The sequence below is a fragment of the Saccharopolyspora hattusasensis genome, from assembly GCF_050972075.1.
GTDB lineage: Bacteria > Actinomycetota > Actinomycetes > Mycobacteriales > Pseudonocardiaceae > Saccharopolyspora > Saccharopolyspora hattusasensis.
In genome coordinates, this window is record NZ_JBPCDC010000001.1 from 3,559,353 (window position 1) to 3,617,023 (window position 57,671).

Genomic DNA, 57,671 nt, shown 5'->3' on the forward strand with positions numbered 1-57,671 from the left:
CGTCTGACTCCTGACCCTAAGTACTCGGATCTGGCCCGAGCACACTCTGGCGCGCCAAATTTCCGACCTGACGCGCGCGGTCAACTTCCGGCACGCGAACCGGCCGACCGCTGGGAGAATTCCCGGCATTGCCCGGGCATCGATGTCCCGCAGCGGTCAGCCAGCCGCGACCGTTCAGTTTTACTTGGCCTTCTCGACGACCTCGACGAGCCGCCAGCGCTTGGTGGCCGACAGCGGTCGGGTCTCCATCAGCAGCACGCGGTCGCCGACACCGGCCGTGTTGGCCTCGTCGTGCACCTTGACCTTGCTGGTCTGCCGCATGACCTTGCCGTAGAGGGCGTGCTTCTTGCGGTCTTCGAGGGCGACCACGATCGTCTTGTCCATCTTGTCCGAGACGACGTAGCCCTCGCGCATCTTGCGACGGTTGCGCTCCACGCCCTGTCCTTTCTCACTCATGCCGCGCCCTCCTCAGCGCCTTCGGGGGAAACCGTCAGGCCCAATTCGCGCTCGCGCATGATGGTGTAGATCCGGGCGATGTCCTGGCGGACGACGCGCAGCCGCCGGTTGTTCTGCAGCTGACCCGTGGCCATCTGGAAGCGGAGGTTGAACAGCTCCTCCTTCGCCTCCTTCAGCCGCTGGGCGAGCTCCTCCTCGTTGAGTTCGCGGAGCTCGGATGCGGTGACACCCGCTGCCATCAGAAGTCACCACCCTCGCGGGACACGATCTTGCACTTCATCGGGAGCTTGTGCGCCGCACGGGTCAGCGCCTCGATCGCCGTCTTCTCGTTCGGGAAGGTCAGCTCGAACATGATGCGTCCGGGCTTGACGTTGGCGACCCAGGACTCCGGCGAACCCTTACCGGAACCCTGACGGGTTTCGGCCGGCTTCTTGGTCAGCGGGCGGTCCGGGAAGATGTTGATCCACACCTTGCCGCCACGCTTGACGTGCCGGGTGATCGCGATACGGGCCGACTCGATCTGCCGGTTGGTCACGTAGCCGTGCTCGATCGCCTGAATGCCGTACTCGCCGAAGTTGATCCGGGTGCCACCCTTGGCGAAGCCCGTACGCTTCGGCGCGTGGCTCTTACGCCACTTCACCCTGCGTGGGACGAGCACGTCTCAGCCCTCCGTCTTCTCTTCAGCCGCAGCAGCCTGCGGCTGCTCGCCCTCCGCGGCCTTCTCGGCCTTGGCGGACTTGTCAGCTGCAGCGCGGTCCGCGCCACCGGCACCCCGGCGACGACCACCGCGGTCGGAACGGCCACCGCGCTCGCCGCGCTCGCCACGCTCGCCGCGGTCGCCACGATCGCCACCACCGCGCGGCGGACGGACCTCGGACTGCTCTTGCTTCTGCTTCAGGCCACCGACCAGCTCGCCCTTGTAGATCCACACCTTGACGCCAATGCGGCCGAAGGTGGTGCGGGCCTCGAAGAAGCCGTAGTCGATGTCCGCGCGCAGCGTGTGCAGCGGAACCCGGCCCTCGCGGTAGAACTCCGAGCGGGACATCTCCGCGCCGCCCAGGCGACCCGAGCACTGCACCCGGATGCCCTTGACCTGCGACGAGCGCATGGCCGACTGGATGGCCTTGCGCATCGCGCGCCGGAAGGACACGCGGTTGGACAGCTGCTCGGCCACGCCCTGCGCGACCAGCTGGGCGTCCGCCTCGGGGTTCTTGACCTCGAGGATGTTGAGCTGAACCTGCTTGCCGGTCAGCTTCTCCAGCGAACCGCGGATGCGGTCCGCCTCGGCACCGCGGCGGCCGATGACGATGCCCGGCCGGGCGGTGTGAATGTCCACGCGGACCCGCTCGCGGGTGCGCTCGATCTCAACCTTCGAGATCCCAGCGCGCTCCATGCCGCGAGACAGCTGCCGGCGGATCTTGACGTCCTCCGCGACGTACTCCGAGTACTGCTTGTCGGCGTACCAGCGAGACTTCCAGTCCGTGGTGATGCCGAGTCGGAAGCCGTGCGGGTTGATCTTCTGACCCACTACCGGGCACTCCCCTTCTGGCTCTTTCGGGACTTGGTCGCCGCCCTCGGCCGAGACTCGATCTCGACCGTGATGTGGCTTGTCCGCTTCCGGATCCGGTACGCACGGCCCTGCGCGCGCGGCCGGAACCGCTTCAACGTCGGCCCCTCGTCCACGTACGCGTGGTGCACCCACAGCGTCTCGGGGTCGAGGGAAAGGTTGTTCTCCGCGTTGGCGATCGCACTGGCGAGCACCTTCGACACCGGACCGCTGGCGGTCTGCGGCGCGAACTGAAGCACGGCCAGGGCATCGCTGGCGCTCCGGCCCTTGATGAGCTCGACCACGCGCCGCGCCTTCATCGGCGACACGCGGACGAACCGGGCCCGCGCCACTGCGCGCGGGGTCTCCTCCGCGGCAGTGTCGTCGGAACGGGCTGTCATCCTGCTACCCCTTGCTCTTACTCGTTCGTGTCACAGACCCGCTCAGCGGCGGCGCGACTTCCGGTCTTCCTTGACGTGGCCCTTGAAGGTGCGGGTCGGGGCGAATTCGCCCAGCTTGTGCCCGACCATCGACTCGGTGACGAACACCGGGACGTGCTTGCGACCGTCGTGCACCGCGAAGGTGTGGCCCAGCATGTCCGGGATGATCGTCGACCGGCGGGACCAGGTCTTGATCACGGTCTTCTTGCCCGACTCGTTAAGCACGTCCACCTTCTTGAGCAGGTGGTCGTCCACGAACGGGCCCTTCTTCAGGCTGCGTGGCATGTTTGCTTACCTCCCTGCTCAGCGCTTCTTGCCAGTACGGCGACGGCGGACGATGAGCTTGTCACTGGGCTTGCGGCGGCGGGTGCGACCCTCCGGCTTGCCCTTCGGGTTGACCGGGTGACGACCACCGGAGGTCTTGCCCTCACCACCACCGTGCGGGTGGTCCACCGGGTTCATCACGACACCGCGGACGGTCGGGCGCTTGCCCTTCCACCGCATGCGGCCGGCCTTGCCCCAGTTGATGTTGGCGTGCTCGGAGTTGCCGACCTCGCCGACGGTGGCCCGGCACCGCGCGTCCACGTTGCGGATTTCGCCCGAGGGCATCCGCAGCTGGGCGTACGGGCCGTCCTTGGCCACCAGCTGCACCCTGGCGCCGGCGGACCGCGCGATCTTGGCGCCGCCACCGGGGCGGAGCTCGATCGCGTGGATCACGGTGCCGGTCGGGATATTGCGCAGCGGCAGGTTGTTACCCGGCTTGATGTCCGCACGCGCACCGCTCTCGATGGCGTCGCCCTGCTTGATGTTGTTCGGCGCGATGATGTAGCGCTTCTCGCCATCGGCGTAGTGCAGGAGCGCGATCCGAGCGCTGCGGTTCGGGTCGTACTCGATGTGCGCGACCTTGGCCGGCACACCGTCCTTGTCGTTGCGGCGGAAGTCGATCACGCGGTAAGCCCGCTTGTGACCGCCACCCTTGTGCCGCGTGGTGATCTTGCCCTGAGCGTTGCGGCCCGCCTTCTTGTTCAGCGGACGCACCAACGACTTCTCCGGCTCCGACCGGGTGATCTCGGCGAAGTCGGACACGCTCGCGCCACGACGGCCCGGCGTCGTCGGCTTGTACTTGCGAATGCCCATTGTTAACGCAACCTCGTCCTAATCAGCACCGGTCAGGCGGCCGGTCCGCCGAAGATCTCGATCGGCTTGCTCTCCGGCGACAGGGTGACGATCGCCCGCTTGGTGTCTTTGCGCTTGCCGAACCCGGACCGGGAACGCTTGCGCTTGCCGTTGCGGTTGATCGTGTTGACGCTGGTCACCTTGACGCCGAAGATCTTCTCGACCGCGATCTTGATCTCGGTCTTGTTCGAGCGCGGGTCCACCAGGAAGGTGTACTGCCCCTGTTCGAGCAGCCCGTAGCTCTTCTCGGAGATCACCGGCGCAAGGATGATGTCTCGCGGGTCGGCGCTCACTGCTGTGCCTCCTCTGCGGAAGACGCGGCGGCCTTGACCGACCGGCCCTTGACGGGGCCCGCGACGAAACGCTCGAACGCGGACTTGGTGAACACCACGTCATCGCTGTTGAGGACGTCGTAGGTGTTCAGCTGGCCCGGGTCGATCAGGTGCACGTTCTGCAGGTTCCGCAGGCTCAGCCACGAGTTCTCCTCCTCGTGGCGGTTGAGCACGACCAGAACCTTCTTGGCCTCGGTCCAGTTGCGCAGCGCGGTCTTCGCCGACTTGGTGGACGGCGTCTCGCCGCCGACCACGCCGGTGACCACGTGCAGCTGGCCGGCGCGAACCCGGTCGGAGAGGGCACCGCGCAGGGCTGCGACCTTCATCTTCTTCGGGGTCCGCTGGGAGTAGTCCCGCGGCTGCGGCCCGTGGACGACGCCACCGCCGGTGAACTGCGGGGCCCGGATGGAGCCCTGCCGGGCGTTGCCGGTGCCCTTCTGGCGGTACGGCTTCCGGCCGCCGCCGGACACCATGCCGCGCGTCTTGGTGGAGTGGGTGCCCTGGCGCGCAGCGGCCAGCTGGGCCACCACGACCTGGTGCATCAGGGCCACGTTCGCCTGCACGTCGAAGATCTCGGCGGGCAGTTCGACGGTGCCGTCGGTCTTACCGTCCGGGGTACGGACGTCGAGCGTCAGGCTCATCACGCACCACCCTTCGCAGGACTCTTAACCAGGACCAGGCCGCCCTTGGGACCGGGGACGGCGCCCTTGATCAGCAGCAGGCCGGTCTCCGACTCCACCTTGTGAACCTTCAGGTTCTGGGTGGTGACGCGGTCCGAGCCCATCCGCCCGGCCATCCGCATGCCCTTGAACACGCGGCCCGGGGTGGCGCAGCCACCGATGGAGCCCGGCTTGCGGTGCACCGCCTGGGTACCGTGGCTGGCACCCTGGCTGCGGAAACCGTGCCGCTTGATGGTGCCCGCGAAGCCCTTGCCCTTGCTGGTGCCGACCACGTCGACCACCGCGCCCGCCTCGAAGACGTCCGCGCCGATCTCCTGGCCCAGCTCGTACTCACCGGCGTCCGCGGTGCGCAGCTCCACGACGTGGCGGCGCGGGGTGACGCCGGCCTTGGTGAAGTGGCCGCTCCGCGGCTTGTTCACCTTGCGCGGGTCGATGGCGCCGAACGCCAGCTGCACGGCCGAGTAGCCGTCTTTCTCGGGGGTCCGAATCTGGGTTACCACGTTCGGCCCGGCCTGCACGACCGTCACCGGGACAATCCGGTTCTGGTCGTCGAAGACCTGGGTCATGCCGAGCTTGGTGCCCAGAATCCCCTTGATCTGCCTGTCAGACATAGGTCTCGTTCTCTCCAGCTACCTCGTCGCCGCGCTTACTGGATGTTCACGTCGACGCTGGCCGGCAGGTCGATGCGCATCAGCGCGTCAACCGTCTTCGGCGTCGGTTCGAGGATGTCGATGAGCCGCTTGTGCGTCCGCATCTCGAAGTGCTCCCGCGAGTCCTTGTACTTGTGCGGGGAGCGGATGACGCAGTAGACGTTCTTCTCCGTGGGCAGCGGCACCGGCCCGACGACCCGAGCGCCGGTGCGCGTCACGGTCTCGACGATCTTGCGCGCGGACGCGTCGATCGCCTCGTGGTCGTAGGCCTTGAGCCGGATGCGGATCTTCTGTCCCGCCATAGTGGCTTGCCGTTCCTCTAGTCTCGTGCCGCGGTTTCGTCTTGGGTGCGGGTGCACCGCACCCTCGCGGGCGGTGGTGCCCCACGCGGCCTCAGCCTTGTGTCGTCCCGATGCCGGGAGGCGCCACAGCTCTCAGTCCGCCCCTGTTCAGGTATCTGGTGCCCGGTACCCGCGGTCGGGCGTGTCGCCCAGCTACCGCATACCGGTCCCCGCGAACGTCGCCGACGGGGTGAGCCTTGCGGCCCGTACACCTTCTTGTGCCCTGTTCGGCCCGCCACCGGGAATCCGGCGGCATCAGCACCGTCTGAGAACAGTCCTGAACCGGAACAAGGGCGCGAGGCCCTCGCAGCAAGGCGGCCGGAGCTTCGAACCTTCTCGAATTCGGTCGGTTCAAAACCCGGCCGCCCTGAACGAGCAACCCATACAGGATGCCATACCCGTTTATCCAGCCCAAACCGGGGGTCCAAACTGTCTCCGGACTCACCCTGCGTGGCGGTGCGGGTAGCGGAACCTCAGACGCCGTCTGGTCTCCGGGATCCCCGACTTACGTATGACCAATACGCGGCATCGGGGCTGTCCTCGCCAGATCGCTCAGGGTGCGGGGTGCCCCCGCAAAGCACTGTTGAGAACCCGCGGCGGTGCAAGTTGCGAGGGTGGGCTAAGCGCCTCCGGCGCTTCAAAGACGAAACCCTCGGCAGGTTGTCATCGAAAAGCAAGAGGGCCCGCCCCCGAAGGTTCGGGGGCGGGCCCTCGTCACGTCACTTGATGATCTTGGTGACGCGACCGGCGCCGACGGTGCGGCCACCCTCGCGGATCGCGAAGCGCAGACCTTCGTCCATCGCGATCGGCTGGATCAGGGCGACCGTCATCTCGGTGTTGTCGCCCGGCATGACCATCTCGGTGCCCTCGGGGAGGGTCACCACACCGGTCACGTCGGTGGTGCGGAAGTAGAACTGCGGCCGGTAGTTGTTGAAGAACGGCGTGTGCCGGCCACCCTCGTCCTTGGACAGGATGTACACCTGAGCATCGAAGTCGGTGTGCGGGGTGGTGGTGCCGGGCTTCACGACGACCATGCCGCGCTCGACCTCTTCGCGCTTGATACCGCGAATCAGCAGACCGACGTTGTCACCCGCCTGGCCCTCGTCGAGCAGCTTGCGGAACATCTCGACACCGGTGACGGTGGTCTTGATCGGCTTCTCCTTGATGCCGACCATCTCCACCTCCTCGTTCACCTTGACGACACCGCGCTCGATGCGGCCGGTGACCACGGTGCCGCGGCCGGTGATGGAGAAGACGTCCTCGATCGGCATCAGGAACGGCTTCTCGATCTCGCGGACCGGGTCCGGGACGTTCTCGTCCACCGCGTCCATCAGCTCGACGATCTTGGCGCCCCACTCGGCGTCGCCCTCCAGCGCCTTCAGCGCGGAAACGCGGACCACCGGCACGTCGTCACCCGGGAACTCCTGGGCCGACAGCAGCTCGCGGACCTCCATCTCGACGAGCTCGAGGATTTCCTCGTCGTCGACCATGTCGGCCTTGTTCAGCGCGACCAGGATGTAGGGCACGCCGACCTGGCGGGCCAGCAGCACGTGCTCGCGGGTCTGCGGCATCGGGCCGTCGGTCGCCGCGACCACCAGGATCGCGCCGTCCATCTGCGCGGCACCGGTGATCATGTTCTTCACGTAGTCGGCGTGACCGGGGGCGTCCACGTGGGCGTAGTGGCGCTTCTCGGTCTGGTACTCGACGTGCGCGATCTGGATCGTGATGCCGCGCTCACGCTCCTCCGGCGCCTTGTCGATCTCGTCGAACGGCGTGAAGGGGTTCAACGACGGGTACTTGTCGTGCAGAACCTTGGTGATGGCCGCGGTGAGCGTGGTCTTGCCGTGGTCAACGTGACCGATGGTCCCGATGTTGACGTGCGGCTTGTCCCTCTCGAACTTCGCCTTAGCCACTGGATTGTCCTCCTGGACTTGTTAACTTTCCGCCGTACGACTTGTTGTGCCAGGCGGAGTCCTGTCGGGTAGGTGACGAGCGGGCCCCCGATCCCGGAAGAACACTGTCCTTACGGGATGGCGGCCCGTCCGCCGCCGAACTGGAGGGGATTGCTCCCCGGTCGCCTTCGCGAGGCGTTGCCTCCCGCTCGGTCCCGGCTGGCCGCGACCGAGCAGCGGGTCACTCGCCCGTTGCCTTGGCGATGATCTCCTTAGCCACGTTCGCCGGAACCTCGGCGTAGGAGTCGAACACCATCGAGTAGTTGGCACGACCCTGGGTCTTGGACCGCAGGTCGCCGACATACCCGAACATCTCCGACAGCGGCACGAGAGCCTTGACGACGCGGGTACCGCTGCGCTCCTCCATGGCCTGGATCTGGCCACGGCGGGAGTTCAGGTCGCCGATGACATCGCCCATGTAGTCCTCGGGCGTGGTCACCTCGACCGCCATCATCGGTTCGAGCAGCGCCGGGGAGGCCTTCGCAGCGGCTTCCTTCAGCGCCATCGAACCCGCGACCTTGAACGCCATTTCCGACGAGTCGACCTCGTGGTACTGGCCGTCGAGCAAGGTCACCTTCACGCCGACCAGCGGGTAGCCGGCCAGCACGCCGTACTGCATCGCGTCCTGCGCGCCCTGGTCCACCGACGGGATGTACTCCCGCGGGATGCGCCCACCGGTGACCTTGTTCGCGAACTCGTAGGTCGCGCTCTCGGACGTCTGCTCGATCGGCGACAGGCCGATGATCACGCGCGCGAACTGACCGGAACCACCGGTCTGCTTCTTGTGCGTGTACTCGTACTTGTCGATCGACTTGCGAATCGTCTCGCGGTAGGCCACCTGCGGCTTGCCGATGTTGGCCTCGACCTTGAAGTCGGTCTTCATCCGGTTGACGAGCACCTCGAGGTGCAGCTCGCCCATGCCCTTGATGATGGTCTGACCGGTTTCCTCGTCCAGCTTGACCTGGAACGTGGGGTCTTCCTCGGCGAGCTTCTGGATCGCCGTGGACAGCTTCTCCTGGTCGGCCTTCGTCTTGGGCTCGATGGCCACCTCGATGACCGGTGCCGGGAAGGTCATCGACTCCAGCACGATCGGGTTCGCCGGGTCGCAGAGGGTGTCACCGGTGGTGGTGTCCTTCAGGCCGATCACCGCGTAGATGTGACCCGCCTGGATCTCGTCGACCGGGTTCTCCTTGTTGGAGTGCATCTGGAACATCTTCCCGATGCGCTCCTTGCGCTCCTTGGTCGAGTTGATGACCTGGGTGCCCGCGGAGACCTTGCCCGAGTAGACCCGGACGTAGGTGAGCTTGCCGAAGAACGGGTGCACGGCGATCTTGGACACCAGCGCGGCGAACGGCTCGTCGATGCTGGGCTTGCGCTCGGCCGGGGTCACACCGTCGGGCAGCAGGCCCTGCACCGGCGGGACGTCCAGCGGCGAGGGCAGGTAGTCCACCACCGCGTCCAGCATCGGCTGGACACCCTTGTTCTTGAACGCGGTACCGCAGAGCACCGGGAACGCCTCGCGGCTGTTGGTCAGCTTGCGGATGCCGCTCTTGATCTGCTCCTCGGTCAGCTTCTCGCCACCGAAGTAGGCCTCCATCAGAGCGTCGTCGGACTCCGCGACGGCCTCGATCAGCTTCTCGCGGTATTCCGCAGCCTGCTCGGCGAGGTCGGCCGGGATGTCCTCGACCTCGTAGTCCTCACCCTTCTGGACCTCGCCGCGCCAGGTCAGGGCCTTCATCCGGACCAGGTCGATGACGCCCTGGAAGTCGGACTCGGCGCCGATCGGCAGCTGCAGCACCAGCGGCCGGGCGTGGAGGCGTTCCTCGATCGTCCGAACCGTGAAGTAGAAGTCCGCGCCCAGCTTGTCCATCTTGTTGACGAAGCAGATACGCGGGACGTCGTACTTGTCCGCCTGACGCCAGACCTGCTCGGACTGCGGTTCGACACCTTCCTTACCGTCGAACACCGCGACCGCGCCGTCCAGGACGCGCAGCGACCGCTCCACCTCGACCGTGAAGTCGACGTGGCCCGGGGTGTCGATGATGTTGATCTGGGTGTCGCCCCAGAAGGTCGTGGTAGCAGCCGCGGTAATGGTGATACCCCGCTTCTGCTCCTCTTCCATCCAGTCCATCGTCGCGGCGCCGTCGTGCACCTCGCCGATCTTGTACGTGATCCCCGTGTAGTAGAGGATCCGCTCGGTCGTGGTGGTCTTGCCCGCATCGATGTGGGCCATGATGCCGATGTTGCGGACCTTGGTCAGGTCTGTCAGCACGTCGCGTGCCACGAGTTTCTTCCCCGTTCCCTGTTCAGCTGGTGCAACGTCCTTAGACAGGTGCAAAGCTGTCGAATCGGTGCGCCGAGGCGGGCAAGAGCCGACCCGACGTCACCAGCGGTAGTGCGCGAAGGCCTTGTTGGACTCCGCCATCTTGTGCGTGTCTTCACGCTTCTTGACGCTCGCGCCGAGACCGTTGCTCGCGTCCAGCAGCTCGTTCATCAGGCGGTCGACCATGGTCTTCTCGCGGCGCTGCCGGGAGTAACCGACGAGCCAGCGCAGCGCGAGGGTGGTGGAGCGACCGGCGCGCACCTCGATCGGCACCTGGTAGGTCGCGCCACCAACGCGGCGGCTGCGGACCTCCAGGGTCGGCTTCACGTTGTCGAGGGCACGCTTGAGCGTGACGACCGGGTCGGTGCCGGTCTTCTCCCGGCAGCCTTCCAGCGCCGCGTAAACGATCCGCTCGGCCAGCGAGCGCTTGCCGTCCACGAGGACCTTGTTCACCAGCTGCGTGACCAGCGGCGCGCCGTATACGGGATCGGCGTGCAGCGGCCGCTTCGGGGCCGGACCCTTGCGGGGCATCAGCTCTTCTCCTTCTTCGCGCCGTACCGGCTGCGAGCCTGCTTGCGGTTCTTCACACCCTGGGTGTCAGCGGAACCGCGGATGATCTTGTAGCGCACGCCGGGGAGGTCCTTCACACGGCCGCCACGAACGAGCACGATCGAGTGCTCCTGCAGGTTGTGGCCCTCGCCCGGAATGTAGGCCGTGACCTCGATGCCACTGGTCAGCTTGACACGAGCGACCTTGCGCAGTGCCGAGTTGGGCTTCTTCGGGGTGGTCGTGTACACGCGGGTGCACACGCCACGCCGCTGCGGGCTCCCCTTGAGCGCCGCGGTCTTGGTCTTCGCGACCTTGTCCTGGCGGCCCTTACGGACCAGCTGCTGGATGGTGGGCATGGACCGGCTTTCTGTCAGCGTTCGCGTCTTCTGGTACTCGACCAAGCGGCCGCTCGTTCGAGCTTCGGCGTGCCCTGGCGTCGAGCACCTGTCAGGCACTGTGTTTCGGGACTCCTCCCGCACCACGAGGTCGGGCGTGTCGCCCACTCCCCGGCCTTTCGGCGCCGATGCGCCCCAATGGGAACGACCCCAAAGGGTTGTCGAGAGGAGTTCCACACATCCTCGGCGCTGGCGCGGTCTCAACCAGCGGCTGGCGACCACGTCATGCACGGGCATGCGGATCGACCCGATGGGTGTCGGGTCCGATAAACAAAGATACCTGCCCCGTTCTCAGAGGGTCAAAACGGGGTCCCCCTTGACCTGCTCGATCACCCGGCGCTGCGGTGGCGCCCATCCCTGGGTGCGAGCTCGCGTCTTCCTCGTCCTGACACTGTACCCACGGCGACAAGACCTTCCCGCCCGGCGAGATGGATCACATCGGGTGGCCTCAGGTGGGCCGCACCACGACGCACGGGGCGTGGCCGATCGGCCGGCCGGGCCCCGGGTGCTGCCACCGGATGCGGCCGTGGTCCTGGCGCAGCGGTCGCGGATCGCTACGCCGCTTCCAAGGCGCGGACGGCATTCGCCGACAGGCTCTCAGGCTCAGACCTCGGCGAGCACGCCCTCCGCGACCAGCGACTGGACGTCGGCCGGGAGGACGAAGGCGGTGCCGCCGCCGACCTGACCGAAGTCCGGCTTGGCCACCCCGGAGACCGCCCGGAGCGCGGTGACAATCCGGTACCGGCGGTACTCCCCGGCCGGTTGCTGCGGCAGGGCCGACCGCTGCGGCAGCGTCGTGCCCGCTACGAAGACCGTGTTGCCCGCCGGGTCGCCGAACCTGTCGACCTCGTCGCCCGCGCGCAGGTCGACGAGGAACTTGTCGTCGTAGGCGTCCAGCGGCGGCTCGCCGGGCAGCGGCCGGATCGGGCACTCGAAGTCGGCCAGCGGCTCGTCGGGCGCGCGCAGGAACAGGTCGCGGGTCAGCGCCATCGCGCCGACCAGGTGCGCGGCGGCCCCGAACGGCTCCGGGAACCGGGACTTGTTCTTGACCTCGCCGTTGTCGACGCAGAACACCGACCACCAGCCGTCGAGCTCGCGGAGCATGGCCCAGCCGCCCTCGACGGGCTGCTCGAAGCTGTAGAACCGGCGGCTCATGCCCATCGCGCCGATGATCGCCCCGGCCAGCTCGATCGCCTCGGCCGGCGGGACGTTCTCCAGGGTGTCGGCGTCGGCACCCAGCACCAGCGCCTTCGCCTCCGCCGCGGCGCGCTCGGCCACGGCTTCCGGCGGCCGGTGGCCGTTGCGCCGGATGTGTTCGAGGAAGTCGCGCGGCGGCGCGATGTCGTGCGCCTCCAGGTAGTAGGCCATCGCCAGCGGCCACACCCAGGCGCCGTCGGTGTGGAACTGCTTCGGCACCTCCGGCGGGCGCTGCGGGTCCACCTCGTCCGGCGAGGTGCCGGGGGCCGACAGGAGGATCTCGCCGCCGAAGAGGTAGTCGAGGACCATCTGCTTCTCCGCCCACGGCAGCGCGGGCCGGTGCGCCACCGGGCGGTCGTTGGCATCGCGGCCTTCGAAGACCTGGACCATCCGCACCGGGCCGGGCTGATCTGAGTTGCCGCGGTTGTTCGCGTGGTGCCGCCACGCGGCCTCGAGCAGCCAGTCCGGCGCGGTCGTGCAAGGGAAGAAGCGCAGCTCGTCGTAGGACCCGCGGCGGTCCTCGCCCGCGCGAGTCCACTGTGGTGCGTCGTGCCCGGTCCGGTAGTCGGCGCCGTCGCCGTTGATGGCGAGGCGCGCGGAGGTCCACGCGCCGGTCTCCGGGAGGTACTCGACGTTGCGCAGCCGGCGCAGCGCGTCGACGACCTCCTGCGCGGGGATCCACTGGTGCTGTTCGTCGGTGGTCACCGTCGCGGTGATCTCGATCCGGGTGCCCAGGGCCGTGCAGTTCACCTGGGCCTCTCGCCAGCCTTCCGGCAGCGCGGCGGCGACCGCGTCCTGCAGCGCACCGACCAGGTCCCGCTGCAGCGCGGCCCGGTCCGGCACCTGGCCGAAGGCGGCGGGCGCCGGGAACTGCGGGCGCACCGGGTGGGCGTCGTCCTCCTGGTCGAAGAACACCGCGGTCACCTGCTCGACCGGGATCGGGTCTGGGCTGCCGTCGACCCGCACCGCGCCGTCCAGCAACTCGGTCATCAACCGCGGCTCGCCACCGACCGCGCAGTACGTGCCCCAGATGTGCATCCCGAGGATCACCTGATCTCCAATCTGCGGATGCCCCGTCCTTCAGGGTGGGGAGGAGCAGATCTCGCGTGTCGGTCGCGTAGCGACCGCTGATAGTCTTGATTTCGGTAGGTGAGACCTACCACCCCCACGCAAGTGGGAACACCCGAGCAGGTACGTGGGTACCGCTGGTCGAGCGGGAACCCGGACCACCCCGGTCCGAACGCCTGAGTGAGATCGTGTGAGACCGAACCGCCACGGTGGGGACGCTGCGGTCGTTGAAGCAGGAAACTCAGTCCGCGAGAACTGAATCTCCTTCCTTCAGGGAGGAGAGAAGTCAATTGTCCTCCCCCTCGAACGTTTCGGCGTGGATGGGACCGCTGATTCGCCGGGGCGCGGGCTTGGGCGCCGGGAACTCGGCGACGGGCAGCACGGGTTCCGGCACGACCGGCCACTGTGGACGGACCGGGTAGCGCTCGTTCCAGTCCTCGTCGGACGGCGGCTCGATGGCGGCCGGGCCCGGCTGGAACGCGCCCCGGCCGAACTCGGCGACGCAGTCCAGCGCCATCTGCTCGACGACGTCGCGCAGTTCCAGCTCGGCCAGCCAGTCGATCGGGAGCGCACTGACACCGAGCAGCGCGCCGACGATGTTCCCGCAGATCGCGCCGGTGGAGTCGCTGTCCCCGTCGTGGTGCACGGCGATCCGCAGCGCGAGCTCGACGTCCTCGCCGCCGGCCAGCGCCGCGCACACGGCGATGGCCAGCGCCTCCTCGCCGACCCAGCCGCCGCCGAGGGTTTCGGCGACCTGCTGCGGCGTCGGCACGCCCGCCTCGGCCAGGCCCACGGCGGCTTTCAGCATCGCGCTGGTCTCTTCGTGGTCCTCCCAGATCTCCAGGACCTGCAGGGCCAGCCACACCCCGTCGTCGAGGCCGCGGCCGAGCAGCGCCTGCTGGACGATCACCGCGAGCGCACCGGCGGACTGGTAGCCGGCGGGGTGGCTGTGGGTGAGCGCGGCGGTGCGGGCCGCCAGCCGGAACACCTCGGCGGGATCGGTGGAGCACAGCGCGACCGGGGCGGCGCGCATCACGCCGCCGCAGCCCTTGGAATCGTTGATCTTCTCGGTGAACGAGCCGGCCGGGTGGCCGTCGCCGAACCGGGCCAGCGCACGCCACACGGTCTTGCCGGGGGCGCGGGTCTTGAACAGGCCGGGCACCTCGATCAGCCAGCCGTCCGGCGCCGGGTAGTCGCCGAGGAACCGCCCGGCGGCGGCATCCCAGTCGACGCCCTGCGTGTGCAGCCAGCGCTGGTAGGCGAGCTGCACCTCGGGCAGCGGGTCCTCGGAGCCGAGCATCCGGTCGGCGACGCTGCCGCGGATCAGGCCTTCGGCGGTGAACAGCGTCATCTGGGTGTCGTCGGTGATCGCGCCGTGCACCCCGTACGCCTCGCGCAGCCCGCTCGGGCCGTCGGGGCCGAAGCGCTTGGAGATCTCCTCGGCGCTGATGAACTCCAGGTCGGAGCCGAGGGCGTCGCCGAGCGCCCCGCCGAGGAAGCAGCCCAGCACCCGCTCGGTGAGGGACGGAGCGCTGTCGGCGGGGCGGTCGGCCTTGGCGTGCTCGCCGCGAACGATCGGCGGCACCGCCGGCACCGCTTCCACCGCTGGCGCCGCTTCCGGAAACTTCGGCTCTGCGTCGGCGGATTCTTCCTGCTGCTGGAGCCCGGCGTCCGACTGCACGGATCCGGTGACCTTGGCCGGCTCGACCTCTCCGGTTCCAGTCGGCTCGGCTGCCGTTGGCGAGGCAATGGCCCTCGACGGGATGTGGTCCCCGACGTCAGCAGGGTCCGTGGGTCCGGACTCGACAGCCCCGGTTGCCTCCACCGGCTCGACGTCTTCCGCGACTGCCGCTAGCGGGTCGACGCGGCGAGCGATGTGATCGACGTTCGACGGCGCTGTACTCCGGGGGGCCTGCCCCGGCTCGGCTTCGGCGGTGGCCGACTCTGGCGAGTCGACGTCAGCGCTCCCCCGCGCGACGCGGCCCGCGCCGTCGTCATCGACCTCCGACAGCCCGGACTCTGCGTCCGCATCCGCCACGGGCTCATCAGCACTCGGTCGCTCGACCGCCGCCACCGGTTCGGTCCCGGCGGTATCCGCGAGCTCGACCGCCGCGCCGATGTCCTCCGGCGCGGTCTCCGCGACCGGCAGGCCCGCTCCGTTCACCTTCGGCAAGGCGGCGAGCACGTCTGCTTCCGGCCGGACCGATCCGGCGGCTTCCGGCCGGTACTCCTCGGCGGTGATGCCTGCCGGTGCGTCGGATTCGACCTGGTCCGCCCCGGCTTCGAGCTCGCCCGGCGCCGTCTCGAACTCGGTTGGTCCGAGGTCGATCGGTTCGCGCGCGGGCGGCTCCATATCGACCGGCTCTCGCTCCGGCGCCGGCTGCGAAACGGCAGGCGGCTCGGCGTCGAGTGGATCTTCGGCGGAGGGAGCCGGGATGACGTCCTCCGCAACGAGTCCCAGCGGCGCGAACATCTCCGGCTCGGCGACCGCCTCTTCGACCGCGCTGCCAGCGAACTCCGCGAACTCCGCGAACTCCTCGGGCGCGGCGAATCCTGGTCCGGCGGCAGCGCGCTCCGTGGACCCCGGTTCGGCGGCTGCGTCTTCGGGCGCCCTGGGCGCTGCTTCGGCTTCGTCGTCGGCAGGGCGCGACGCGAACGCCGTAGCGGCGGCGATGTCGTCGGCCCCAGGCACGAGGATCGGCGTGAAATCCGGCTCAGCCGGTGCGGAAACGGCCTGCGGCCGCTCCTCGGAAACCGGCTGCACCCGCTCTTCGACCGATGCCGGGCGGGCCTCGTCCCGGGGCTTGACCGGCGCCGTGAATCCCTTGGCCCGAGCCGCGACCTCGGCCGCCGCGCTGGGGGTGGCAAGCGGCGGGAACGCCCCGATCTGCGGCTCCCCCTCGAACTGCTCCGGGGCGACCGCCTCCACGGGAGCGTCGATCGTCGGGAATACCGCGGTGGCTTCGACCGGCGCTTTGGCCGACAGCAGGCGCGGCACCGGGATGGGCCCGGTGCTCGACGGGTCGGTCGCCGCGAATTCCACCGGCTCCGCAGGGGTTTCGGCCCGGGCCGCCGGGAAAGTCGGCGCCCCGATGTTCGCCGCGCGTGTCTGCGGCGGGATGCCCTGCGGGGGCGTGTCGACGGCATCCGACGACGCCGTGATCGCCGGCATGATCATGGTCTGCTCGGCGGAGCCTTCGACGGTGTTCGGCGAGCCGCCGGCGAGTTCCCGGGGACCGGCGAGCCGCCGCGGGTTCGGCGAGTACCGCTGCGCCCACTGCGGCGGCGGTGGCGGCGCGAAGGCTTCGGTGGCGTCCGCGCAGAGGATCTCGATGACATCGCGCAGTTCGAGTTCGCCCACCCACTGCGCGGGAATCCCGCTCGGCCCGTAGATCGCTCCGGCGAGCTGCCCGGCCAGCGCACCGGTGACGGCGCTGTCGCTGGACTGGTTCACGGCGACCCGCACCGCGTCGGCGAAGTTCCGGGTGCTGCCCACCGCGGCCAGCGCGATGCCGAGTTCGCCGGGCTTGTCCTCGGTGTCGAATTCGATGTCGATGTCCGATGGGGCGGGACGAATGCCCCGCTGCCCGACGAACATCGCCGCGTGCACGGTCCGCCGGACGTCGGCGGGAACCTCGCGGACCTGGTAGGCGCTGCCGAGCCGGTTGCGGTCGGATGCGGTCACGGCGTCCCACAACGGCACCCCGCGGATCAGCTGCGCCAGCACGTCACCGTGCAGGCCGGCCGCGCTGATCGTGTTCGGCGCGGAGGTGAACAGGTTCGCGGTCGAAGCGCCGGTCGAGTACACGGCCTCCGGCACGTTCGACCACACCATGGCCGGCGCCGCCCAGACCACGCAGTCCGCCAAACCGTCCGCACCGGTCGGGGGCCGGAGCAGGCCGTCGGCGCCCAGCGGGGACCGCCGGGCCATCCGCCCGAGCAGGGCGATCGCCGCGCCGTCCGGGTTGCGGGTCGAGTACAGCTCCGGCCGTTCGAGCAACCAGCTGGTGGGCGCGGGTTCCGCCGACAGGTACGCCGACATCGCGTAGTCCCACGGAACGCCCTGGGTGTGCAGCCAGCGCAGGTAGTTGGTCAGGACGAACTCCGTGGGGAACCACCCGTTGCCGCCCGGGTTGGCGGCCTTCGCGCGCAGCAGGGCTTCCAGGGTGAACACGGTGAGCTGGGTCAGATCGGTGACCGCGCCGCGCCGCCCGTACACGGGCAGGTAGTCGACGACGCCCTGCGGCCCGAACCACTGCTGGATCTCGGCGGTGCTCGTGCCCCGCACGCCGGCCCCGAGCGCGTCGCCGACGGCCCCGCCGAGCATGGCGCCGCGGAAACGTTGCGCCCACGACAGCTGCGGAGATTGGGCGTCGGTCATCGCGATGTCTCCCTCGTGGTCACCAGGCGGGGTACCGCCGGGTCCACCCCGGATCGGTCGGCGGCCCGGGGCTGAACTCGACCAGCGCATCCTTGGCCAGCGTCTCGACGAGCTCGCGCAGCTCCAGGGACGCGAGCCACTCCTGCGGAACGGCCCGTGCCCCGTAAAGCGCCCCAGCAATGTTGCCGCACACGATCCCCGTGGAATCGGAGTCCCCCGAGTGGTTCACCGACAGCAACAAGGCGTCCCGGAGGTTATCCGTGGCCAGCACGGCGTAGAGCCCGATCGCGAGAGCTTCTTCCCCGACCCAGCCCTGACCGAGTGTGTCCTTGATCTCCTCGGGAGTGACGGCGCCCTTCTTGGCGAGCTCGACGGCGGCGTCGAGGAAGTGCACCTGCTCCTCGTGCCCCCGCCACCGGAGCAGCAGATCCCGCGCCATCCGAACGCTTTCCGGCAACGGCACGGCGCGGATGAGCTGGTGAACGATCACCGCGAGCACTCCGGCGGAGAGGTAGCCGCTGGGGTGGCTGTGCGTCAACGCGGCGGTGCCGACCGCGGCGTAGAAGACCTCGGCAGGATCGTTGGACCACACCGCGACCGGCGCGGCGCGCATCACACCACCGCAGCCCTTGGAGTCGTTGATCCTGAACTGCGGGTTGGCGTGCTGATGCGTATGCGCGAACTTCGCGAGGGCGGACATGCAGGTGCTACCCGGAGCCCTCGGGCTGAACAGCTCAGGGTGCGTGATCAACCACCCGTCGGGCTGCTGCAGATGGCGCGCATAGGGGCCACCGGCCTGCGCCCACGGCTGGTTCTGCGTGTGGAACCACCGCTGGTAGGCGTGCTGCACTTCGGGAACGGGATCGTTGTCGGTCGGATTGATCCGCCGAGCAACATGAGCCCGGATAAGCCCTTCGAGGGTGAAGAGCATCATCTGCGTGTCATCGGAGATCTGCGCAACACCGTCCCGAAGCACCGGAGCGGTGAGCCCGGAATCCCCGTGGTTCCGCCGAATCATCCCGATGTCATGGAACTCGATGGCATACCCAAGCGCATCCCCCATGGCACCAGCGAGCATGGAACCGATGAACCGCTCGGGGGGGTCGACGGGAGGTTGGGCGGGGGCGGCTTTCGGTTGGGTCTCCCCAGCCTGCCCGTCTGCCCGCCGCGCTTCGAGCTCCTGCCGAAGCATCGATCCTGCGATGTGCGCTTGGTGTCGCGTGCCGAGGTCGATCACCAGATCGGCTTCGTCGAGGAGGGGTTCGATCGCGGCGAGATTCGCCTTGTTCGCGCCCTTCGCGAAGTCAGGGACGTATTTGACCCCGGACGCCGCGACCAGGGCCTTCTTCCCGCCGAGCGGGAACATCGGCGCGACGCCGTCGCTTTCCACCACAAGGGCGAAGTCGCTGTTCGCGAGGACGGCGATGAGCGCCGCCGTGGAGACGTAGCCAGTCGCATGCAGGTGCAGGACCTTCTCAAGCATGCTCACCGGCTGGGGAAAGCCCAGCGTCTGCGGAGAGGGGCGGTACTTGGGGCTGATGCGGTACTGGCCGGTGACTGCACCGGTCTCATCGACCCAGTACTCGCCGACGAACGCGTGCTCGGGAACCTCGTCACGCGATCGGCCCTGGTACATGCGGTCCGGCACGGCGATCCAGGAGCCCGGCTGCCGCTGCGCTTCGGTCCGCAACTCGTCGGTGATGTCCGGCGCCGAATGCGCGATCACCCGCTCACCGATCAACATCACGTCCTGGGCCTGCGGGGAGGTGGCGACGTGCACGTTCCGCTCAGGCAGCAGCGGGAGCAGCTGGTAGCCGTTCACCGCTGTCGTACCGGGCGCGAAATCCGGCACCGCGTTCTTGCCCGTGCAGACCCAGATCTGCTCCTTCTCCTGGCCATCAACGTTTATCAGGACAGGATCCGACGAGTCGCCAGAGGTCACCAGCCGCAGCTTCGCCACCAGAAATTCCCGGTATACCTGGTCGATCGCGGCAGGATCGCTCGCGTACCTTTCGATCGCCTGCTCAAGCGCGGTCATCCTCGGCCCCTCCAGTCGACTCATCTTCTCCTCCACAGCCGGGCCCGACTCACCGCGCCGGGCGGACTCCCAGTTAACCGAGCTCCACCGAGAAAGGAGCAGTCACTGCTCGCTGGCGGCATCGCCCGAAGCATCGCTTCCGGTGCGCCGCTCCCGCCGAGCGGGGAACGGGTCCAGATTGTCGTCCAGCCCGATGGGGAAGTTGTCCCCCGGCTTGCCCATGATCACTTCATCACCACGCCGCCGCCGCTCGCGAAGCCACTCGAGCGCTGCATCGGTCTTCTCCCTCACCTCGGGCGACAGCGTGTCGGGGTCCGTGCGGTACTTCCGGACGAGTTCGTCGTGGTCCACGGCCGAATCACCTTCCTAGATCAGTCATGAAAATCTTCCACTTTCCAGTTTCTTCGTCGAACTCGCGACGATCCACCTTAAAGCGGTTCCCGGGTGGCCAGACAACCTCTCGCATCCCACCGGTCGGCCTCAGGAACTCGATGTCCTTGCCCCAACGGGCCTCTACCACGAACTCGACGTTCCCATAAAATGCGTCCCCCTTCGTGGAGCTCGTGAAGGCATTCTCCGTCACGGTGTTGTCCGCCTCGTACCTGGCGAGGAATTTCTCCATATCCGGTTCGTCGATCTGGATTCCCCGGACAACCCGTGGGATTTCTGGCGTCGAGCTCCAGTCTGGCAGCTTGTTCAAGCCCGACACGGCGTTCCTGAGCAGAACCTCGTACTTTCGAACCTCCTCGACATCACCATCGCGCAGCGCCTGGTTCCAGTCCTGGTGGTCCATCCCGGTATAGGCGTACATCGCCGAAAGCTCTTCATCGGTGATGTGGGTGAGATGCGGGTTCTCGTCCCGGATCCGCTTCACCTCGAACTCGTTGAGCTTTCCGAGTTCACGCAACGCCGCGTGGTCCTCAGCCGTCGCTCGGAAATCCTTGTCCCCGAAGAAATCGAACTCGTCCAGCGGATTGCGGTCGCCAGCGTCCGGGCGCAACGAGTCCTGGTCGAAGCCGTTGTCCCGCATGAAGTCTTCGTGAGAACGAACCGGCTGGTGCGAGGACGCGGTGGGCGACGAGTTCTCGGACCCCGGTGCGTTCCGCTGACCGGTGCCGACCGACGGCTGCTGGCCGCCCCGCTGCTGCGGAGGGCCGCTGACCTCCCAAGCCGGCGTCTCCACACGCTGACCGCCGGGTAGCTCGCGCGGCCCCCTGACATCGACCGGTGGAACGTTGTTGCTCCGGGGGAACGAAGGTCCCCCCGGACGCGGCCCGTTGACCTCTAACGACGATCCCTGCGGTCGGGAGGCCGGAGCCTGCGGGGGCTGCCTGGCGGCCGGAGGCTGTGGTGCAGATGGTTGATGGTCGGAGGTGTGTTGCGCAGGCGGAGTTGACGCTGCGGCACGGTTCCCGTACTGCTGCGGCATCCCGTGAGGTTGCTGTGCACCATGCGGCGGGTTCCCGGCATGCGGCTGCCGCGCGGGTGCCTGCGGGCGCACTTGGCCTGGTGGCTGTGGTGTGGCTTGGTGCGGGCCGCCCCATTGGCCTTGCGCCGGTTGCTGGTGGACCGGAGGTGCAGGCTGCTGGTGCGGGTGCCCAGGCTGCTGGCCGTGCCATTGGTTCTGCGGCGGCTGGGGCTGGTGACCGGGCGCTTGCTGACCGAGCGCTTGCTGACCGAGCGCTTGCTGACCGGGCGGCTGCGACCAGTTCTGCTGTGGCGCAGCGGGCGAGGGCGCCTGCGGCCGCTGCCAGCCCTGCGGCAAGTGGTTTTGCTGTTGGCTGCCCTGGAAGTGCTGCTGTCCTCCCTGCGGTTGCAGCTGTTGCGCCGGTTGCTGCCCGCTCTGTTGCTGCGGGTACTGGTGCTGAGGCGCTTGCTGCTGGTTCTGCCAGCCCTGGTGTTGCTCCTGTGGTTGGTTCGGGTACTGCCCTGCGTGCTGCTGCGCCTGCGGATGTCCAAAACCGGCCTGCTGCTGGTACGGGCCAGGGTGCGGTGCCTGCTGAGGCTGTTGGAAGGCTTGAGCAAACCTTCGCGCTTCCAAGTTCTCGCCCGACACCGGATCGAACTCGAACGAATCCTCGCGCTTTCGCCCGAACATCTTCCCGATGGCGTCCCCCAACCCACCGCGTTGGTGGGCTGCGTCGGCTTGGTGGCCGAAGCGGGTCCATTCCGGTTCGTGGCCCGGGGGGAACGGGCTTTCGTGGACCGCCTTCGTGCCGTCCGGGCTGAAGCTGACCCACTCGCCCGGCTCGTCGAAGCGCGGTTGCGGCGTGCCGGAGGCGTCCGGGTGGAACTCCGCTCGGCTGCCGCTCGCGTACATGTTGCCGAAGTTGTCGACCCAGGCGTCCTTGTTGGGCGCGAGGACCTCTACGCCCAGTTCCTTCGACAGCTGCTGGGCGAAGTTCGGGGAGCCGTCCGGCAGGTCAGCGCCTGTTTGGCAGGACAGCAGGCGCACCGGTGCGCCTTCCTTGTAGCCTGGCGCGCCCTTGATGATCTCGGCGAGTTCCTTGGCCGAGAGTTCCTTGCCGTTGAACGACACGCCGTTCGGGCTGCCGTGCACCTCGACGGTGAACCGCTTCGGGTCCACCGACGGCCGCGGCATGCGCTGGGCGAAGTCCGCGCTGCCGTAGTAGCCCTGGCGGGAGTGCCGGATCAACGAGAGGCCGGAATCCGTGTTGCGGATCCCGGTGTACTTCCCGCCGAGTTTCTCCCGCAACTCGGGGGAGACGTCCACCCCCTTGTGCTCGAGGATGCCGTTGTTCCAGCGGTGCTCGAACGGGTTCTCCGGCGGCCTTTCGGCTGCCATGGACTCCGATGTGGAGCGCGGCGGGGCTTCCGGGTCCGGTTCCGGGGCGTGTGGTCGGTCCGGCTGGTGGTAGCCGAGCGATTCCGCGCGGATCCGGGCGTCCTCGGCCACCCGCTGCTGCCAGCCCGGACCCCAGTGGCGGAAGCCCTCGCCCTTGACGTGCGCGAAGTCCTCGTGCTTGACGTCGGCCCACTTGTAGCGGTCGGTGTCCGGGTACCGGACCGCTGCTTGCGGGTGGTTCACCCGCGGCGCATCCACGTGCGGCGCATCCAGGCGGGGCGCGTGCGGCGCATCCAGGCCGTTCGGAGCGGCGAAGCGAGGCGCGTGCGGAGTGCCGGGGTGCACACCTTGCGGCGTCGTGTGCTGGCGCGGATTGGCCGGGTCGTTGACGCGGGACGGGGCTTCCGGCTGTCGTTGGCGCGGCATCTCCGACCCGTTGAACCGTCCATTTCGGACAGGACCGTCGGGGTGAGCCGGTGCGTTCGGCGCGCCCGGACGAGCCGGGCCGTTCGGACTATCCGGACGGACCGGGCCATTCGCGCTGTCAGGACGAGTCGACCCGTTGGGGCGGCCTGGGCCATCCGGGCGCATCGAGCCAGGGGCGGCATCGGGGCGCGCATACCCGTGGGGGCCAGCGGGACCATTCGGCCGGGCCGAGGCATCCGGGCGCACCGAGGCGTTCGGGGAATCCGGCTTCACCGGGCCGTTCGGCCGGGAGGGGGCGTCCGGGTGCGCCGAACCGCTTGGACCGTTCGGCCGCATCGGGGCGTCGGGACGTGCGAGACCGTTCGGGCCCGCCGGGGCGTTGGGATGCCCTGGCCCGTGCGTCCCTACCGGTCCGCCCGGACGGGCCGGCCCTGCCGGGCCGTCGACCCTCCCCGGTCCTCCGGGCCGTGCTCCGCCTGGGTGGCTCGGCGCGTCCGGCTTCGCCGGTCCGCGGCTCGCTGGGGTGCCCTCCGGGCCGCGTGGCCGCGGCGCCTCCGGGCTGCGCCCGCTGGGCGTGCTTCGCCCGGCTGCGCCGGGGCTGCCGGGGGTTCCCGTCCAGCCACCACCCGATCCCGGGCGGCCGCTTCCCGGTGCGGACGCGCCGCCGGTTCCGCCTGGCGCGCCCGCGCCCCCGACGGCTCCGCCGCCGGACGCGGGCTGATCGGGCCGCGCCGAGGGGGCGTTGGGGGGCGGTGCGACGAAGCCCGCTTCCGGCGGTCGAGCCGGCGCGTCGACGCTGGCCGCCGACGTGTTCGCCGGGGTGCTCGGCGGACGGTTCGCAACATCCGGGCCGTGTGAACCCGAAGCGCCGAAACCGCCGCTGGTAGGTGCCGGTCCGCCACCTGCGCCAAAACCACCACCGCCGGGAGCCGGCCCGCTGCCCGAACCGAAGCCGCCTCCACCGTGCGGCGATCCGCCGCCGGAACCGAAGTTCGCGGCAGAGCCACTCCCGGTGGAGGCCGGTCCGCCTCCCGCATGCGAACCACCCGCCGGAGCGCTGTCCGGAGCCGAGGCGACGCGCGGGCCGCCCTCCGGAGCAGCGGGGCCGTGGGAGCCGCTCGGCCCGCCGTGCTGCGAGCCGCCAGCCGAACCACTGTCCATTGAGGACGAGCCACGCGCCGTATCCGCCGAGCGCGGGTCGGAAGCGGAGGACGATTCCGGGGCGTGCGAACTGGATTCGGCACTGGCCCGCGGGGAATCGGAGCTGCTCAGCGAACCAGAACCATCGGAACCAGAGCCGTGCGAACCCGAACCCCCGGGGCCGGAATCTCCAGAACCAGAGCCGCCGTTGCCGCTGGTCGACGTGGAACCTGAGCCAGTCGAGCCGCCGCCCGCAGAACCCGAAGTCGAGCCGCTGCCCGACGAGCTCGCACCGTCACCCGACGTGCCGGACCCCGATCCCGCACCGTCGCCGGACGTACCCGAGCCGGTCCCGGAAGAACCAGTCCCCGACCCATTGCCGGAAGAGCCGGAACCACTACCGGCCCCGCTCCCGGAGCCGCCGTCGCTCCCCGAGCCGCCGTGGCTGTCCGAACCGCCGCCGGGGGCGTCCGAACCGCCGCCGGGGGCGTCCGGGCCGCCGAACTTGGCATTGTGCTTGCCGACCACGTCGGTGCCGAAGACGTCGTCGACCTTCTTCCAGGTCTTCTCCGCCAGCTTGTCGCCCAGTTTGCCCGCGACGTCCAGCTTGTCCGCGACCTTGCCGACGCCTTCGGCAGCTCGCTTCCCCATTTTGCCGAGGGCCTTCATGATGTCGCCGAAGACCTCGACCAGTTTGGCCAGCTTCGGCGCCACGTTGCTGATCGTCTTGATTAGCTTGGTGACGATCTCGGTGATCTTGGAGACCGTCCTGGCGATGAAGGACACCGCCTGCGGCACCACCCAGGCCAGCGAGACTCCTGGCGGGGCCAGCGCTTCCAGGGCGTAGGTGATCAGCCGCGAGATGCAGTCGGCGACGAGGTCGCGGACGAATTCCCGGACGAACGAGACGACCTCGCCCATCACGGTCACCACGGTGCTGATGGTGTTGGCGAGCTCCGATGCGCCGGCGAGGGCTTCGCCCTTCTCCACGGCGTGCTGCCGGTAGGCGTCGCCTGCCGCGCCGGTCCACTGGCCCGTGTCCGCCTTGACCGCGTCGTTGTACTGGGTGGCGGCCTCGCCCACCGCCTTGGAGACGTTCGCCCAGGTCTCCCCATATGCCTTGACGCCGTCCGGGTCGCCGGCGAACCAGTCCAGCGCCTCCTTCAGCGGCTCGACGTGCTCGATCAGCCACGACAGGCCGTAGGACAGCAGGGTGCCGATGGGGTCGGTGGCGATGCTGACCGCTTCCATCACCAGGCCGCCGTAGGCCAGGCCGGACTCGACCCAGCTCGAACCGTCGTTCAGCGACGCGACGTCGTTGATGGACTCGGCGATGCCGATACCGGTGCCCCACCCGGCGTCACCGGTGCCCGCGGTCAGCGGACCGGGCCCGGTTGGGTTCTCCTTCTGCTGCGCGACGAGCGGGTTGCTCATACCTCGATTCCGCCGATCACGTCGCTGCCCGAGTCGTCGGCCGCCTGGTAGTCCTCGGCGGCACCGCGCACGTTCTCGGCGACCTCCCGCATGGCCGCGACGGCCTTCTGCAGGGTCTCGACGCCGTGCTGCTCCACCGGGTCGAGCATCCAGGCGAAGGGGCGGCACAGGATGCCGTACGCGTCGTTGTCCAGCGAGACCTGCTGCGACGCGTCCACCGCGACGTTCAGCTGGTCCACCACACCGTCCACTTTGGACGCATGGGTGCGCAGGTTCTCAATGACGACGTTCATCTCGTCCGGCATCGCAAAGGGCCCCTCAGGTCAGGCACGGCACGGTCAGCGCAGGAAGGAACCGCTGCCGAAGTCTTCGTCGAAGTCGTCCGGGCCGCGCCGCGACGGCGGCCGCTGCGGCGGAGCCGGGGGCTGTGGGGCCTTCGGGGGCTGCGGGGGCGCCGGGGGCTGGCGTCGCTGCTGCGGTTCCTCGTACTCGTCCTCGACCTTGTACCGCATCTCCTGCAGGCCGGACCCGCGCTGCTGCGGCTCGTCGTCGTCCTCCGGCGGCTCCGGGAAGTACTTCCGGGCCTGCCCCAGCACGTGCTGCGCGGCGGAATCCTCGAGGCCGACGGTGCCGGCGACCGCCTGCTGCATCAGCTCGGGAACCTTCGCCTGCGCGGTCTGCACGGCGCGCATGATCTCGGTGGCCAGCTTCGCCATCGGACGGTTGCTGGCGCTCTCGGAGAGCTGGAGGTTCTGCAGGATGCCGGCGGAGTTGATCGTCACCTCGATCGCGCCGTCCCGGGAAGTCTCCGTGACCGAGATCTGCTCGATCTCCTGCTGCATCCGGCCGAACTTCTCGGCCTTCTCGGTGGCCCGCTCCTGCCACTCGCGAACCATCCGTTCAGCCGCGCCGATGTCGCGTCCGAAGTCCTCAGGCAACCCGTCCCCCGACTCGCTCCGCCGCGCACCGGCGGGAACGCTGCGACACCATCCGGCGACTGCGCGCGATCCCCAGCTCTGGCACAGCTTTCCTTCTCGATCTCGTCCTGCGGCGGGAACCGTATCAACCGGACGCACGAGGTCGCGCCGGATCTACCGAATTCCCGTGTCACAACGATCACAACGGGGAAGTGCCCGTGAGCGTTTTTCGGCGCTATAGCACCCAAAACCACTCACGGCTTTTCGGTAGAGTCGGGTGCTGTGACAGCCGGATGGTCCACGTCGCTGGATCTGCACCTCGATCGGGTGGGCCGCCCCGACAGCCGCAAACTGGCCGAGGCGCTGCGCACCGCGATCCGCGACGGCCGCCTCCCGGCCGGCAGCCGCGTCCCCTCCACCCGCACCCTTGCCGCCGATCTCGGCGTCGCCCGCGGCACCGTCACCCGCGCCTATGACCAGCTGGTCACCGAGGGCTTCCTGCTGTCCCGCCAGGGCGCACCCACCACCGTCGCCGAACGGCTGGCGAGCCCGGACCCGGTCGCCGCCCCGCACCGCCCGGAACCCCCCGCGCCGCACTGGGACTTCCGCCCCGGCCGGCCGAACCTCAGCTCCTTCCCGCGCCGGGACTGGCTGGCCGCCAGCCGCCGCGCCCTGCAGACGACCCCCGCCGGCGACCTCGACTACGGCGACCCGCAGGGCCATCCGGCGCTGCGCGCGGCGCTCACCGACTACCTCGTCCGGGTCCGCGCGGTGGCCACCACGCCCGACCGGATCATCATCTGCAACGGCTACTCCCAGGCGCTATCGCTGCTCAGCAAGGCCCTCAACGACCAAGGGCTGGACTCGATCGACTTCGAGGACCCTTCCCTGCCGCAGCTGCGCGCGATCCCGGCCGGCCTCGGCATGGCGGTGCGCGGCGTGCCGGTCGACAGCGACGGCATCGACGTCGCGCAGCAGCTCAGCCGGGCCGTCGTGGTCACCCCGGCGCACCAGTTCCCGCTCGGCACCACCATGAGCTCGGCCCGGCGGACGGAGCTCGTGCAACTCGCCAAGGCCGATGACCGGCTGATCATCGAGGACGACTACGACGGCGAGTTCCGCTTCGACCGCCAGCCGATCGGATCGCTGCAGGGCATGGCACCCAACCACGTCGCCTACGCGGGCACGGCCAGCAAGACCCTCGCCCCCGCCCTGCGGCTCGCGTGGCTGGCGCTGCCGCCGCAGCTGGTGACGCCGGTGCGCACGCTCAAAGAGCACAGCGGGCTGCACGCCCCGCTGTTCGAACAGCTGGCCATGGCGGAACTGATCCGGTCGGGAGCCTACGATCAGCATGTCCGCCGATCGCGCGCCGTGTACCGGAGGCGACGCGAGCAGCTCCTCGATGCGCTGAGCGGTATGCGCGCGAACCACCGGCCTTACCCGGCCGGGATCTCGGCCGGACTGCACATCACCTTGCAGCTTGATCCGGAGGGACCGACTGAGCGAGAAGTCCTGACTCGGGCGCGGAAGCATTCGGTGGACCTCGAAGTGCTCGGGCCGCACTGGGTCGCGCCCGGTGAGCATCCGCCGGGTGTGGTCATCGGCTACGCCGCCCCCGCGGAGCATGCCTTCCGCCCCGCGCTGCAAGCATTGGTCACCGTTCTGCAGCGGTGACCCGATCGGGCGCCACCGCCGCGTCGCCCGACATGTCCGCACACCGGAAGGGGAACACCTGTTCTATTCTGGTTTCCCCGCCGCGACACACAGGAGACAGAGTTGACCGAAGAGCAGACCAGCACCGAGCAGACCGGGCCGGTCCAGCCCGAGCAGGCCCAGGCCGAGTCGACGCAGCCCAAGTCGACGCAGCCCGACACCCAGTCGCAGCCCGAGTCGGCCCAGCCCGACACCCAGTCGCAGCCCGAGTCGGCCCAGCCCGAGGCCGCGCCCGCTGAGGCGGCGAAGAAGCCGCGCGCCCGCAAGCAGAGCACCGTCAAGAAGACCCGCACGGTCGAGCTCACGCTGACGGTCACCGGCACGGCCGATGGCGAGTGGCAGGCCGACCTGATGCACGCGGGCAAGCGCATCGTGCAGGGCCTGCCGGTCTCGGCGGCCGCGGTGTCCAAGGCGGCCGCCGAGCTGCACCAGGACATCTCCGACACGATCGAGAGCGTGCTGAACGAGGCGCGCCAGCAGCACGAGGCGAAGCTCGCCGAGCTCGAGGCCGAGGTCGAGCGGGTCCGCAAGGCCCTCGCCGAGCTCGAATCCTGACAGCTGCGAGAAGCAGGGCATGCCGTGCCGGCCCCTCGACGACACGGCATGCCTCGCTGCAGCCCTGACCTCGTCGGCTCCGTCGCCGACCGAACTACGACGGGGTAACCCGCGCGGTGGTGACTCGCAGACGCGGCAGAAGCGCCGAAACTCCGGCTCCGACCGGTCGATCAGGCCCCAATGCTACGCCGCACGACCGGCGCCTCCCGGGCACGAACGCCCGCCCGCGGGCCGTCGCACCGAAATGCGGTGCCGTTGGCCGAGAACTGTGCGCAGCAGTCCGGAAAACGGCAGCCGCAACGCCAGTGAATAGCTTTCACATATCAGGCACCGATCTTCAGGCCCAATGACCAGCCGATACGCCTGGATCGGAAGGCTGCGCGAACTCCGGAGTTTTTTCGGATACTCGCCCCGCCTAGCCCACTGATCGACGAAGATAGCCGATCAGAACCAATCAGCACTGGGCCGAGGAGGCGAATCATGGCGGCGGATCTGGACGATCTGCAACGCAAGCTTGACGCGCTGAAGGAAGCTGGACGCCGAGCCGAAGAGCAGATGGGCGACTTCAGCCGGATGCGCGAGCAGATCAGCGAGCTCCAGGCTGCTGCCACGTCCGCGGACCGGTCGGTCACCGTCACCGCTAGCCCCGGCGGCGTCACCGACATCCAGTTCACCCAGGACGCCCTGCGCCTGTCCCCCGCGCAGCTATCCAGCACCGTCATGAGCACCCTGCAGCTCGCGATCGCCGAAGCCGCCCGCAAGCAGGCCGAGGTCGTGCAGGAGTACGTGCCGGACAGCGACGTGCTCGAACGCGTGATGCGCACCCAGGACGAGCTGTTCGGCAGCCACGCCGAGCAGCCGCAGCAGGCGCCGGTGGACGACGACGAGGTGCCGGACTCCTTCCTCGACGGCGGGCGGTGACCATGCCCGGGTACAACGCTCCCGCCGACGCGATCATGCGTTGCGGCGGCAATGTCGGCGGGATGAACGCCGACGCAAAGTCCATCAAGGACAAGGCCGCCGAGGCGGAAGTCCCGGAGGTCTCCTGGGGCCTGCTCGGCCTGGCCACCACCTACAACTCCTACCGCGAGCTGCTGGACAAGTTCAAGCAGCACCTCGACGAGATGGCCGAAGGGCTGACCAAGGCCGGGGAGGACCTGACCGAGTGCGGCAAGGACTACCAGGCCACCGACGAGTCGATGGCGGAAATGCTCGGCAAGATCATCGGTGAAATCGGCGAGACCGCTGGCGGCGGTGGCGGAGGTGGTTCCTGGTGACCAGCAACGCGGAAGCGATCAGCGAGAACAGCGCGCTCAACCCAGCCGCCTCGCGGGTCGACGCCTCGGCGTTCGGGAAGCTGCCGTTCGTCAAGGACATCATCAAGGCCAATGACGACGCCGGCAAGGGCGACGTCGAGGCGCTCAAGGGCGACATCGAGAGCTACCTGTCCAGCGTGACCAGCTTCGCGCTGGACCCCATGGGCTTCCTCATCGGCACCGGCGTCGAGTTCGTGATCAACTTCGTGGCCCCGGTGCGGGACGCGATCCAGCTGGTCACCGGCGACAGCGAAGCCCTGGCCAAGGGCGCGGAAGCATTCGCCGACGTGCAGGGCGAAATCGACAAGCTCGCCGAGAACCTGACGAACAAGCTGGACGGCGAGCTCGCCGGCTGGGACGGCGAAGCCGCCGACGCCCTGCGCACGAAGATGGCCAAGTTCATCGACGGCGTGAAGGCCACCGGCGGCCAGGCCAACAACCTCTCGCAGCTGCTCCAGATGAGCGGCACGATGATGGAAGCCGCCGAGGGCGTCATCAAGGGCATCCTCGCCGACTTCCTGACCTGGGCGATCACCACCTGGATCACGGCAACGGCCTCGGCGGGCCCGACCTTCGGCGGCTCCATCGCCGCGGCCACCGCGGTCACCACGGCCGAAGCGGGCATCACCTGTGCCCGAGCCGCCCAGCAGATTCAGAAGATCACCAAGATCATCGGCCACATCATGGACGTGATCACGGCTATCAAGGCGATCCTCGACGCGATCCGCATCTACGAGAGCGTCAAGCAGATCACCGACGGGAAGCCGGGCGGAGACGGCGGCAAGAGCCCAGCCGACATCGGCAGCCAGATCCTCGGCGGCGTGACGAAAGAGACCGCCGACGAGCGCAAAGTCGTGGACCAGCTCGGCAAGGGCTACCAATCCGAAGCCGAAGACCGCGGCTACACCGTCGACGACAAGTCCGGGCACGTCACAGAAATCGACAACGACGGCAACATCACCGAGCGAGACAAGACGACCGGTGATCCTGTCGTGAACGATGACGGCACGACATCAACGTACCAACGAGAAGCTCCGTCCTACGGTGCGAAGGAAGTCGCCAAGTCCGGCTTCAACCAGGTGGCTGGAGGCCTCGGCACCGCAGCTGATGCCTTGGAGAAGCAGGCCCAGGGAGGCGGTTTCACCGACGTCCCGCCAGACGAAACGATCAGCGGCGACCTCAACTGGTAAACCGACTGATCAAGTGACGAGGGAAGGGCACCGATGACCGGCTGCCGGTCGAAGGTGCCCTTCCCTCGCAAAAATCAGCCGAATGGGAGCCGCAGCTGCGGCAAGGGGATGTGCTGGCGGTCGGCCTCTGCGCCTGCGGGATCCTGGAACGCGGCGGGCGGAATCCAGCTCGTCACGTGATGGGCCCATCCCAACAACTCATCGACCGTGTCCGGTCGGAAGAGTTGACGGCTGGTCCAGAACATCACTTTTCGACCTGACAGCCGGAAAAGGGGCTTGCTGGGCACCTTCAATCCGGCGAAGTTGCTGAACGACTGGTACAGCCAGTGCAGGCGTTCCGGGGTTACCACGGCTTGCACGTATCCCGGGCTGGCTCCGGAAATGCTGTACGTAAACGCATCCGTCGATCGGCTCGGATCACCGATCTGCACGGTCGCGATCGGCTCCCCCTGGGAATTCCCCTTGGAACGGCCGAAGCCGAGCAGCCCCAGCAGCCCGCCTTGCTTTTCGCGCCGCTGGTGGACCAGGAGCTCCGGGACCGGCGATGGCAGCTCCAGCACCGCAACGCTGGTCATAGACGTGGCAGTGCCAGACTTCGACGTGGTGACCTGCCGGTCGGTAGTGGTCGAAAAGTACGAACCAGTCGTAGCCGTGTACTTGTACGAGTTCGCGATCTGCACCACCAGCGCTGGCATGCCTTCGTAGAAACCCGTGAGCAACAGCGGAATCGCCCGCTGCTCATAGTCGTGGAATGGCGGCCCGGACAGCTGGTTAAGAACGCCCTCCGGCAGATCCCGCGCGATCCGCCAACCACGCTGCTCCGCCCACTGCTGGAACGGATCACCCACCATCGGAGGCTGAATCGGCTGCGAATGCGGCTGCCCCGGCATCGGTTGCTGCCACGGCTGCTGTCCAGGTTGGTTCATCCCGCCTCCCATCACCGCCGCACACGGTAGCCGCCAAGCGCCCACCAACCAACAACGCCTGATCAGGTGGCGAGGTGAGGGGCACCCTTGAGCGGCACAGCCACCCAAGGGTGCCTCTCACCTCGAACGGGATCGTCTGGAGGCTCCTCGCGGAGATGGTGTCGCCCGGCCGGCTGGTCGTCCGCACAGGCGGATTCGTCGGGGTCGGATTCGGGGAACCTCGGTGGTACCTCGGGGAATTCGTGGTCGACGCGGCGCTGTCCGGCGATGCGGGGTTCGGCGTTCTCGGCTTCGATGTCGGCGATGAGATTCCAGACGGTGTAGTCGCCTTCGCCGCCTCCGGCATGCTGACCCGCCGCGAACCCGATGCGCCATCCCGGTAGGTGCTGGGCGAGCATTGTGAAGATCAGCAGGTTGAACAGGACGAACGTACAGAACTGGATCCAGAACACGGTGGCGCTCCTTCGGATGGGCGAGAGTGCGTCAAGGGCAGGGGCGAATCGTGAGGCTGTGCCAGCAGTCCATGCACGTGTCCTCACGGATCCAGTCCACTTCGGACCGATCATGCAGCTCCGCCGCGTTCGCTTCCGCACCGCAAAACGCCACCACCTGGTCGCTTGCCGGGACTTTCGTTGCTGCGATAGGGAAAGCGTGACGACCTCCGGTGACCGGGCGCCAGACGTAAGTCAGGTAGTCGGACATAAACAACCTCCATTACCGAAAAACACAGCTCTGTTTGGGGCCGGTGGCCGGGCGCACGGGGAGGGGGCGTTCACGCGCCCGGCCACCAGGGGTGGGCCGGCGTGGTGGAGGTCGGGGAAAGTCACCACACCGGCCCGGTTTGAAGGCCCGCCCCGCCGTTGACCTGTGAGAAACCCGGCGGGACGGGCTGCCGGACTCCGTGACTAGCGCCACGCATCTATCCGACGATTGAATCGTATCCCACGTAATTACGTGAGATCGATACTTCGAAAGTGTGGATCTACGTACTGAGCTGACGAAGGATGAGGCAGGATGTAGGCAACCGACCACCGACGGAGGTACGCATGGCCGAGAATTCGCACGAGGAGCCCGGTTTCCAAGCCGATGACGGTCTTGAGTTCGGACCGACTCTGCGCAGGCGGCAGCTCGGCCGAAAGCTGCGAAATTACCGCGAACAAGCCGGACGCAAGGTGGCTGAGGCCGCCAAGTACGCCGGCTTGCGTGACGCGACGGTAAGTCGCATCGAAAACGGCCGCCACGCCATCAGGCCGGGCAATGTCCGGCTCTTGTGCCAGTTCTACGGCGTCGGCGCACCGACCGTGGACACTCTCGTACGTCAGGCTGAGGATTCGAACGATCGCGGTTGGTGGACAGCGTTCTCAGATACCCTGGAGGACTGGTTCGAGACCTACGTTGACTTGGAAAGCGATGTGCGCGAGCTACTCACATACAGCCCGACGCTCGTCGATGGCCTGCTGCAGACGCCGGACTACGCCCTGGCAGTCATGCAGGGTGGTTGGCCCGAAGTGACCAAGGCCGAGCTTCATCGGTCGGTCGAACTCCGGCAGGCACGGCAGGAAAGACTCCATCAGCAAGGTTCGACGAAGCAGCTTCACGTCGTGTTCGACGAATCGGTCGTCCGCAGGGTCGTCGGTGGCCCCGACACCATGCGAGGACAACTTGAGTCGTTGGTCGAGTCGGCGGCAAAGCCGAACATCACGATCCAAGTGATCCCGTTCTCTGCTGGCGCACACGCGGGCATGAAGGGCGCCTTCTCCGTCCTTCGGTTCCCCGCAGGATTCGAGGACATGAACTCGGTGTACCTCGAAAACCGGCGTGGAGCGGTGTGGCAGGAACGACCCAACGATGTGGATCACTACAGCGGCGTCTTCAAGAAAGCAAGCGAGCAAGCTCTGTCGGCTGAGGAAACCGTTGAGCTCATGGATAGCCTGGTTAAGCACCTGTGAGGAACCAGGCTAGGGAGAAGTATTAGATGATCGACTTTTCTGGCGCCGCCTGGCGCAAGAGCAGTCGGAGTGGCGACACAGGCCAGTGCGTCGAGTTGGCTCAGAACCTGCCCGGCGTCTCTGCCGTCCGTGACTCGAAGGCCCCGGAACAGGGCGCCCTGGTGTTCACCAAAGCCCAACTCCAGGCGTTCCTGACCACCGTCAAATCAGGCCAGCTCGACCTCTGACACTGGACGAAAAGCGCCCCATCCCGGCACCGAGCCGGGATGGGGCGTTGTCATCGGAGGAACAGACGAACGCCCTGCCTGGAGAGAGCAAGCCAAGGACACTCGGTCAGCCACAGGTCGAGCCCCAAAGTGCTGTCACTTCGGCAACCTCGGGGCAACCATCTCGGCCACCCGGAGTGCATCGGCGCACGGGTCATTGGTCTTGCCAGTTTCCGGGCGGGTGTAGGTCACCTGAACGGTCACCGTCGCGCCACCCGCTTCGAGGATCTGACGACACACGCCCTTGCCGGTCGAGCCGCTCGTGATCCCCAAAAGTCCCTTACGGCCCGCAACGGTGTTGGACTCGAGCTTGTCGAAGTTGCCTCGCCTGGATTCCCAGGAAGCCATATCGTCCTTCTCAGCCTTGGTGAGCCCCAGGATGAAGGGGTCGCCCATGAACTGGCAGCCCACGTCCCCGATGCCCTGGTCCGCATCCTCTTTTTCCTCCGAGTCGACGCCGAAGGACCTCATCTCCTCGGGCGTCAGCACGGTGCACGGATCGAAGCTCACCAGCGCCGAGGACGTCGCCGCCTCGCTAGTCGGCATGGTCGGGGAGCCGTCTCCCGCGCATCCGGCGAGGAGGAGCCCGGCGGTAGCGAGCACGCCGAAGGTGGCCGCGGATTGTGTCGTCGTTCGCATGGGCCTCATCGAATCAGATCTAGCGCTCAAGGTTGCGGGCATTCTCGTCATCGGTGTTCTGCATCCCCCGAGCGGAGTCTCGGTACGCCTGGGCCATGCCGTAAAGGATCTCCTGAGCCTTCCGCACGATGGCGATTAAGCCGAACTCGGGGTGCTCGACCTTGTCGGCGAACTTCTGTTCCAGCTGACGGCCAATGAAGCAGTCCCCGTAGGCGTTCCTCGCGATAAGGTTGTCCGCGTTAGCAATTCTGTAACCGAGCTTGTCGGCCGTGCCCTCGTAGACCTTGGCGACCCGCTCGGCGGCCTCGGGGTCCATCACGAGTTGCCCGGAATCCACGGCTGCCCGTAAGCCCTGCGCCTGTTGTTGTAAGTCGCCGATCTGCCCTGCCGCACCCTCGAAACCAGTCGCCCCTGTCACGGCGCGCACCTCCCCGTCCCCTTCTGAACTTCCCAAAGAGGGACCGTATCGAAGACGCGGACACGCAGGGCCAACTTTGACAATCAGCGTGCGACGTGATCTCAGCCAATGGAGCTGCCTCTCCTATTGGCTCTGCCACACGGAGAAGGGCCCCTGTCCGGAGGAGTCGGACAGGGGCCCTTTGGTCAACCAGCTAACTTCAGCGGTAGTCGCGGCCGAAGTCGTAGTCGTCCAGCGGAACCGCCGCACCGGTGCCGGTGCCGAACACATCCGGGGTGTAGTAGCTGTCGTCGTAGGACGGGATCGCGTACGCCGCGGCCCGCGCCTCCTCCGTCGGCTGCACCTGGATGTTGCGGTACCGGTTGATGCCCGTACCAGCCGGAATCAACTTACCGATGATCACGTTCTCCTTCAGGCCGACCAGCTTGTCACTCGCGCCCTCGATCGCGGCGTTCGTGAGGATGCGGGTCGTCTCCTGGAAAGAGGCCGCCGACAGCCACGAATCGGTGGCCAGCGACGCCTTGGTGATGCCCATCAGGACCGGGCGGCCGGAAGCCGGGTCGCTGCCCTCGGCGACGACGCGGCGGTTCTCCGCCTCGAACTGCGAGCGCTCGACCGGCGAACCGGGCAGGAACTCGGTGGCACCCGAGTCGATGATGATGACCCGGCGCAGCATCTGGCGGACGATGACCTCGACGTGCTTGTCGTGGATGCCCACACCCTGCGACCGGTACACCTCCTGCACCTCGCGAACCAGGTGCAGCTGGGCCTCGCGCGGGCCCATCACGCGCAGCACCTCGTGCGGGTCGACCGCACCTTCCAGCAGCTGCTGGCCGACCTCGATGTGGTCGCCGTCGGCGACCTGCCGCTCGGTGCCGTCGACCGAGATCGCCGCGAGCCGCTGCCGCTTGGACAGCTTGTCGTAGACGATCTCCTCGCCGCCGTCGTCCGGAATGATCGTGATCTTCCAGTAGCGGTCGTTGTCCTCCAGCCGGATCCGGCCCGAGGTATCGGCGATCGGCGCCTTGCCCTTCGGGACCCGGGCCTCGAACAGCTCCTGGACACGCGGCAGACCGGTGGTGATGTCGTCACCGGCGACGCCGCCCTGGTGGAACGTACGCATCGTCAGCTGCGTACCGGGTTCACCGATCGACTGGGCGGCGACGATGCCGACGGCCTCGCCGACGTCCACCAGCTTGCCGGTGGCCATCGAACGGCCGTAGCAGACCGCGCAGACGCCGACGCCGGACTCACAGGTCAGGACGCTGCGGACCTTGACCTTGGTGACGTTGGCGGCGAGCAGCTTCTCGATCGCCGGGTCACCCAGGTCCGAACCGCGGGCGAGCACGATGTTGCCGTCGGAGTCGGTGACGTCGTCGGCCGTGGTGCGGGCGTAGACGCTGGTCTCCACGTGCGCGTCGCGCAGGAGCTTGCCATCGTCCAGCAGCTCCGCGATCGGCATCCGGATGCCGCGCTCGGTGCCGCAGTCGGTCTCGCGGACGATGACGTCCTGCGAGACGTCCACCAGACGACGGGTCAGGTAACCCGAGTCGGCGGTCCGCAGCGCGGTGTCGGCGAGACCCTTGCGGGCACCGTGGTTGGAGATGAAGTACTCCAGCACGGACAGGCCCTCGCGGAAGTTCGCCTTGATCGGGCGCGGGATGTACTCACCCTTCGGGTTCGACACCAGACCACGCATACCGGCCAGCTGGACGACCTGGGTCATGTTACCGGCGGCCCCGGACTTCACGATCATGCTGATCGAGTTGTCCTCCGGGAAGTTCGCCTCCATGGCCTCGGCGACCTCGTCCTTGGCGGCCGTCCAGACCTTGACCAGCTCCGCGTTGCGCTCCTGGTAGGACAGCGCACCGCGGCGGTACCGCTTCTCGACCTGGTCGGCCTTGGCCTCGTAGTTGTCCAGGATCTCGGTCTTGGCCGGTGGCACCACCACGTCGGTGATCGACACCGTCACCCCGGAACGGGTCGCCCAGTGGAAACCGGCGTCCTTGAGCTTGTCCAGGGTCTGCGCCACGGTGACCATCGGGTACCGCTCGGCCAGGTCGTTGACGATCGCGGCCTGCCGCTTCTTCGGCAGCAGGTCATCGACGAATGGGTAGTCCTCGGGCAGCAGCTCGTTGAACCAGACCCGGCCGAGGGTGGTCTCGGCCAGCCACGGCTGACCGGGCTCCCAGCCCTCCGGCAGCTGGGCCTTGTTCGGCACCACATCGCGCAGCCGGATCTTGATCGTGGCCTGCAGGTCCAGCACCCCGCGGTCGAAGGCCATGATGGCCTCGCCGACCGAGGAGAACGCCAGGCCCTCGCCCTTGGCGCCGTCCACCTGACGGGTCAGGTGGTAGAGGCCGGTGACCATGTCCAGACGCGGCATGGCCAGCGGCCGACCGGAGGCCGGCGACAGGATGTTGTTGCTGGACAGCATCAGGATCCGGGCCTCGGCCTGGGCCTCGGCCGACAGCGGCAGGTGCACCGCCATCTGGTCACCGTCGAAGTCCGCGTTGAACGCCTCGCAGACCAGCGGGTGCAGCTGGATGGCCTTGCCTTCCACCAGCTGCGGCTCGAAGGCCTGGATGCCGAGGCGGTGCAGCGTGGGAGCACGGTTGAGCAGCACCGGGTGCTCGGCGATGACCTCTTCCAGCACGTCCCAAACCTGCGGGCGCTGGCGCTCCACCATCCGCTTCGCGGACTTGATGTTCTGCGCGTGGTTGAGGTCGACCAGCCGCTTCATGACGAACGGCTTGAACAGCTCGACCGCCATTTCCTTCGGCAGACCGCACTGGTGCAGCTTCAGCTGCGGGCCGACCACGATGACCGAACGGCCGGAGTAGTCGACGCGCTTGCCGAGCAGGTTCTGGCGGAACCGGCCCTGCTTGCCCTTGAGCAGGTCGGACAGCGACTTCAGCGGCCGGTTGCCCGGGCCGGTGACCGGACGCCCGCGACGGCCGTTGTCGAACAGCGCGTCCACGGACTCCTGCAGCATCCGCTTCTCGTTGTTGACGATGATCTCGGGAGCCCCGAGGTCGATCAGTCGCTTGAGGCGGTTGTTGCGGTTGATCACCCGGCGGTACAGGTCGTTGAGGTCGGAGGTGGCGAAGCGGCCACCGTCCAGCTGCACCATCGGACGCAGGTCCGGCGGGATGACCGGCACGCAGTTGAGCACCATGCCGCTCGGGTCGTTGCCGGTGGCCTGGAAGGCCGCCACGACCTTGAGCCGCTTGAGGGCGCGCAGCTTCTTCTGGCCCTTGCCGCTGCGGATGGTCTCGCGCAGCAGCTCGGCCTCGGCGCCGATGTCGAAGGTCGACAGCAGCAGCTGGATGGCCTCGGCACCCATGCCGCCGGTGAAGTACTCGCCGTACCGGTCGTAGAGCTCGCGGTACAGCATCTCGTCGGGGATGAGCTGGCGGGGCTCCAGCTTGGTGAAGGTCTCCCAGATCTCGTCGAGCTTGTCGAGCTCGCGCTGCGCGCGGTCGCGCAGCTGCTTCATCTCGCGCTCGGCGCCTTCCTTGACCTTGCGGCGCTGGTCGCTCTTGGCGCCTTCGGCTTCGAGCGCGGCCAGGTCGGCCTCGAGCTTCTGGGCCCGGGCCTCCAGGTCGGCGTCGCGCTGGTCGGCGACGCGCTTGCGCTCGACGCTGATCTCGCTCTCCAGCGTCGACAGGTCGTTGTGCCGCATCTCGGTGTTCACCGAGGTGATCACGTAGGCGGCGAAGTAGATGATCTTCTCGAGGTCCTTGGGGGCCAGGTCGAGCAGGTAGCCCAGCCGGGACGGGACGCCCTTGAAGTACCAGATGTGGGTCACGGCGGCGGCGAGCTCGATGTGGCCCATCCGCTCACGACGCACCTTGGCGCGGGTGACCTCGACGCCGCAGCGCTCGCAGATGATGCCCTTGAAGCGGACCCGCTTGTACTTGCCGCAGTAGCACTCCCAGTCCCGGGTCGGACCGAAGATCTTCTCGCAGAAGAGCCCGTCCTTCTCCGGCTTCAGGGTGCGGTAGTTGATGGTCTCGGGCTTCTTTACCTCGCCGTACGACCACTGGCGGATGTCGTCGGCCGTAGCGAGGCCGATGCGGAGTTCATCGAAGAAGTTGACGTCAAGCACGTCGGGTCTTCTCCCTTGATCGAAAGGTTCTGCCCGTTGTCGGCAGCGGTGCCAGGTTTGGGTCGGACGCCGGTCCGCGAGATCTCCTCCCGCGGACCGGCGGCGAGGTTCAGTGCGCGAGGTCGTCGACCGAGGCCGACTCGTTGCGGGACAGGTTGATGCCGAGGTTGGCCGCGGCACGCTCCAGGTCCTCGTCCTCGCTGTCGCGCATCTCGATGGCCGCACCGTCGCTGGAGAGCACCTCGACGTTCAGGCACAGCGACTGGAGCTCCTTCAGCAACACCTTGAAGGACTCCGGGATGCCCGGCTCGGGGATGTTCTCGCCCTTGACGATCGCCTCGTAGACCTTGACGCGGCCGACCACGTCGTCGGACTTGATGGTCAACAGCTCCTGCAGCGTGTAGGCGGCGCCGTAGGCCTGCATGGCCCAGCACTCCATCTCACCGAAGCGCTGGCCACCGAACTGCGCCTTACCGCCCAGCGGCTGCTGGGTGATCATCGAGTACGGGCCGGTCGACCGGGCGTGGATCTTGTCGTCCACCAGGTGCGACAGCTTGAGGATGTACATGTACCCGACGGCGATCGGGTACGGGTACGGCTCCCCGCTGCGGCCGTCGAACAGCTGCGCCTTGCCGTCGGCGCCCACCATGCGCTCACCGTCGCGGTTCGGCCTGGTGGAGGCGAGCAGACCGGTGATCTCCTCCTCCCGCGCACCGTCGAAGACGGGGCTGGCGGTGTTGGTGCCCGGTTCCACCTCGTAGAGGTCGTCGGGCAGGCGCTTGGCCCACTCGGCGTCCCCGTCGATGGACCAGCCCTGCGAGGCGATCCAGCCCAGGTGCGTCTCCAGCACCTGGCCGATGTTCATCCGTCGCGGCACACCGTGGGTGTTCAGGATGATGTCGACCGGGGTGCCGTCCGACAGGAACGGCATGTCCTCGGCGGGCAGGATCTTGCCGATGACGCCCTTGTTGCCGTGGCGGCCGGCGAGCTTGTCGCCGTCCTGGATCTTGCGCTTCTGCGCGACGTAGACCCGCACCAGCTGGTTGACGCCCGGGGGCAGCTCGTCGTCGTCCTCGCGGTTGAACACGCGGACGCCGATGACCTTGCCGGTCTCGCCGTGCGGCACCTTCAGCGAAGTGTCGCGGACCTCGCGGGCCTTCTCGCCGAAGATCGCGCGCAGCAGCCGCTCTTCCGGGGTCAGCTCGGTCTCGCCCTTCGGGGTGACCTTGCCGACCAGGATGTCGCCGCCCTGCACCTCGGCACCGATGCGGATGATGCCGCGCTCGTCGAGGTCGGCCAGCACGTCGTCGGAGACGTTCGGGATGTCCCGGGTGATCTCCTCGGCACCGAGCTTGGTGTCGCGCGCGTCGACCTCGTGCTCCTCGATGTGGATCGAGGTGAGCACGTCGTCCTGCACCAGGCGCTGGGACAGGATGATCGCGTCCTCGTAGTTGTGCCCCTCCCACGGCATGATCGCGACGAGCAGGTTCTTGCCCAGCGCCATCTCGCCGTCTTCGGTGCACGGCCCGTCCGCGATGACCTGCCCGACCTCGACCCGGTCGCCCTCGTTGACGATCGGCTTCTGGTTGATGCAGGTGCCGTGGTTGGACCGGGAGAACTTCTGCATCCGGTACGACCGGCGAGTGCCGTCATCGGCCATCACCGTGATGTAGTCGGCGCACAGCTCCTCGACCACACCGGCCTTCTCGGCGGTGATCACGTCACCGGCGTCGACCGCGGCGCGCAGCTCCATGCCGGTGCCCACCAGCGGCGACTCGCTGCGCAGCAGCGGCACCGCCTGGCGCTGCATGTTCGCACCCATCAGGGCGCGGTTGGCGTCGTCGTGCTCCAGGAACGGGATCATCGCGGTCGCGGCGGAGACCATCTGCCGCGGCGAGACGTCCATGTAGTCGATCTCGGTCGGTGCGAGCAGCTCGACCTCGCCGCCCTTGCGTCGACCCAGCACGCGCTCGTCGATGAAGTTGCCGTCCTCGTCGATCGGCGCGTTGGCCTGCGCCTTGACGTAGCGGTCCTCTTCGTCGGCGGTCAGGTAGTCGATCTGGTCGGTGACCCGGCCGTCGACGACCTTGCGGTACGGCGTCTCGATGAAGCCGAACGGGTTGATCCGCGCGAAGGTCGCCAGCGAGCCGATCAGACCGATGTTCGGGCCTTCCGGCGTCTCGATCGGGCACATCCGGCCGTAGTGCGACGGGTGCACGTCGCGGACCTCCATGCCCGCGCGCTCGCGGGACAGACCGCCCGGGCCGAGCGCGTTCAGCCGACGCTTGTGCGTCAGGCCCGCGATCGGGTTGGTCTGGTCCATGAACTGCGAGAGCTGCGAGGTTCCGAAGAACTCCCGGATCGCCGCCGTGATCGGGCGGATGTTGATCAGGGTCTGCGGGGTGATCGCCTCGACGTCCTGGGTGGTCATCCGCTCCCGGACGACCCGCTCCATGCGGGACAGGCCGACCCGGACCTGGTTCTGGATCAGCTCGCCCACGGTGCGGATGCGCCGGTTGCCGAAGTGGTCGATGTCGTCGACCTCGACCGGCACGGTCGCGCCTTCGCCCTGACCGCGCGCGGGCATCTCGGTCTCGGCGGCGTGCAGCCGGACCAGATACTCGATCGTGGTGACGATGTCTTCCTCGGTGAGCACGCCGACTTCGTACGGCTCGCCCATGCCGAGCTTCTTGTTGACCTTGTAGCGGCCGACGCGGGCGAGGTCGTAGCGCTTCTCCTTGAAGAACAGGTTCTCCAGGAGCGTCTGCGCGCTCTCCTTCGTCGGCGGTTCGCCCGGGCGCAGCTTGCGGTAGATGTCCAGCAGCGCTTCGTCCGTGCCGGCGGTGTGGTCCTTCTCCAGGGTCGCCATCAGGGTCTCGGAGAAGCCGAACCGCTCGCGGATTGCCTCGGCCGACCAGCCCAGCGCCTTCAGCAGCACGGTGACCGGCTGGCGGCGCTTGCGGTCGATGCGGACGCCGACGGTGTCGCGCTTGTCGACGTCGAACTCCAGCCACGCACCGCGGCTGGGGATGATCTTGACGCTGAAGACGTCCTTGTCCGTGGTCTTGTCGACCGACTGGTCGAAGTAGACACCGGGGGAACGGACGAGCTGGGAGACCACGACCCGCTCGGTGCCGTTGATGATGAAGGTCCCCTTGTTGCTCATCATCGGGAAGTCACCCATGAACACCGTCTGGCTCTTGATCTCGCCAGTGGTGTGGTTGGTGAATTCCGCGGTGACGAACAGCGGGGCCGCATACGTCACGTCCTTGTCCTTGCACTCCTCGACGGAGGCCTTGACCTCGTCGAAGCGTGGGTCGGAGAAAGACAGCGACATCGATCCGGAGAAGTCCTCGATCGGGGAGATCTCGTTCAGGACCTCCTCAAGACCGCCAACCGGATTCTCCTCGCCGGCGTCGACCCGGCGCTGGAACCAGGCCTCGTTACCGACAAGCCATTCGAAGGACTGGATCTGAAGGTCTAGCAGGTTCGGCACGTTCAACGGCTCGCGAATGTTCGCGAACGAGACCCGCTTGGGTGCCCCAGGGATCCCCGACGTGTAGTTGGAAGCTGCAGAGACCTTGGTCGCGCGGGAGACTGCCAAGATGCGTCCTTCCGGGACTCTGAACTGGCTACAGCCGCGTCAGCGAAAGGTGCCCGGCGAATGCGACCGACGGGGTCCGTATCCGCTGTCACACTCCGCTAGCACAGCTGTCAAGGGTGCAATGGCGCCCACGATCCTACGGTCCGGTGCAGGACAGACGGAAAGAGGGCAGCGCAAAGTAGCAGTCTAGCCGGAATCACGCCAGCTGTCGAGGGGGCACACCGATGGCGGCCCAGCCCCGCGTCGAGCACCAGAGTGAACCCGCGCGCGCCGCCAGTCAAGAGATCACGCTTCGATCACCCTCGTGGCGCAAAACACGATCACCGGCCGTGATCGTCGGTGACCTGCTTTTGCCTGGTCAGCATGGTTACCTTCAGGTAACTTCCGGCACTCCGGAGCGACACTCGCGACACCCATGCGAACGGCCCTTGCGGGCATCCCGGGCATCGGCCCAGGGGTGACGAGCACCTCAACACGCGGGGTCGGCGTCTCTATTCCCGGGACGACTGAAGCCGAACGGAGTCATTCCCGCGAAGCCGCTCTCGATCATTAACGCCTTGTGCTCACATCGACACCAGCTGTCATCGGGATCGCGGAATTCGATCTCCGAATTCCCGATCTCGACCGAGAGGACGATTTGCGCTCGGCCACCCGGCGTGCCGAGAACGGCGCTCGCCGCGATCGACACCGATTACCCGGGTTGCCGGCCAATTCCACCACTTTCGCCGCGGTGGCCGTTTTCGCCCCGGCTGAGCGATCGGCGCGAATCCCGCCCCAAGCGTCCGCGGTTGCACCTGCGGCCGCGACCCCGGGGCGACACCGGGCCGGCGCGGCTCGACGCGCCGGTGGGCGTCGTCGCACCTGGCACCCGGCTCGTCCTATATGGACACCCGCGGGACGAGCACGGACCGCGCAGGGGGGGCCACACCCGACCAACGGGAACGGCGACCACGACGACGTCCGCGGCGGGGACTACGGCGTCAGCCGACTCGCACCGCAGCCGACCGACCTCGAGGCTGTCGTTGCCACTTTGTGGTAGGCGTGAGTATTAATGGTTGCAGGAACAACAACTGTCCTCCCGGGCCGAGCACTTTCTCCCGTCGCGACGATGCGACGGATGTTGCCGGTGGGCACAACTGCCAATCGGCACGATCTCAGGTGACGCACGTGGACTACTCGACGACCGCGTCCGCCGGTAGCGTGATACGCCCCACCGCGCCCCGACGCATACCCCCGGTGGGCAGGCCACAGGAGAACGAACCGATGACAGACGACCGCGCGAACGAGCGGTTCAGCGGGCTGCAGCGTTGGAAAGGGGGGCCGGAACGCAGCGGCTCCAGCTCCAGCTGGTTCTCCGGCGAGCAGGACGCCGTCACGCACCAACCCCGGCAACCCCCGCAAACCCCGGAAGCGGCGGCACCGGAACCCCCGCGCAGCGCCGAGCAGCGCTACGCCGACGCCGTCGCGGCGATGAACAAGATCGTCACCACCCTGGACTTCGACCAGCTGCCCTGGGTCACCGAGGTGCTCCGCGCCACCGCCGGCGTGCTACACGAAACCGACCCGGCGCGCGCGGGCGTGCTCAACAACCTGGGCAGCGCGGCACAGCTGACGCACCTGCGCAGCGGCGCACTGGCCGACCTCGAAGAAGCGATCTCCCACTACCGGTCGGCGACGGCTGCGGCGCACAGCAGCGACAACGACCGGATGCTCTATCAGTGCAACCTCGCGCTGGCTCTCACCGACCTGGCGGGCAAGACCGGCAGCGCCACCGCCGCCGCGGAGAGCGCGCAGGTCGCGCGGGAGGCCGTCGGGCAGACTCCGCGCCGCGACCAGCGGCGGGCGATGGCACTGGTCCGGCTCGCCAACGCGTTGAAGCTGCACGCCCTGCTGGCCGACGCGCCGGAGTCTGACGACGAGTCGATCGACGTGTTCCGGGAGGCCGTCCGGATCTCCCCGGCGAACGACCCGACGACCTCCGAGCTGCTGATCAACCTCGGGGCGGCGCTGCTGCGCCGGTTCGAGCGGGGCGGCTCGTCCGAAGACCTGGACGAGGGCATCAAGCACCTCGGGTCCGGCGCGGGAGCTCTCGCCGACGGCGAACCCCGGCGCGCCGCCCTTTGCCATCTGGCGAACGCGCTGCGGCTGCGGTTCCAGCAGAACGGGGACCTGACCGACCTCAACTCGGCGATCAGCGAGCTGATCGGCGTGCTCGGGGTGCTCGACGGCGGGAATCCGCTGCTCGGCACGGCGGTGTGGCACCTCGCCGCGGCCACCGTCGAGCACGTGGACGCCACCGGCGAGGCCAGCCAGCTGCGCCGCGTGCTGCGGCCGATCGCCCCGGCGGTGCGCGCGATGTCGCCCGACGACCCGAGCCGCGCGGTCGCCCTCACCGGTTACGCGACCCTGCTGCGCAGGCACTTCCTGCACGGCGCGGAGGCCAAGGTGCTGGACACCGCGGTCACCGCTGGGGACGCAGGGTTGGAGGCGGCGGCCGGCGACCAGCGCGACGCGGTGTTGAACTCGCTGATCAGCACGCTGATCAGCCGCTTCGAGCACCACGGCGACAGCGCCGACCTGGACCGGGCCGCCGAACTCGCGCGCGAGGCCTTGAAGGGCGACGTGGCCGCGCGGCCCGCGGCCTGGACGCAGCTCGGCATCGTGTCGGCGCACCGGTTCCGGACGAGCGCCAAGACGCGGGACATCGAGGCCGCGATCGAGCTGTTCGACCAGGCGCTCATCGCGATACCGCAGAACGCGCACTCCCGCGCGGGAGTGGCGATCCACCTCGGTCGCGCGCTGCAGACGCTCTACCAGCGCACCTCCCGCCGCCGGTACTACCGGTGGGCACGCAAGGTGCTGATGGAGGCGGCCGAGCAGCCCAACGCCCCTGCCGACCAGCGGCTTCGGGCGGCGGGACTGGCGGGCCGGATCTGCGCACAGGCGCACCGGTGGCCGGAGGCGCTGGAGTCGTTCGAGCTCGCGGTCGACCTGCTGCCGCTGGTCACGCGCGGCAAGCGGGTCGTCGCGTCGCCGACCGCGCAGCAGCGGTGGGCGTCGATCGCGGCGGACGCCGCGGCGTGCGCGTTGGAGAACGGCGAGCCCGAGCGGGCCGTGGAACTGCTGGAGCACGGGCAGACGGCGATCCTGGCGGACTTCCTGCCGACCGGCGGGGAACTAGGCGCGCTGCACCGCTCCCACCCGGACCTCGCGGACGAGGTGGTCCGGTTGCGGAGGCTGCTGGACCGCCCGGCGGACGAACCGGTGCTCACCGGGTCCGACGACCGGATGCGGCTGGCGCGCACGTGGGACGAGCTGGTCGCGGAGATCCGCGCCGTGCAGCCGAGGCATCTGCTGCGCACGCCGTTCGCGGAGCTGGCCACCGCGGCGCAGGACGGTTCCGCGGTGCTGGTCAACCTCAGCCGCTACCGGTCGGACGCGCTGGTGATCATCGCGGGGCGGGTGCTGACCGTGCCGCTGCCGAACGCCGATCCGGAAACCGCGGCCGAGCGCGCGGCCGACCTGCTGGCCGCCGCGCAGGAGGACGACCACGGGACGCTGTCCGACGCCCTCGACTGGACCTGGGACCGCATCGCGCGGCCGGTCCTGGATCGGATGGGCTATCTGCGCGAGCCGGAGCTCGGCGCCCGGTGGCCCAGGGTGTGGTGGAGCGCCCTCGGCGCGATGGCGTTCCTGCCGGTGCACGCGGCGACCGCGCGAACCGGCGAGTCCACTTTGGACCGGGTTGTGTCGTCGTACACCCCGACGTTGGGCTGCCTGCTCCGGGCGGGCAAGCGACCGGTGCCGACGGGCGGCACGGCCCTGGTCGCGGCCGGGTCGGCGCTGCAGGTCGGGCGGGAACTGCCGCCGCAGAACCAGGTTCTGGCGCAGCACTGGCCGTCGGCGGAAATCGTGTCGGTGGAGAGCACCAGCGCGGCGGAGATGCTGCAGGTGCTGCCGCAGCACCCGTGGCTGCACGTGTGCGAGCCGAGCTCCCAGTTCCCGGCGCAGCCGGCGGCGGGCCTGCTGCTGGACCGCGAGTCCCCGCAGCGGCCGCTGGGCCTGGTCGAGCTGGGCCAGGTGGCGCTCGACGAGGCGGAGTTCGGCTACCTCGGCCAGTGCGCGACGGCGGCGGATCCGCCGTGCGGGGCGGCGGTGTCGCTGCCGGGAGCACTGGGCTTCGCGGGCTTCACGCACGTCATCGGCACCCTGTGGGAGATCGACGAGGGCAGCGCGGTGCAGGTGCACGCGGACGTCTACGCGGCGGTGTTCGGCGGCGAGGAGTACGACACGGACGGCTCGGCCTACGCCCTGCACAACGCGGCCCGGAACCTCCGCGCCCGTTATCCGGAAGAGCACTGCCTCTGGTCAGCCCACGTCCACATCGGACCATGACGGCGTGCCGCTGCTTCAGCCGGCGGCGCGGACTTCGACGATCCGGTTCATTCCGCATCTTGGTCGACGAACAAGCGCTGAGTCGCCAGGTGGTCGTGAGTGCGAAAACCGGCTCAAACCCGCTTACGCACTCACGACACCGGGTCACCGATTGGGGTAGCGCTCAGCCCACTCTGCTTCGCGTCGGCCAGGGGGTTGCGGTGGCCGAGGTTCCAGAAGAGCTCGTCGGCCTCGCACCGACGAGCGCGCCAGTGATGGCACCGATGTTGGCAGTTCCGAGAAGATTTGTCCGGGGCAGACGCAATTCCGCAATTCCACGAAACAAAAGAATGCGGGCACCCGCAACAGCGAGTGCCCGCCTTCTTACAGCGAGTCAGCTGCTCACTTGAGGGAGACCGAAGCGCCGGCCTCTTCCAGCTTGGCCTTGGCCTCGTTGGCCTTCTCCTTGTCGACCTTCTCCAGGATCGGCTTCGGGGCGCCCTCGACGAGCTCCTTGGCCTCCTTCAGGCCCAGGCCCGAGACGATCTCGCGGACGACCTTGATGACCTGGATCTTCTTTTCGCCGGCACCCTCGAGGATGACGTCGAACTCGTCCTGCTCCTCAGCGGCCGGGGCAGCGCCGGCGGCCGGGCCGGCCACGACCGCGGCCGGGGCGGCGGCGGTGACGTCGAAGGTCTCCTCGAACTGCTTCACGAACCCCGACAGCTCCAGGAGGGTCATCTCCTTGAAGACGTCCAACAGCTCTTCGTTGCTCAGCTTCGCCACGGCGGCGTTCCTTTCCGTTTGATGCCCGGGCACCGGCAGTGTCCGGGTGGGGTTCTTCTACGACCGACAACCACGTCCACTGGGGACTCAGGCGTCGGCGTCGCCCTTCTTCTCCTGCAGGGCGACAGCCAACCGAGCCACCTGGGTCGCCGGCGCGGCGAACAGCGCGGCGGCCTGGCCCATCTTGGCCTTCATGGCACCGGCCAACTTGGACAGGGTGACCTCGCGGGAGTCGAGGTCGGCAATGCTCTCGACCTCGTTCACGGACAGCGCGCGGCCGTCCATGTAACCGCCCTTGATCACCAGGGCATTGTTGTCCTTGGCGAATTCACGCAGAGCCTTGGCCGCGTCGACCGGCTCGCCCTCCACGAAGGCGATCGCGGTCGGGCCGACGAACAGGTCGTCGAGGCCCTCGACGCCGGACTGCTCGGCGGCACGCTTGACCAGCGTGTTCTTCGCGACACGGTACGTCGTGCCCACACCGAGGGCACGGCGCAGCTCAGACAGCTGCGCCATGGACAGCCCGCGGTACTCGGTCACGACTGCAGCGGTCGCGGTGTTGAACCGCTCCGCGATCTCGCTGACCGCATCAACCTTGTCGGGCTTCGCCATGTCGCCTCCTCTCTATTTCCGACTGTGATCCGCATCCAGCCGGTCCTGAGACGACAAAACGCCCCGGCGCAGCAAGCACGGGGCGTCAAGATCATGGGCGCGCTGAGCACGCAACGATAGCCTCGTCCCTCCTGCGCGGGCCGCCCGCATCTCACGGGACCTTAGTTCTCCCCGCCCCTCGCGGAGCACGGAGAAGACCAGCGGTCTTGGGTGGAACCTCGACCAGGATACGCGACCCGATTCCACGCCCGCCAGGCACCCCGGTTCCGGCGGGTACAAGACCCTCCCGATGAAGTTCGCAGTTCGCGGCGCGCGCCCGCGAGATACCGGATCGCCGGTGGTGACCTCGGCGCCACGGGCGGGCATCATGTGGGGCGTGGCTGATCAGAACGAGTCGCACCGCCCGGAGCCCGGCGCCAACCTGCCGGCGAAACCGCACTCGGCGGAGGTCGTCGACGCCGAAGTCGTGGAGAGCTCGGTCGTCGAAAGCGACTTCGTGGCCGCCGATCCGCCCAAAGCCCCGCCTGTCGGCCCGCAGCAACCCGCCGACGACGCGGAATTCCGCCAGTACCAGCAGTTCCGGGAATTCCAGAAGTTCCGCGAATGGCAGCAGTCGCAAGGCGGCGACGTCGCGCCCCCGCCTCCCGCCGCGCCCCCGGCGGCGACGCCGAAGAAGCCCTGGTGGAAGCGGGCGCTGGGACTGCTGCGCTACAAACTGGTCCGCCGCCTCATCTACTTGCTGCTGGCCCTGCTGCTGCTCAACTACCTGTACAACAGCCTGACCGCCTCCTTCTTCGGCGGCTCCGGCGGCGACAGCACCGGCACCGGCAGCAACGGCGTGCCGATCGACTCGGTGCCGGTGAAGTCGGAGAACCCGCAGCAGGCGGTGCGCGGCGTCTACAACTGGCTGCGCGGGCCGAGCCCGGAGCGGACCTGCGACCTGTTCGACGCCACGGGCAAGTCCGGCTTCGCCGCCGCCCACCAGGCCCCGGACTGCGCCACCGCGGCGCGCCAGGTGCACGGCCAGATCGCCGACCCGAACGCCTACGCCAACCCGAAGTTCGACCACAACGCGGTGACGATCGTCGGCCCGGAGGCTCAGGTCCTCGGCTGCCGGATGCAGGTCAACGGCGGGCCCCGGCTCGGCAGCTTCAAACTCACCCAACAGCCCGACGGCGGCTGGGCGATCAGCGCCTACACCCTCCAAACCTCCAGCTGCGGCGGCTGATCGACGAGGATCGCCGGCCCCGCCAGCCCCGCCGGCCGCCCCCCTGCCGATCGGGGCCTGGAAAGCGGGAAGGGCGGGCCGCTCCGGGGAGCGGCCCGCCCTTCCCGGCGGAACTTCGGGTATCAGGCCGAGGCCGTGATGCCGCGAGTCGCGTTCGGGTCGACCGGGATGCCCGGGCCCATCGTGGTGCTGAAGGTGACCTTCTTCAGGTACCGGCCCTTCGACACCGACGGCTTGGCGCGCAGGATCTCATCCAGCGCCGCCGCGTAGTTCTCCACCAGCTTTTCGGTGTCGAAGGACGCCTTGCCGATGATGAAGTGCAGGTTGGCCTGCTTGTCGACGCGGAAGTTGATCTTACCGCCCTTGATGTCCGCGACCGCCTTGGTGACGTTCGGGGTGACGGTGCCGGTCTTCGGGTTCGGCATCAGGCCGCGCGGGCCCAGCACCCGAGCGATCTTGCCGACCTTGGCCATCTGGTCCGGGGTGGCGATCGCCGCGTCGAAATCGAGCCAGCCGCCCTGAATGCGCTCGATCAGGTCCTCGGAACCAACCGCGTCCGCCCCGGCGGCCTCGGCCTCGGCGGCCTTGTCCCCGACGGCGAACACGATGACGCGGGCAGTCTTACCAGTGCCGTGCGGCAGGTTCACGGTGCCGCGGACCATCTGGTCTGCCTTGCGGGGGTCGACGCCCAGCCGCAGCGCCACCTCGACGGTGGCGTCGTACTTGACCTTGGCGGTCTTCTTCGCCAGCTCGGCCGCTTCCGTCGGCGCGTACAGCCGCGCGCGATCGATCAGCTCGGCCGCCTGCTGGTATGCCTTGCTGCGCTTTGCCATTTCTGTCCCTATCCCAGGTGGATCAGTTGTGGTTGGTCGGGCTGCGCTGGAGCCCTCCCACACGCCGTTTCCGGCTCGGTCAGCCCTCGACCGTCAGGCCCATCGACCGGGCGGTGCCAGCGATGATCTTGGCGGCCTGATCAATGTCGTTGGCGTTGAGGTCCGCCATCTTGGTCTGCGCAATCTCGCGGACCTGGTCCATGGAGACCTTGCCGACCTTGGTCTTGTGCGGCTCGCCGCTGCCCTTGGCCACGCCCGCCGCCTTGAGCAGCAGCTTGGCCGCCGGCGGGGTCTTCAGCGCGAAGCTGAACGAGCGGTCTTCGAACACGGAGATCTCGACCGGCACGACGTTGCCACGCTGGCTCTCCGTGGCGGCGTTGTAGGCCTTGCAAAACTCCATGATGTTGACGCCGTGCTGACCCAGCGCCGGGCCGACGGGCGGGGCCGGGTTGGCCTGGCCGGCCTGGATCTGCAGCTTGATGATCGCTGCGAGCTTCTTCTTCTTGGGCGGCATGTTTGCTTCCTGTGTCTTCGCTATCCGGTTGCCCGGCCCCACCTAGTGGCGGGGCCGAATCTGGCGAGACCACGAAACGGTGGCTTCGCCCGGTTCTGCGCGCGGGTCCTGCCAGATCCGCGCGCAGCCGCCGCGCTCCCGCACCGCGGGAGGGCGGTCAGATCTTGGAAACCTGGTTGAACGACAGCTCAACCGGGGTTTCGCGGCCGAAGATCGACACCAGCACCTTGAGCTTCTGGGCGTCCGGGTTGACCTCGTTGATCGTCGCGGGCAGCGTCGCGAACGGCCCGTCCATGACGGTCACGGACTCGCCGACCTCGAAGTCGACCTCGACCGCGGGCTTGGCGGCGGCCTGCGCGGCGCCCTTCTTGCCCGGCTCGCCCTTCTTCTCCTCGACCTGCGGCGCGAGGAACTTCAGCACCTCGTCGATGGTCAGCGGCGACGGCTTGGAAGTGGCGCCGACGAAGCCGGTGACACCCGGCGTGTTGCGCACCGCGCTCCAGGACGCGTCGTTGAGCTCCATCCGAACCAGGATGTAGCCGGGCAGCACCTTGCGCTGCACCAGCTTGCGCTGGCCGTTCTTGATCTCGGTGACCTCTTCGGTCGGCACCTCGACCTGGAAGATGAAGTCCTCGACGTCGAGCGTCTGGGCCCGCGTTTCGAGGTTGGTCTTGACCTTGTTTTCGTAGCCCGCGTAGGAGTGCACGACGTACCAGTCGCCGGGCGCGCGTCGCAGCGCTGCGCGCAGCTCCTCGACCGGGTCGGGCTCCGCGGCCGCTTCCTCACCGGCTTCGCCGGTCTCGTCAGCATCCGGGGCCTCCTCGGCCTCGGCTGGCGCCTCGGTCTCGTCGGCCGAACCGGTGTCCTCGCCGGAGTCGGCGCCGTCGGCGGAATCGACTGCGTCGACCGAGTCCGCGGTCGCCTCGGCCTGCTCGGCCTCGGGCTGCACCTGCTCGTCGGTGAGGCCGGTGGATTCCTGGCCCTCGTGGGAGGTCACAGTCGGTCTCGCTTCCTCTCGTGCGTTGCGTGCCGGGTCGTCGTTCCGCCGCCGGCACCACCTAGCGCGGGGCCGGAGATGTTCAGCCGGAGCCGAACAGCCAGCCCACACCCTTGGCGAAGAGCACGTCCACGCCGGCCACGAACGCCACCATGATGCTGACGAAGACCAGCACCACGAGGGTGTAGGTCGCCAGCGCCTTGCGCGTCGGCCAGATGACCTTGCGCAGTTCGGCGACGACCTCGCGCAGGAAGCGTCCGATCTTCCGGAACAGCGAAACCCGGCCCTGTCGGCCATCCCGCGACGGGGTTGGCCGACCCTTCGACTCAGTTGTGCGGGTCGAGTTCGCTTCGGCCGAACCCGACTCGCCGGACCGGCCCTTGCGACCGGCCGGGCGGGCGGAAGCGCGGCGCTCGCGCCGCGCCGCGGCGCTGGACGGACGGGCGGCGTTCTCGCGCGCTCCGTCCTGCTCCTGCTCGCGGTCCTCGCTCACGCCCATCCTCCGCTCACCGTCGCATCGACGCAGGGGTGACAGGACTTGAACCTGCAACCTGCGGTTTTGGAGACCGCTGCTCTGCCAATTGAGCTACACCCCTTTGCGGCCCTGGAACTCGACCGCATTCGGGACGCCCGCCACCGGCCGTGGAACTGGGGTTCCACGGTGTTCAGGCATCCCAGGTACGAAAGTGTACGGCACGCCGACGACCTTGCTCCAACGGCACCCCCCGGTACGGGTCCATGAACAACTTCGCCGCTGGTGGGGAGCGTGTCCGACGACACGCCGGGTCTGCCAGGATGCTGTCATGGCCGCACCTCAGACAGACCAAGGGACCAATGCGCGGGTGTCCGCGCGGATCGGCGGGATCAGCGAGTCCGCCACGCTGGCCGTGGACGCCAAGGCGAAGGCGCTCAAGGCCGCCGGCCGGCCGGTGATCGGCTTCGGCGCCGGTGAGCCGGACTTCCCGACGCCGCAGCCGATCGTCGACGCCGCGATCGCCGCCTGCTCCGATCCGAAGAACCACCGCTACAGCCCGGCAGCCGGCCTGCCGGAACTGCGCGAGGCCATCGCCGCGAAGACCCTGCGCGACTCCGCCTACACCGTGCAGGCCAGCCAGGTGTTGGTGACCAACGGCGGTAAGCAGGCCGTCTATCAGGCGTTCCAGACGCTGCTCGACCCGGGCGACGAGGTACTGCTACCGGCGCCGTACTGGACCACCTACCCGGAGGCGATCACCCTGCCGGGTGGTGTTCCGGTGGTGGTGCCAGCCGACGAGTCGACGGGCTACCTGGTGTCCGTCGAGCAGCTGGAGGCCGCGCGGACCCCGCGCACCAAGGTGCTGCTGTTCAACTCGCCGTCCAACCCGACCGGCGCGATCTACCCGCCGGAGCAGGTCGAGGCGATCGGCCGCTGGGCCGTCGAGCAAGGCATCTGGGTGGTCACCGACGAGATCTACGAGCACCTGGTCTACGGCGACGCGCGGCACGTGTCGATGCCCGCGGTGGTGCCGGAGCTCGCCGACACCTGCGTGGTGCTCAACGGGGTCGCCAAGACCTATGCCATGACCGGCTGGCGGGTGGGCTGGATGATCGGCCCGCCGGACGTCATCAAGGCCGCCACGAACCTGCAGTCGCACCTGTCGTCGAACGTCGCCAACGTCTCGCAGCGGGCCGCGCTGGAGGCCGTCAGCGGATCGCTGGACGCGGTGCTGGAGATGCGCTCGGCGTTCGACCGCCGCCGCCGCAAGATCGTCGAGCTGCTCTCGGCGATCCCCGGCGTCAGCTGCCCGGAGCCGCAGGGCGCGTTCTACGCGTACCCGTCGGTGAAGGGCCTGCTGGGCAAGGAGATCCGCGGCGTCCGCCCGCAGACCAGCGTGGAACTGGCGAGCCTGGTCCTGGAGCAGGCCGAGGTCGCGGTGGTGCCGGGCGAGGCGTTCGGCACGCCGGGCTACTTCCGCCTCTCCTACGCCCTTGGTGACGAGGACCTCGTCACCGGTGTGACCCGGATGGCGGAACTCCTCGGCGAAGCCAAGTAGTCGTTCAACGATTGAAGGGCACCTCCGGTCGGCTTCGCCAGTCGGAGGTGCCCTTCACTTTTAACGCGATCGAGGGGGCGTGGGACCCGTTGGTGGGTCGAGTGGGGGCACTCGCGCCCCGGTTATCCGGTCACTCGGAGAGGCGGACGGTGGCCGTGGCGCCGCCGAGGACTCCCTGGTCCGCGCTGCGGGCCGTGATGTTGACCTTGACCGTGCCGTCCTCGTTCTTCTTCGCGATCTTGCCCGACACCTCGACCAGCGCGCCGGTGCCGTCGTCGGGGACCACGACGGGCCGGGTGAACCGCACGCCGTAGTGCACGATCGCGCCCGGATCGCCGGTCCACTCGCTCACCAGGCGACCGGCGACGGCCATCGTGAGCATGCCGTGGGCGATCACGTCCGGCAGGCCGACCCCGGTGGCGAACCGCTCGTTCCAGTGGATCGGGTTGAAGTCGCCGGAGGCGCCCGCGTAGCGGACCAGGTCGGCGCGGGTGAGCGGCACGCTCAGCGCCGGCAGCTGGTCGCCGACGGCGACCTCGGACATCCGCGCGCTCATGCCAGTTCCACCTCTCCGCGTTTCACAGTTGTGATTACGTCCGGCTCAATCTCGCATTTCGCGGTTTCTTGTGGCTGGTTTGCGTCACGTTCCCCTGAGAGCCTGTTGGTGAATGGTCTGGGTGGGTGGTCGCTTAGCGGAACCTGAGAGGTTCCCTGGACTGCGGGTGCCCCTCCTGATGTATGTCCAATACACGGCGGAGAGGCCGTCCTCGCCAGAAAACCTCTCAGAACCCGCCGATGGTCGTCTTGGCAAGGTGAATGCAAGCGGCTACGCCGCTTCCAAAGGCGCGGACGGCATTCGCCGACAGGCTCTGAGGTGCGGTTGAGGAGGACTCGGGTTGACACAGGGCTACTCATGCGCCCTCCCCCTCTTCGGTGGTGCCGCGGGCCACGAGCGTCGACTTCGCGGTGCACACCGGCTCGCCGTCGACGGTGCCGATCTCGGCCCGCACCGTCAGGAAGTCGTTGCCCGCGCGGGCATTTATGCCGTCCACGTGCACCACCGTGACGAGCCGGTCACCGGCCCGGATCGGCCGGTGGTGGGTGAAGTCCTGCTGCCCGTGCACCACGCGGCTGTAGTCCAGGCCGAGCTGCGGGTCCTCGACGATCGCGTCGTGCGCGGCCATCGAGAGGATCACCGCGAAGGTCGGCGGCGCGATCACGTCCGGGTATCCGGCGGCCTTGGCGGCGTCGGCGTCGCGGTACAGCGGGGAGTCGTCCTTGATCGCCGCGGCGAACTCGCGGATCTTCTCCCGGCCCACCTCGTAGGGCGCGGTGGGCGGGTACTCACGTCCGATGAATGACTCGTCAAGCGGCACGCCCGCAGGCTACCCGACCAGGTGAAGGCCACCCGCGCCTAAGCAACCGGAGCACGGGCGCCCTCACCAAACGCAATCAGGCTGCGTTCCACGCGGCGCCTTCGCTCACTACGATCACCAGGTGCCGGAATGCAAGAAGCCCGCCCCCTGCCGGGGACGGGCTCGAAGCTTCGACCAGGAGCTGGTCGATGATCAGACCGGAGGACGACACCTCACGCGAGGAGCCGACCACCGCACCGTGCGGGCTTGGGGGCTCGGCCCCCAATTAACGCCCTGACCGAGCCCCGGCGAAGCGCGAAGCACGAGCAGGACTCGCCCGATCGGTCAGCGGGTTTCCTTGTGCAGCTTGTGCGTACCGCAGTTCGGGCAGAACTTCTTCATCTCCAAGCGGTCCGGGTCGTTGCGCCGGTTCTTGTTGGTGATGTAGTTGCGGTGCTTGCACTCCTCGCACGCCAGCGTGATCTTGGGTCGAACGTCGGTGGCGGCCACGGGGGTGCCTTTCTGTCTCGGTGGTACTCCGGAACGGTTCGCTGGAGACCCGAGCGAACCCGTGACTGGTAGCGGTGGCCGGACTTGAACCGGCGACACAGCGATTATGAGCCGCTTGCTCTACCGACTGAGCTACACCGCCATGCTGAAAACCTAGGTGCACGCACCTGGCGTCTCAGCCGACGCAGGATATCCCACGCAAAACAGCCACAGCACCCAGTTTACCGAGCACCGCAGCTGCCTTTCGAGCCCCAATACGGAATCGAACCGTAGACCTTCTCCTTACCATGGAGACGCTCTGCCGACTGAGCTATTGGGGCGTTTCCTTGCGGAACGTCTAGAACTTTACACACCACCCGCACCCCCTCGAAACAGGGGGTCCGTTCACGTGAAAACACTGGTCACGGCGCGGTTTTCGGGCCAGGAGCGACAGGAACCACCGATAGCCGGCCTCAGTGCAGGAGTGTGAGGACGGTCTCGGATCGGGCACCGCGGTCGCGCTTGGTGCGGGCCTGCAGCCACGCCTCGAACCGCTCCTCGGACAGCGGCCGCGAGATCAGGTAGCCCTGAGCGACGTCGCAGCCCATCTTCACGAGCTGGTCGCGCGCGGCGTCGTCCTCCACGCCCTCGGCGACCACCGCCAGGTCCAGCGAGTGCCCGAGCTCGACGATGGAGCGGACCACGGCCATGTCGCCGAGGTCGGTGCCCATGCCGAGCACGAAGCTCTTGTCGATCTTCACCTCGTCCACCGGCAGCTGCCGCAGGTAGGCCAGCGACGAGTACCCGGTGCCGAAGTCGTCCACCGCCAGCACCACGCCCATCGCGTGCAACCGGCGCAGCAACGGCAGCGAGCGCTCCGGGTCGGCCATCACGCCGGACTCGGTCAGCTCGAAGGTGAGCAGCTCCGGCGGGATGTCGTGGCGCACCAGCGCCTCGCCGACCCGGTCCGGGAAGGTCTCGTCGGCGAGGTTGTGCACCGACAGGTTCACCGCCACCGACATCCGCAACCCGCGGTCCATCCACTGCCGGATCTTGACCAGCGAGCACTCCATGACGAAAAAGGTGAGCGCGTCGACCAGGCCGGTCGCCTCCACCAGCGGCACGAACTCGTCCGGATCCAGCCGCCCGTACTCCGGGTGCGACCAGCGCACCAGCGCCTCGGCGCCCACCACCTGGCGGACAGGCAGCGCGACCTTCGGCTGGTAGTGCACCTCGACCTGTCCGGAGTCCAGCGCCTGCCGGAACTGGGTGACCAGCTGGAAGCGGCGCAGGAAAACCTGGCCCATCGCGGGGGCGTAGCCACGCACGCCGTCCTCGCCGTTGCGGGCCGCCCGGACCGCGACATCGGAGCGCTGCAGGAGGGTGTCGATATCGGTCTCGCACTCGCCGTCCGCAGGCGCGGACGAGGCGTACCCGGCGACGCCTGCGGCCTCCACCACGATGCGGTCCAGCGGGTACGGCTCGGCGATCACCTCGCGCAGATGCCGGGCGAACT

Annotated in this window: 50 protein-coding genes and 3 tRNA genes (2 of these 53 cut by a window edge); 10 read left to right on the forward strand and 43 right to left on the reverse strand. The window is 68.3% G+C overall.

All coding sequences use genetic code 11. From position 1 onward, the window contains the following. The 23 genes from rplN to ACRXBZ_RS16545 form a co-directional block, all read right to left on the reverse strand. Nucleotide 1, reverse strand: a 1-nt sliver of a protein-coding gene (gene rplN, locus ACRXBZ_RS16435; RefSeq protein ID WP_010315405.1) for a 50S ribosomal protein L14. The gene continues 368 nt to the left of window position 1, outside the view; just 1 of its 369 coding nucleotides falls inside the window; its start codon straddles the left edge of the window (only 1 of its three bases is visible, at nucleotide 1); its stop codon lies off the left edge, out of view. Between the two features lie 179 nt (nucleotides 2-180). Then, entirely contained in the window at nucleotides 181-456 is a 276-nt protein-coding gene (gene rpsQ, locus ACRXBZ_RS16440; RefSeq protein ID WP_168585500.1) for a 30S ribosomal protein S17, read from the reverse strand. Further along, nucleotides 453-695, reverse strand: a complete 243-nt coding sequence (gene rpmC, locus ACRXBZ_RS16445) for a 50S ribosomal protein L29 (RefSeq protein ID WP_168585501.1) — start codon at nucleotides 693-695, stop codon at nucleotides 453-455. Before rpmC ends, rpsQ begins: the two co-directional genes overlap by 4 nt. Continuing rightward, nucleotides 695-1,114, reverse strand: a complete 420-nt coding sequence (gene rplP / locus ACRXBZ_RS16450; protein ID WP_010315411.1) for a 50S ribosomal protein L16 — start codon at nucleotides 1,112-1,114, stop codon at nucleotides 695-697. The genes rpmC and rplP overlap by 1 nt, the downstream gene beginning before the upstream one ends. Before the next feature lie 3 nt (nucleotides 1,115-1,117). After that, entirely contained in the window at nucleotides 1,118-1,984 is an 867-nt protein-coding gene (gene rpsC / locus ACRXBZ_RS16455) for a 30S ribosomal protein S3 (protein ID WP_433879850.1), read from the reverse strand. Beyond that, nucleotides 1,984-2,403 (reverse strand): 50S ribosomal protein L22, encoded by a 420-nt coding sequence (rplV, locus tag ACRXBZ_RS16460; RefSeq protein WP_190820745.1) that lies wholly within the window; start codon nucleotides 2,401-2,403, stop codon nucleotides 1,984-1,986. Before rplV ends, rpsC begins: the two co-directional genes overlap by 1 nt. Nucleotides 2,404-2,445: 42 nt before the next feature. Next, the gene (rpsS, locus tag ACRXBZ_RS16465; protein WP_010315419.1) at nucleotides 2,446-2,727 is read right to left on the reverse strand and encodes a 30S ribosomal protein S19; all 282 of its coding nucleotides are present in this window, start codon (nucleotides 2,725-2,727) and stop codon (nucleotides 2,446-2,448) included. An 18-nt stretch (nucleotides 2,728-2,745) separates the two neighbouring features. Then, nucleotides 2,746-3,579 carry a 50S ribosomal protein L2 gene (gene rplB / locus ACRXBZ_RS16470; RefSeq protein ID WP_010315421.1) on the reverse strand — a complete coding sequence of 278 codons (834 nt, stop codon included), beginning with the start codon at nucleotides 3,577-3,579 and terminating at the stop codon, nucleotides 2,746-2,748. 32 nt (nucleotides 3,580-3,611) lie between these two features. Continuing rightward, on the reverse strand, nucleotides 3,612-3,911 hold the full coding sequence (gene rplW, locus ACRXBZ_RS16475; RefSeq protein ID WP_433879851.1) for a 50S ribosomal protein L23: 300 nt from the start codon (nucleotides 3,909-3,911) through the stop codon (nucleotides 3,612-3,614). Beyond that, a complete protein-coding gene (gene rplD, locus ACRXBZ_RS16480; RefSeq protein WP_433879852.1) occupies nucleotides 3,908-4,591 on the reverse strand; it encodes a 50S ribosomal protein L4 in 684 nt (227 codons plus the stop codon). Before rplD ends, rplW begins: the two co-directional genes overlap by 4 nt. Next, complete coding sequence (gene rplC, locus ACRXBZ_RS16485; RefSeq protein ID WP_010315426.1) at nucleotides 4,591-5,241, reverse strand: 50S ribosomal protein L3; 651 nt, start codon at nucleotides 5,239-5,241, stop codon at nucleotides 4,591-4,593. The genes rplD and rplC overlap by 1 nt, the downstream gene beginning before the upstream one ends. 35 nt (nucleotides 5,242-5,276) lie before the next feature. Further along, nucleotides 5,277-5,582, reverse strand: coding sequence for a 30S ribosomal protein S10 (gene rpsJ, locus ACRXBZ_RS16490; protein WP_009948626.1), 306 nt, complete (start codon nucleotides 5,580-5,582; stop codon nucleotides 5,277-5,279). A gap of 758 nt (nucleotides 5,583-6,340) precedes the next feature. Continuing rightward, nucleotides 6,341-7,534, reverse strand: a complete 1,194-nt coding sequence (tuf, locus tag ACRXBZ_RS16495) for an elongation factor Tu (protein WP_168585506.1) — start codon at nucleotides 7,532-7,534, stop codon at nucleotides 6,341-6,343. 220 nt (nucleotides 7,535-7,754) lie between these two features. Beyond that, a complete protein-coding gene (gene fusA / locus ACRXBZ_RS16500) occupies nucleotides 7,755-9,857 on the reverse strand; it encodes an elongation factor G (protein ID WP_433879853.1) in 2,103 nt (700 codons plus the stop codon). 99 nt (nucleotides 9,858-9,956) lie between these two features. Continuing rightward, complete coding sequence (rpsG, locus tag ACRXBZ_RS16505) at nucleotides 9,957-10,427, reverse strand: 30S ribosomal protein S7 (protein WP_168585508.1); 471 nt, start codon at nucleotides 10,425-10,427, stop codon at nucleotides 9,957-9,959. Further along, a complete protein-coding gene (gene rpsL, locus ACRXBZ_RS16510) occupies nucleotides 10,427-10,801 on the reverse strand; it encodes a 30S ribosomal protein S12 (RefSeq protein WP_009948619.1) in 375 nt (124 codons plus the stop codon). Before rpsL ends, rpsG begins: the two co-directional genes overlap by 1 nt. A gap of 642 nt (nucleotides 10,802-11,443) precedes the next feature. Beyond that, entirely contained in the window at nucleotides 11,444-13,087 is a 1,644-nt protein-coding gene (locus ACRXBZ_RS16515; RefSeq protein ID WP_433879854.1) for a TNT domain-containing protein, read from the reverse strand. Between the two features lie 304 nt (nucleotides 13,088-13,391). Then, the gene (locus tag ACRXBZ_RS16520) at nucleotides 13,392-17,486 is read right to left on the reverse strand and encodes an ADP-ribosylglycohydrolase family protein (protein ID WP_433879855.1); all 4,095 of its coding nucleotides are present in this window, start codon (nucleotides 17,484-17,486) and stop codon (nucleotides 13,392-13,394) included. A 19-nt stretch (nucleotides 17,487-17,505) separates the two neighbouring features. Continuing rightward, nucleotides 17,506-19,548 (reverse strand): type VII secretion system-associated protein, encoded by a 2,043-nt coding sequence (locus ACRXBZ_RS16525; protein ID WP_433879856.1) that lies wholly within the window; start codon nucleotides 19,546-19,548, stop codon nucleotides 17,506-17,508. Nucleotides 19,549-19,626: 78 nt separating this feature from the next. Next, nucleotides 19,627-19,875, reverse strand: a complete 249-nt coding sequence (locus tag ACRXBZ_RS16530) for a hypothetical protein (RefSeq protein WP_433879857.1) — start codon at nucleotides 19,873-19,875, stop codon at nucleotides 19,627-19,629. Nucleotides 19,876-19,882: 7 nt separating this feature from the next. Further along, nucleotides 19,883-25,330, reverse strand: coding sequence for a DUF8616 domain-containing protein (locus tag ACRXBZ_RS16535; protein WP_433879858.1), 5,448 nt, complete (start codon nucleotides 25,328-25,330; stop codon nucleotides 19,883-19,885). Continuing rightward, entirely contained in the window at nucleotides 25,327-25,635 is a 309-nt protein-coding gene (locus ACRXBZ_RS16540) for an ESX-1 secretion-associated protein (protein ID WP_168585512.1), read from the reverse strand. The genes ACRXBZ_RS16535 and ACRXBZ_RS16540 overlap by 4 nt, the downstream gene beginning before the upstream one ends. A gap of 33 nt (nucleotides 25,636-25,668) precedes the next feature. Next, complete coding sequence (locus ACRXBZ_RS16545) at nucleotides 25,669-26,268, reverse strand: YbaB/EbfC family nucleoid-associated protein (protein ID WP_433879859.1); 600 nt, start codon at nucleotides 26,266-26,268, stop codon at nucleotides 25,669-25,671. A gap of 261 nt (nucleotides 26,269-26,529) precedes the next feature. On the opposite strand from ACRXBZ_RS16545, the gene pdxR reads away from it, so the two are divergent. From pdxR to ACRXBZ_RS16570, 5 genes are all read left to right on the forward strand, one after another. Continuing rightward, on the forward strand, nucleotides 26,530-27,921 hold the full coding sequence (gene pdxR, locus ACRXBZ_RS16550) for a MocR-like pyridoxine biosynthesis transcription factor PdxR (protein WP_433879860.1): 1,392 nt from the start codon (nucleotides 26,530-26,532) through the stop codon (nucleotides 27,919-27,921). Nucleotides 27,922-28,023: 102 nt separating this feature from the next. Then, nucleotides 28,024-28,515: a DUF6319 family protein gene (locus ACRXBZ_RS16555; RefSeq protein ID WP_433879861.1), complete on the forward strand. Its 492-nt coding sequence runs from the start codon at nucleotides 28,024-28,026 to the stop codon at nucleotides 28,513-28,515. A gap of 480 nt (nucleotides 28,516-28,995) precedes the next feature. After that, complete coding sequence (locus ACRXBZ_RS16560; protein WP_168585516.1) at nucleotides 28,996-29,436, forward strand: YbaB/EbfC family nucleoid-associated protein; 441 nt, start codon at nucleotides 28,996-28,998, stop codon at nucleotides 29,434-29,436. 2 nt (nucleotides 29,437-29,438) lie between these two features. Then, a complete protein-coding gene (locus ACRXBZ_RS16565; protein WP_433879862.1) occupies nucleotides 29,439-29,792 on the forward strand; it encodes a WXG100 family type VII secretion target in 354 nt (117 codons plus the stop codon). Then, complete coding sequence (locus tag ACRXBZ_RS16570) at nucleotides 29,789-31,021, forward strand: WXG100 family type VII secretion target (protein WP_433879863.1); 1,233 nt, start codon at nucleotides 29,789-29,791, stop codon at nucleotides 31,019-31,021. The genes ACRXBZ_RS16565 and ACRXBZ_RS16570 overlap by 4 nt, the downstream gene beginning before the upstream one ends. Before the next feature lie 74 nt (nucleotides 31,022-31,095). On the opposite strand, the gene ACRXBZ_RS16575 is transcribed toward ACRXBZ_RS16570, so the two are convergent. From ACRXBZ_RS16575 to ACRXBZ_RS16585, 3 genes are all read right to left on the reverse strand, one after another. Then, nucleotides 31,096-31,947: a hypothetical protein gene (locus ACRXBZ_RS16575; protein WP_433879864.1), complete on the reverse strand. Its 852-nt coding sequence runs from the start codon at nucleotides 31,945-31,947 to the stop codon at nucleotides 31,096-31,098. A 62-nt stretch (nucleotides 31,948-32,009) separates the two neighbouring features. Then, nucleotides 32,010-32,399, reverse strand: coding sequence for a hypothetical protein (locus tag ACRXBZ_RS16580; protein WP_433879865.1), 390 nt, complete (start codon nucleotides 32,397-32,399; stop codon nucleotides 32,010-32,012). A 31-nt stretch (nucleotides 32,400-32,430) separates the two neighbouring features. Beyond that, entirely contained in the window at nucleotides 32,431-32,649 is a 219-nt protein-coding gene (locus tag ACRXBZ_RS16585; protein ID WP_433879866.1) for an HC3 family zinc finger protein, read from the reverse strand. A gap of 344 nt (nucleotides 32,650-32,993) precedes the next feature. On the opposite strand from ACRXBZ_RS16585, the gene ACRXBZ_RS16590 reads away from it, so the two are divergent. Then, entirely contained in the window at nucleotides 32,994-33,896 is a 903-nt protein-coding gene (locus ACRXBZ_RS16590; protein WP_433879867.1) for a helix-turn-helix domain-containing protein, read from the forward strand. A 26-nt stretch (nucleotides 33,897-33,922) separates the two neighbouring features. Beyond that, nucleotides 33,923-34,123, forward strand: a complete 201-nt coding sequence (locus ACRXBZ_RS16595) for a DUF397 domain-containing protein (RefSeq protein ID WP_433879868.1) — start codon at nucleotides 33,923-33,925, stop codon at nucleotides 34,121-34,123. A 135-nt stretch (nucleotides 34,124-34,258) separates the two neighbouring features. Here the strand turns inward: ACRXBZ_RS16595 and ACRXBZ_RS16600 are convergent, their stop codons facing one another. The 4 genes from ACRXBZ_RS16600 to rpoB form a co-directional block, all read right to left on the reverse strand. Continuing rightward, the gene (locus tag ACRXBZ_RS16600) at nucleotides 34,259-34,801 is read right to left on the reverse strand and encodes a DUF3558 domain-containing protein (RefSeq protein ID WP_433879869.1); all 543 of its coding nucleotides are present in this window, start codon (nucleotides 34,799-34,801) and stop codon (nucleotides 34,259-34,261) included. Between the two features lie 19 nt (nucleotides 34,802-34,820). After that, nucleotides 34,821-35,219, reverse strand: a complete 399-nt coding sequence (locus tag ACRXBZ_RS16605; RefSeq protein ID WP_433879870.1) for a hypothetical protein — start codon at nucleotides 35,217-35,219, stop codon at nucleotides 34,821-34,823. Between the two features lie 199 nt (nucleotides 35,220-35,418). Beyond that, a complete protein-coding gene (locus ACRXBZ_RS16610; RefSeq protein WP_433879871.1) occupies nucleotides 35,419-39,330 on the reverse strand; it encodes a DNA-directed RNA polymerase subunit beta' in 3,912 nt (1,303 codons plus the stop codon). A gap of 109 nt (nucleotides 39,331-39,439) precedes the next feature. Next, complete coding sequence (rpoB, locus tag ACRXBZ_RS16615) at nucleotides 39,440-42,934, reverse strand: DNA-directed RNA polymerase subunit beta (protein ID WP_168585526.1); 3,495 nt, start codon at nucleotides 42,932-42,934, stop codon at nucleotides 39,440-39,442. Between the two features lie 1,263 nt (nucleotides 42,935-44,197). On the opposite strand from rpoB, the gene ACRXBZ_RS16620 reads away from it, so the two are divergent. Next, nucleotides 44,198-47,329, forward strand: a complete 3,132-nt coding sequence (locus ACRXBZ_RS16620) for a CHAT domain-containing protein (protein WP_433879872.1) — start codon at nucleotides 44,198-44,200, stop codon at nucleotides 47,327-47,329. 381 nt (nucleotides 47,330-47,710) lie between these two features. Here the strand turns inward: ACRXBZ_RS16620 and rplL are convergent, their stop codons facing one another. Next, complete coding sequence (rplL, locus tag ACRXBZ_RS16625; RefSeq protein WP_168585529.1) at nucleotides 47,711-48,094, reverse strand: 50S ribosomal protein L7/L12; 384 nt, start codon at nucleotides 48,092-48,094, stop codon at nucleotides 47,711-47,713. A gap of 87 nt (nucleotides 48,095-48,181) precedes the next feature. Then, nucleotides 48,182-48,706, reverse strand: coding sequence for a 50S ribosomal protein L10 (gene rplJ, locus ACRXBZ_RS16630; protein ID WP_168585530.1), 525 nt, complete (start codon nucleotides 48,704-48,706; stop codon nucleotides 48,182-48,184). Nucleotides 48,707-49,046: 340 nt separating this feature from the next. Between rplJ and ACRXBZ_RS16635 the strand changes: the two genes are divergently transcribed. Continuing rightward, nucleotides 49,047-49,934: a hypothetical protein gene (locus ACRXBZ_RS16635; RefSeq protein WP_433879873.1), complete on the forward strand. Its 888-nt coding sequence runs from the start codon at nucleotides 49,047-49,049 to the stop codon at nucleotides 49,932-49,934. A gap of 122 nt (nucleotides 49,935-50,056) precedes the next feature. Here the strand turns inward: ACRXBZ_RS16635 and rplA are convergent, their stop codons facing one another. The 5 genes from rplA to ACRXBZ_RS16660 form a co-directional block, all read right to left on the reverse strand. After that, nucleotides 50,057-50,767, reverse strand: coding sequence for a 50S ribosomal protein L1 (gene rplA, locus ACRXBZ_RS16640; RefSeq protein WP_168585531.1), 711 nt, complete (start codon nucleotides 50,765-50,767; stop codon nucleotides 50,057-50,059). A gap of 79 nt (nucleotides 50,768-50,846) precedes the next feature. Then, nucleotides 50,847-51,281: a 50S ribosomal protein L11 gene (gene rplK / locus ACRXBZ_RS16645; RefSeq protein WP_093265707.1), complete on the reverse strand. Its 435-nt coding sequence runs from the start codon at nucleotides 51,279-51,281 to the stop codon at nucleotides 50,847-50,849. 157 nt (nucleotides 51,282-51,438) lie between these two features. Next, nucleotides 51,439-52,278 (reverse strand): transcription termination/antitermination protein NusG, encoded by an 840-nt coding sequence (nusG, locus tag ACRXBZ_RS16650; protein ID WP_168585532.1) that lies wholly within the window; start codon nucleotides 52,276-52,278, stop codon nucleotides 51,439-51,441. 82 nt (nucleotides 52,279-52,360) lie between these two features. Beyond that, entirely contained in the window at nucleotides 52,361-52,771 is a 411-nt protein-coding gene (gene secE / locus ACRXBZ_RS16655) for a preprotein translocase subunit SecE (protein WP_010315511.1), read from the reverse strand. Nucleotides 52,772-52,801: 30 nt separating this feature from the next. After that, nucleotides 52,802-52,874: transfer RNA gene (locus ACRXBZ_RS16660), tRNA-Trp, on the reverse strand. Nucleotides 52,875-53,081: 207 nt separating this feature from the next. Between ACRXBZ_RS16660 and ACRXBZ_RS16665 the strand changes: the two genes are divergently transcribed. Continuing rightward, nucleotides 53,082-54,311 carry a pyridoxal phosphate-dependent aminotransferase gene (locus ACRXBZ_RS16665; RefSeq protein WP_433879874.1) on the forward strand — a complete coding sequence of 410 codons (1,230 nt, stop codon included), beginning with the start codon at nucleotides 53,082-53,084 and terminating at the stop codon, nucleotides 54,309-54,311. A gap of 130 nt (nucleotides 54,312-54,441) precedes the next feature. Here ACRXBZ_RS16665 and ACRXBZ_RS16670 read toward each other — a convergent pair whose 3' ends face one another. From ACRXBZ_RS16670 to ACRXBZ_RS16695, 6 genes are all read right to left on the reverse strand, one after another. Then, nucleotides 54,442-54,867: a MaoC family dehydratase gene (locus ACRXBZ_RS16670; protein ID WP_168585535.1), complete on the reverse strand. Its 426-nt coding sequence runs from the start codon at nucleotides 54,865-54,867 to the stop codon at nucleotides 54,442-54,444. 355 nt (nucleotides 54,868-55,222) lie between these two features. After that, entirely contained in the window at nucleotides 55,223-55,687 is a 465-nt protein-coding gene (locus ACRXBZ_RS16675) for an FAS1-like dehydratase domain-containing protein (RefSeq protein WP_433879875.1), read from the reverse strand. A gap of 324 nt (nucleotides 55,688-56,011) precedes the next feature. Then, entirely contained in the window at nucleotides 56,012-56,176 is a 165-nt protein-coding gene (rpmG, locus tag ACRXBZ_RS16680; protein ID WP_010315521.1) for a 50S ribosomal protein L33, read from the reverse strand. A 66-nt stretch (nucleotides 56,177-56,242) separates the two neighbouring features. Continuing rightward, a tRNA-Met gene (locus ACRXBZ_RS16685) sits at nucleotides 56,243-56,318 on the reverse strand. Between the two features lie 105 nt (nucleotides 56,319-56,423). Beyond that, nucleotides 56,424-56,496 (reverse strand) — tRNA-Thr (locus ACRXBZ_RS16690). A 132-nt stretch (nucleotides 56,497-56,628) separates the two neighbouring features. After that, nucleotides 56,629-57,671: the 3' portion of a putative bifunctional diguanylate cyclase/phosphodiesterase gene (locus ACRXBZ_RS16695; protein WP_433879876.1), read on the reverse strand. The gene runs 1,591 nt beyond the window's last position; only the last 1,043 of its 2,634 coding nucleotides appear in the window; its start codon lies beyond the right edge, outside the window; its stop codon occupies nucleotides 56,629-56,631.

Excerpts from the sequence above, each read along its gene's own strand:
- rpsQ (WP_168585500.1), bottom strand. The coding sequence starts at position 456 with ATGAGTGAGAAAGGACAGGGCGTGGAGCGCAACCGTCGCAAGATGCGC.
- rpmC (WP_168585501.1), bottom strand. The coding sequence starts at position 695 with ATGGCAGCGGGTGTCACCGCATCCGAGCTCCGCGAACTCAACGAGGAG.
- rplV (WP_190820745.1), bottom strand. The coding sequence starts at position 2,403 with ATGACAGCCCGTTCCGACGACACTGCCGCGGAGGAGACCCCGCGCGCA.
- rpsS (WP_010315419.1), bottom strand. The coding sequence starts at position 2,727 with ATGCCACGCAGCCTGAAGAAGGGCCCGTTCGTGGACGACCACCTGCTC.
- rplB (WP_010315421.1), bottom strand. The coding sequence starts at position 3,579 with ATGGGCATTCGCAAGTACAAGCCGACGACGCCGGGCCGTCGTGGCGCG.
- rplD (WP_433879852.1), bottom strand. The coding sequence starts at position 4,591 with ATGAGCCTGACGCTCGACGTCCGTACCCCGGACGGTAAGACCGACGGC.
- rplC (WP_010315426.1), bottom strand. The coding sequence starts at position 5,241 with ATGTCTGACAGGCAGATCAAGGGGATTCTGGGCACCAAGCTCGGCATG.
- rpsJ (WP_009948626.1), bottom strand. The coding sequence starts at position 5,582 with ATGGCGGGACAGAAGATCCGCATCCGGCTCAAGGCCTACGACCACGAG.
- rpsG (WP_168585508.1), bottom strand. The coding sequence starts at position 10,427 with ATGCCCCGCAAGGGTCCGGCCCCGAAGCGGCCGCTGCACGCCGATCCC.
- rpsL (WP_009948619.1), bottom strand. The coding sequence starts at position 10,801 with ATGCCCACCATCCAGCAGCTGGTCCGTAAGGGCCGCCAGGACAAGGTC.
- ACRXBZ_RS16520 (WP_433879855.1), bottom strand. The coding sequence starts at position 17,486 with ATGACCGACGCCCAATCTCCGCAGCTGTCGTGGGCGCAACGTTTCCGC.
- ACRXBZ_RS16525 (WP_433879856.1), bottom strand. The coding sequence starts at position 19,548 with ATGAGTCGACTGGAGGGGCCGAGGATGACCGCGCTTGAGCAGGCGATC.
- ACRXBZ_RS16535 (WP_433879858.1), bottom strand. The coding sequence starts at position 25,330 with ATGAGCAACCCGCTCGTCGCGCAGCAGAAGGAGAACCCAACCGGGCCC.
- ACRXBZ_RS16540 (WP_168585512.1), bottom strand. The coding sequence starts at position 25,635 with ATGCCGGACGAGATGAACGTCGTCATTGAGAACCTGCGCACCCATGCG.
- ACRXBZ_RS16560 (WP_168585516.1), top strand. The coding sequence starts at position 28,996 with ATGGCGGCGGATCTGGACGATCTGCAACGCAAGCTTGACGCGCTGAAG.
- ACRXBZ_RS16565 (WP_433879862.1), top strand. The coding sequence starts at position 29,439 with ATGCCCGGGTACAACGCTCCCGCCGACGCGATCATGCGTTGCGGCGGC.
- ACRXBZ_RS16575 (WP_433879864.1), bottom strand. The coding sequence starts at position 31,947 with ATGAACCAACCTGGACAGCAGCCGTGGCAGCAACCGATGCCGGGGCAG.
- ACRXBZ_RS16585 (WP_433879866.1), bottom strand. The coding sequence starts at position 32,649 with ATGTCCGACTACCTGACTTACGTCTGGCGCCCGGTCACCGGAGGTCGT.
- ACRXBZ_RS16590 (WP_433879867.1), top strand. The coding sequence starts at position 32,994 with ATGGCCGAGAATTCGCACGAGGAGCCCGGTTTCCAAGCCGATGACGGT.
- ACRXBZ_RS16595 (WP_433879868.1), top strand. The coding sequence starts at position 33,923 with ATGATCGACTTTTCTGGCGCCGCCTGGCGCAAGAGCAGTCGGAGTGGC.
- ACRXBZ_RS16600 (WP_433879869.1), bottom strand. The coding sequence starts at position 34,801 with ATGCGAACGACGACACAATCCGCGGCCACCTTCGGCGTGCTCGCTACC.
- ACRXBZ_RS16620 (WP_433879872.1), top strand. The coding sequence starts at position 44,198 with ATGACAGACGACCGCGCGAACGAGCGGTTCAGCGGGCTGCAGCGTTGG.
- rplJ (WP_168585530.1), bottom strand. The coding sequence starts at position 48,706 with ATGGCGAAGCCCGACAAGGTTGATGCGGTCAGCGAGATCGCGGAGCGG.
- rplA (WP_168585531.1), bottom strand. The coding sequence starts at position 50,767 with ATGGCAAAGCGCAGCAAGGCATACCAGCAGGCGGCCGAGCTGATCGAT.
- rplK (WP_093265707.1), bottom strand. The coding sequence starts at position 51,281 with ATGCCGCCCAAGAAGAAGAAGCTCGCAGCGATCATCAAGCTGCAGATC.
- ACRXBZ_RS16665 (WP_433879874.1), top strand. The coding sequence starts at position 53,082 with ATGGCCGCACCTCAGACAGACCAAGGGACCAATGCGCGGGTGTCCGCG.
- ACRXBZ_RS16670 (WP_168585535.1), bottom strand. The coding sequence starts at position 54,867 with ATGAGCGCGCGGATGTCCGAGGTCGCCGTCGGCGACCAGCTGCCGGCG.